This window comes from Actinophytocola sp., from assembly GCF_035634895.1.
Lineage (GTDB): Bacteria > Actinomycetota > Actinomycetes > Mycobacteriales > Pseudonocardiaceae > Actinophytocola.
Genome location: NZ_DASQCC010000266.1, coordinates 54021 through 111691 on the forward strand (window position 1 = coordinate 54021; position 57671 = coordinate 111691).

Here is a 57671-nt window from a genome sequence, read left to right on the forward strand (position 1 = left end):
TGGCCGACGAGGCCGCCGGGCTGCCGCTCATGGGATCGGAGTGGCCGACCACGTGGCTCACCGCGGCCGAGGCCGTCCGCGGTGCCGGGGACAACCACCTCACGCCCGCCCGGTTGTGGAGGATGATGGCCGACGCCGGGGTGCGGGACCGGAACCTGCAGCGGCACGTCGCGGTCGCGCTGCACGAGTTGGGCGACATCCTCTACTACAGCGACGATCCCGAGCTGTCGCAGACGGTGGTGCTCCAACCCGGCTGGGTCAACGACTACATCAGCATGGTGCTGGACAGCGAGCAGGTCGCCGACGCGCACGGGCTGCTCACCCGCAGCCATCTCAACGAGCTGTGGGCCGACCTGGACCCGGGGTTGCGGCACCATTTCCTCGGCATGATGGACAAGTACGACCTGTCCTACCGGATCCAGGGCGGTCGCGCCGACGACCTCAGCCTCGTCGTGGAACGGCTGCAGTGGGACCCGCCCGACTTCCGTACGGACTGGGACGCGATCGGGGAGCGGGAGAACACCCGGGAGATCAAGGTCTTCTACCGGCTCAACACCATGCCACCCGGCATTCCCACCTGGTTCATCGCGCGCTCACACCGGTTCAGCAGGAAGATGCACTGGCGGACCGGCGCGCTGCTCGGCCACGGCGACGGGCAGCACCTCGCCCTCGTCCGGGCGGACACCCACCGCAACATCGTCGAGCTGGCGGTGCGTGGACCGACACCCGCCGCGTTCTTCTCGGTCCTCGACGACGGGCTCAACCTCACGCTGGAACGGTTTCCCGGTCTGCAGATCACCCGCCAGGTGCCGTGCCGGTGCAAGCCGAGGTGCCAGGAGCTCTTCGACTACGAGGACCTCAGTGCCCGCCTGGCCCGCACGCCGCCGAAGGACCGGATCGAGTGCCGCAAGTCCGCCGACGACGTCTCCGTGCCGGAGCTGCTGCTCGGGCTCGCACCGTCCGAACGCGACACCGCGCGGATGAGCATCGAGCAGCTGTCCACCATGCTGACCCGGCTGGGCGAGCGCGTCGAGGAACAGACGGCGTTCACGCAGCGTATGTTCCTCCGGACGCAGCGGCAGCTCCAGGTGCAGCAGGAAGCACGGTGCCCCAGCGTCTTCTCGATCGTGCCGACCAGGAAGAAGCTGGCCGGCAGTGCCTATGAGCTACGTCTCCACTGCGAGGAGCCCGGTGCCTGGCACCGGCTCCCGGAACCGGCCGGATGTTATCCGATCACCCAGCCCGCCGAGTGGCTCCGGAAGCTGGGGCCGTACGTCCAGCACCTGATCACCGGTCTCAAGCACGTGGCGCCGCTCGTCGTGCCCGGTGTCGGCATCGCGGTCGACAAGCTCGACGAGCAGCTCTCCGCGGAGCTCGACCTCATGAAGGAGCTGGTGAGCCAGCTGCCCGACGACATCGTGCACAAGCCGGAACTGACCAAACTGGACGACGCGGACCCGACCCCGGTGGCCCGTGCCGTCAACGAGGCCGACTACCGCCAGCTGCTGGCGATGTTGACCAGGCTCGACCCGGACCCAGAAGTGGGGTGGTCTGTCCCGGACGACGACGCCGGAGGGCCTGACGCTGTACCTGTGTCCGGCCCACGTGGCGGCCTACCGCCAGCCCGGTGTCGGCTAGCGACCGCTGATCAGGTCGGGGGTCTTCGCCAGTAGCTGGGCGAAGCGGGCCGCGCCGGCTCTGGCCGCTCGTTCGAGGTGCGAGCGGCGAGCCGCGAACTCCGTGGAGGGGACCGAGAACGCCACCGCTCCGGTCACCCGGCCGGCGGTGTCCAGCACCGGCGCCGACAGGCAGGCCAGCTCCGGTTGGAACTCCTCGATCTCCAGCGCCATGCCGGCCCGCGACACGTGCTCCAGCTCCGTGTCCAGGTCCACCGCGCGGACCGTCGTCCGGGACGTCAGGCGGGGCATCCCGGCGTCCGCCAGGTACTCGCGGCGCTCACGGCGGGGCAGCGACGCCAGCAGCACCTTGCCGAACGCCGTCGCGTGCGCTGCCTCGTGGAAGCCGAAGTCCAGCGGGGTCGCGCGCGGGAACGCCGGCGAGTCGGCCACCGCCGCCACCACGATGTCGGTCTCCCGGAACACCGTGTAGTACGCGGCCGCCTCCGCCCGCAGGTGCAGGTGGTGCAGCTCGTCCTGCAGCTCCTGGTCCACGTCCAGCTCGGCGCACAGGCGCTGGTACAGGCTCCCCACCTTGTAGCCGAGGCCGAAGCCGCGGCCATGCCCCAGCCGGATCAGGTAACCCTCGTGTACGAGCGTGTTCAGCAGGTGATAGGTGGTCGACAGGTTGTAACCGGTGCGTCTCGCCACCGCCTTCGCCGTGATGCCGTCGCCGGCCGAGCCGACGATGTCCAGCACCCGCAGCGCACGCTGGGCTGAGCCGATCAACCCGCTCGACTCCGTCAACCGACGCACCTCCCCGGGGCGGCACACTCCACCCCGACGACAGTACGTCAGGATCACCCCCGAGCGTCAGATGGAACGACGAGACGCGGCCGGGGAACGCCGGCCGCTGGTCCTTTGTGGACGTGCAGGCGGTCTCGCCGTCGGGTGGGTCCCGGCGAACCGGCAGAATGGGCAGCCATGAGCAGCTGGCAGGAAGTACGCGCTTACCTGCGGTCACACCGCTACGACCTGGCCACCGGGTTCCCGGCGGGGCTCGCGGGAACACCGCTGCTCTCCCGCCCGGAATGGACGCCTGCCGCGCCGATTCCCCTGTCCTCGCTGGAGATCTCGTTCGCGCGGGCGCCCGGCTGTGACCTGCCGGTGGCGTCCGGTCACCCGGGTTACGCCAGCTACTCCGCCGCGATGGCCGCGCTCGACGCGCCCACCGTGTTCGAGAACCGGCCGACCTGGCGGCTGCTCGACGCCGACCTGGCCGGTCCCGCACCGCGGCTCGTGTTCGGCGACGGGTGGTACTTCGACTCCATCGACACGGGTGAGGCCGCCGCGCACGAGTACGCGGCGGCCCGGCTCGACGGCACGCCGACCCCGCTGCGCGATGCCGTCACGGACCCCACCGACCTGCGCCTGCGCCCCGCCAACATGGCCGTCAGCGCCCTGACCGTCCGCGGCGGCGACCAGTTCCTCCTGCACTGGCGCGACCCGGCCAAGGTCGGGCACGCCGGCGGGCTCTACCAGGTCGTGCCGGTCGGCGTGTTCCAGTCGTCCGGCCCGGACGACTTCGACCTCTGGCGCTTCATGCTCCGCGAGTACGCCGAGGAGCTGCTCGGCGAGCCGGAGGTCGATGCGCCGGACTACGAGACCTGGCCGTTCGCCACCGCCATGACCGCGGCCCTCGACACCGGCCACCTCACGGCCCACGTACTGGGACTCGGCGTCGACCCGCTGACCTACGCGACCGACCTCCTCGTACAGGTGAGCATCGACACCGACACCTTCGACGAGCTGTTCGGCGCATGGGTGGCCGTGAACGACGAGGGCGCGGTCACCATGCGCCCGTTCACCTCGACATCGACAGAGGGCCTACCGATGCAGGCCGCCGGCGCGGCCTTGGTCCGCCTGGCACTCCCCCGCGAGTCCCGCGTTCAGCCATAGCGAGTCCCGCGTTCAGACACCACGAGTTGCGGTTTCGTGCAGACACGCCCAACGCGACTCGGACTCGGTGTGCACGAAACCGCAACTCGGTATGCGCGAACGCGGGACTCGGTGTGTTTGAACGCGGGACTCGCGCGTTAGGGGGTGGGGGTGTAGAGGGCGCTCAGGAACTCGGCCAGTAGGCGTTCGCGTAGGGGTGGTGGGGCGGCTGCCAGCATGGTGTTGATCTCGGCCATGCGGGTGGGGGCCGCTACTTCCGTCAGGCCGGCTGTCGCCAGTAGTGCCGCGAAGTTCTCCGGGGTCAGCTCGGCCGGGTTCAGGGACGCGATGATCGACGCCATCTCGGGGGGTACCGTGACCGGGCCACGTCGCCGGGCGGCGGCGACAGCGGACGCCAGGTCCTCGATCAGCAACGACTCCGCGCCGTGGTTCGCGGCCGTTACCGTCAGGTGGAGGTTCGGGCGGGACAGCTCGAAACCGAACTGTGGCTGTAGGTACCAACCCCGCTCGGTCATCTCGTCGGCCACCGTGAACACGTCGAAGTCGTCCGACGTGGCCGCCACCGACAGCAGGGTCGACCGTGGATCGCCCTGTACCGCCAGGCCCTCCAGCGACTCGATGCCCGACCGGACCGCGCGGACCGCGGACAGCACGCGGGCCGCCAGCTCACGGTAACCCTCGTCGCCGAGGTGGTTCAGCACCGCCCACGCCCCGGCCAGGGGGCCGCCCGAGCGGGTCGACTGGAGCGTCGAGTTCAGCATCGTGTACCCGGGCCAGGACGCGCTCGCGAAGAACTGCGGGCGCCGCAGCTCCGCGTTCGCGTGCAGCAGCACGGACGTCCCTTTCGGACAGTAAGCGTACTTGTGCAGGTCCACCGACAGGCTCGTCACCCCGGGCACGGACAGGTCGAAGTCGGGCAGGGACACGCCGAGCGAACGGAAGTACGGCAGCACCCAGCCACCGATACAGGCGTCCACATGGCACCGGACACCCCGCGCGGCGGCGGCCGCCGCGACCTCGGTCACCGGGTCGATCACGCCGTGCGCGTACGACGGCGCGCTCACCACCACCAGCACCGTGCGGCCGTCGATCGCCGCCGCCATCGCCGAGGGGTCCGCGGTGAACGACGGCGTCACCGGCACCGTCGCCAGTTCGACCTCGAAGTAGTGCGCCGCCTTGTGGAACGCGGCGTGCGCGGTCGACGGCACCACGATCCGCGGCCGTTCGACGTCCGGGCGGGCGACGCGGGCCGCGTGCACCGCCAGCATGCAGCTCTCGGTCCCGCCGGACGTCACGCTGCCCACCGTGGCCGGTCCACCGCCGAGCAGCCCGGCCGCCGCGGCCACGATGTCGTTCTCCATCCGCAGCAGGCTGGGGAACGCCGTCGGATCGAGGCCGTTCGCCGAGCTGGCCAGCGCGTGCGCCTCGGCGGCCAGCGAGTCCAAACCGGACAGTCCGCTGTCGTAGACGTAGGCGAGGGTGCGGCCGCCGTGCGTCGGCAGGTCGCCGGCCCGCAGGGAACGCAGCGAGTCGAGGACCCGGTCCGCGGGCAGACCAACGGTAGGCAGGCTCACGTGGCGAACAACTCCTTGTGCCGTAACAACGGCAGCGCCGCGAGTGCGAACAGGGCGGGCACCAGCCCGGCGCCGATGACCACGGCGGTCACCGCGCTCCCGGGCTGCGTGACCTCCTCACCGGACGACGACACGTACCCGCCGACGGCCAGGATCAGCCCGTACAGACCGGGGCCCAGCGCGAGACCGAGTGTCTCGCCCGCGGTCCACACCCCGGCGAACACGCCGGCGCGGACCTGCCCGGTACGCCTCTCCTCCGCGCTGATCACGTCCGGCAGGATCGACAGCGGGAACACCTGCAGCCCCGCGTACCCGATCCCCGCCACCGCCACGAACAGCACGATCGCGACCGGCGGCAGGGCCCGCGCGAACAGCGCGCCGCACATGCCGAACGCGAAGACGAAGGTCGAGACCACGTAACCGAAAAGCTTGCCGTAGCGCCCGGCGACCCGCTGCAGCACCGGCATCACGAGCAGCGCCGGCCCCACGAACGCGACGAACAGCAGCGGCTGCCACGACGCGTCCCCGAGCGCGACGCGCGCCAGGTAGTCCACACCGGCCAGCAGCGTGCCGATGCCCACCGCCTGGACGACGAACGCGCCCAGCAGCACCCGGAACGGCCGGCAGTCCCGTACCGCCGCGATGGTCTCCCGCCAGCTCGCCACCGACGGCAGCGGCGGCGCGACCCGGGTCCGCGCGGTGCCGATGAACACCGCGATCGAGCCGAGGAGGATGAGCACGCCGACGGCGATGCCCATGATCCGGTAGCCGGCGAGGCCGCCGACGACGTCCCGCACGGCCGGCGCGCCCGCGCCGCTGATCAGGATCGCGACCGCCAGCAACGCGATGCGCCATGCGGTGAGCCGCGTCCGCTCGACCGGGCTCGTCGTCAGCTCGGCCGGCAAGGCGTTGAACGGCACCACGAAGAACGCGAACGCGGTGGCACACAGGACGAACACGACCGCCACGTACGTCGCGTCGAGCGCCGTCGAGCCGGTGTCCGGGCCGGCGAACAACGCGGCGAAGAGGATCGCGAGCGCGACGCCGCCGTAGATCAGGTACGGCCGGCGGGCACCGAGCCTGCCGGTGGTGCGGTCGCTCATCCGTCCGGCGATCGGGTTGAAGACGACGTCCCACGCCTTCGGCAGCAGCACGAGCAGACCGGCCACCGACGCGGCCACGCCCAGCTCGTCGGTCAGGTACGGCAGCAGCAGAAGCCCGGGCACCGTGCCGAACGCGCCGGTCGACAGCGACCCGAGGGCGTAGCCGAACCGCGTGCGGACACCGAGCCGGTCCTCCGGCAGAACGTGAGAGGTATTCGCCATTGTGCGTGCACCCTACAGGAGCAGAGGCGGAAGCGAACGCCATCGGGAGGTCCAGCCCTTACCACGACAGGATGAACCGGCACTCCGCCTTCTCGAGCACGATGTCACCGTCCGGGCCGGACACGCCGGCCGGGTACGCGTCGATGCGCAGCCCGTCGGTGCCCGGCCGGCCCGCCGAGATCCAGTCCTGGACGTGCGCGAGCAGTTCGCCGGCGACCGTGTCGTCGCCGTAGCCGAGCACGGCCAGCTCGCCGTCGGCTCTGCTCAGCAGCGCCACGCCGTCGTCGCCGAGGATCCCCGCGGTGACGGTGGACTCCGGCGCCCGCATCGGCGCGGCACGCAGCGTCGGCACGCCGGCGCCGGCGACTTCGGACAGTCCACACCAACGCGGCTCCCGCACCGCGAGCCACAGGCTGAGCCCGTCGAACAGTTCCGCGGCGCTCGGCGTGGTGCCCGTGCCGACCACGGTCGGGGCCTCGGCGAGCACCGCCGCGAGCGCGTCCGGGTCGACGGCGCGATCGTGCGGCAGGCTGAGGGTGACCGACTCGCCGACCCGGTAGCTCCGCTCCGGCCCGGCGAACGGGCCACGCATGCGCATGAAGCCGCACGGCTGCGCGGACCGGCTGGTCCAGTGGTCACCGGCCAGCTCGAACGCGACCGAGCGCTGCACGCCGTGCAGGTCCAGCGGCACCACGAGCCGGCCGCCCGGCGCGAGCTGCTCGCGCCAGGCCGGGGCCAGGTCCCACACGCCGACGGTCGCGATGATCCGGTCGTACGGGGCGCCGTCGGGGCACCCGAGTGCGCCGTCGCCGGTCACCAGGGCGACGTCCGCGCAACCGGCGGCGTCGAGGTTCTCGCGGGCGTGCTCGACGGTGTCCGCGTCGAGGTCGACGCTCGTGACGCGGCCCCGCCCGCCGACGATGCTGGCGAGCAGGGCCGCGTTGAACCCGGTGCCGGCGCCGATCTCCAGCACGCGCTGGCCGCCGCGTGCGGCCAGCTGGTCGAGCATGATCGCCATGATCGTCGGCTGGGACGACGAGCTGATCGGCCGGCCGTCCCCGTCGCGCTTGGTCACGATCGCCTCGTCCCGGTACGCCTGCTCAGGTGGCAGGTCGGGGAGGAAGAGGTGTCTCGGCACCGTCCGCAACGCGTTGACGACCGACGGATCGGTGGCCGCGCCCTGCTGTAGTACCTGACCGAGTAGGCGCAGCCGCAACGCGTTCAGCTCAACGGGCACCCGGCCAATGCTGCCAGGATCAGAGCGATCGTTGGTAGGACCGGAAGGCGCGGGTGGCGACGAACCCGGCGACGACGGCGACCGCGAGCAGCCCGCCGAGCCGGACGAACACCGCTGACCAGTCCGGATCCGCCGACAGCGCCTGCCTGGCCGCGACGACCGCCCAGTCGACCGGGTTGTAGGACGAGACGGTCTGGATCCAGTCCGGCGCCACCTCGCGGGCCATCATCGCCGAGGAGAGGAACGACAGCGGCAGGGTGAGCATCGTGGAGAACCCGATGAGGGACTCCCCGGTGCGCACGATCAACGCCATTCCGTTGGACAGGCAGGAGAACGAGGCGCCGAGCAGCACCGCCGCCAGCAACATGACGAGGACGCCGGCGATCCCGCCCGAGAACTCCGCGCCGAGCGCCAGCCCGACCAGCACCACGACGACACCCTGCACGACGATCGAGACCGCCTGGTTCAGCACCGACGCGAGCATCATCGCGCCCCTGCTGACCGGCGAGGACAGCATGCGGTCCATGACCCCGCGGTCCATGTCGTCGATGAACGCCATGCCGGCCCAGCCACTGCTGAACAGCACGGTCATGATCACCACGCCCGGGGTCAGGAAGTCGATGTAGGAGCCGGTCGCGAAGCCGGGCAGCTCGACGACCCGCTTGAACAGCTGGCCGAACAGCAACAGCCAGATCATCGGCTGTACCAGCATGATCACCACGAACGCCGGCTGGCGCAGGGTGAACATGACCAGGCGGTGGGTGAGGAAGCGGGCGTGTGGGACGAGGGTGGTCACCGGGCCACCTCCAGCTGGTCCTTGCTCGCGTCGGCGGAGGCGAACGTGCGGCCGGTGTAGCGCAGGTAGACGTCGTCCAGTGCGGGACGGGCGACCGTCACCGCGGCCACCGCGACCGACGAGCGCTCCAGTGCGGCGAGTGCCGCCGGCACCGCGCTCGCGCCGTGGTCGACGCGGGTGCGGATGGTCCGGCCGGACACCGTGATCTCCCGGGTGCCGGCCAACCCCTCGATGGCCGTGCGTGCGGCGTCGACCGACGCCTCCGGCGACAGGTCGATCACGACCGCGTCGCCACGCAGCTCACTCTTCAGCTCCTCCGGGCTGCCCTCGGCGACGAGCCGGCCGCGGTCCACGATGACGAGTTGGTCGGCGAGGTGGTCGGCCTCCTCCAGGTAGTGCGTGGTCAGCAGGATCGTCAGCCGCTCGCTGCGGGCCAGCCGGGCGATCTCCGACCACATCTCGCTGCGGGCCTGCGGGTCGAGCCCGGTGGTCGGCTCGTCGAGGAACAGCACCGTCGGCCGGTGCACCAGGCCCATGGCGACGTCGAGCTTGCGCTGCATGCCGCCGGAGTACTGCTTGACCAGCCGGTTCGCGGCCTCGGTCAGGTCGAACAACGCGAGCAGCTCGTCCACCCGCTGCTTCGCCGCGCGGCCACGCATGCCGTGGACATGCCCGACGAGCAGCAGGTTCTCCCGGCCGGTCAGTTGGGGGTCGGCGCCGGTCTTCTGGGTGACCACGCCGATCGCGCGGCGTACGTCGTTCGGCCTGGCCAGCACGTCGACGCCGGCCACGGTCGCGGAGCCGCTGGTCGGCCGGGACAGCGTGGTGAGGATCTTGATGGTGGTGGACTTGCCGGCGCCGTTCGGGCCGAGCAGCCCGAAGACCGTGCCGGCACGGACCGAGAAGCTCAGCCCGCTCAGGGCCGTGACGTCCCCGTACCTCTTGACTAGGTCGACGGCCTCGATGGCCGTCTCGTGCGCATGCGTCATCGACGCTTCCTCCTGGTTGGGTCAACCAGGCCCGTCCGCACGCACGGCTATTGTTGAAGGTGCGCCTGGTGCCGGTTACGAGCCGAGCCTGGGTTTCTGGTCACTGGCCGGGTGTTGCCGCACCCGGCCAGTGTTGTGTGACGAACTCTCCCCCTTCGTATATTCGAAGTCGAGTATGTCGCTGACATCATGGTGACGTCAAGAGTGATGTCACTGGTTCGGCCAGGTGACGCCTTCGTCCTTGACGGCCTGCTCCCACTCGGACACGCCCGGCACGCCATCGGCGATCTCGTGCGCCCGCCGCCACGTCCTGATCGCGGACAGCTCGCCCTTCTTGATCTTCTCGATCACGCCGTTCACGAACTCACGCTCGGCTCGCCGCATGGCCAGCACGTAGGTGGCCTCGATCGCCCACAGGTAGGACATGTCCTCGGTGGTCGCCCAGCCGGCCAGCATCCCGTCGCTGGCGGCGATCTCCGCGTCCAGCCGCATGCGGCGGACCTCGAGCAGGCGCAGCGCGTCGTCCGGGGACAGCACCGGAATGAGCGACAGCGCGGCCTCGAACTGGGTGTACTCCTTGACGGGCACGGCGAGCAGCTCGGAGAGCCAGTCGATCAGCTCGATCCGGCCGGGGTCGGTGATCGCGTAGACGGTGCGCTCCGGGCGGCGGCCCTCGCGCACGGTCTCGTACACCTCGATCAGCTGGTGCCGCACGAGCGCGTCGACGACCGAGTAGAGCGAGCCGTAGTTGAGCTTGATGCTCTGCTCCTTGGCCCGTTCCCGCAGCGTGCTCGACATCTCGTACGGATGCATCGGCTTCTCCCCCAGCAAGGCGAGCACCGCGAGCGCGAGCGGGTTGCCGACCTTCCGCTTGCCCATGAACGTCAGAATACTCGACATCGAGTATTCGATGAGCGGCAGTGTTCAATGGAGGCCGTGACCAACCCACCCGAGTACCGACAGCACCGATTCACCCTTCCGCCGGGCGCGACCGAGATCCTGCTGGTCAGGCACGGCGAGTCCGCCCCGGCGCGCGAGGACCGGCCGTTCCCGATGGTCGACGGGCAGGGCGACCCGCCGCTCGCGGAGTTCGGCGAGCGGCAGGCAGTGCGGGTCGCCGACCGGCTCGAGCACGAGGAGCTCGACGGCCTCTATGTCACGAACCTGCAACGCACCCACCAGACCGCGGCGCCGCTGGCGGCACGGTTGGGCGTCACGCCGGTGGTCGAGCCGGGGCTGCGGGAGGTCATGCTCGGCGAGTGGGAGGGCGGGCTGTTCCGCATCCGCGTGGCCGAGCGCGACCCGCTCGCGGTGGAGATGTACACGAAGGAGCGCTGGGACGTCATCCCCGGCGCGGAGTCGACCGAGGCGTTCGCCGAGCGGATCCAGGAGTCGATCGAGCGCCTGGCCGCCAAGCACGTCGACCGCCGGATCGCGGTGTTCACCCACGGCGGCGTGATCGGCCAGGTCGTGTCCATGGCCACCGGCGCCCGCCCGTTCGCCTTCACCGACGGCGACAACGCGTCGATCACCCAGCTCGTCGTGTGGGGCGACCGCTGGCTGATCCGGCGCTTCAACGACACGGCCCACCTGGACCTCCGCTTCACGCTGTCCGCGGAGCCGCTGGGTAGCTGAGAGCCGGCAGCACGACGCTCCGACAAGCGCTGGTCGCCTACCGGTGAATGCCCCGTACCCGTTCTGGGGCGGGGCATTCACGATTTTTTCCGAAAGTTACCTCCCTCGCCCGATCAGGTAATGATGCAATTCTCGGGCGAGTCGAAGTTGCGGGCGTGCCGCAATTACCGCAGTCTTGGCAACGCACTCGCCCGGTCCCCGACCCGCCCATATCGGACCGGGCACATCGGCGGGCGGCACGTCGTCGAGCGGCCTCCCCCTCGCGCTCCGGCGTGCCGCCCGCCCCCAGTAAACGCCTTGAGGAGCAAGGAATGACGGCCGAGCACGAACGGCTCCTCGACCTGGTCGAGCCGCTGCGCGCAATCGGCTGGGTTTTCCTCCCCACCACCCTGGCCGCCCCGACGAAACGCCGGATCGTAGACGCCCTTTTCGGTCTCCGCACCCACGACGACCTGGAGGACAACATCCAACTGTGGGAGCAGTGGGCGACCGCCGGCCGCCTCCAAAAAACAAACGGACACGAAATCCAGGTCTGGCAGACCTCAGGCCAGATCGAACACGTCATACACGAAATTCTGGCCCTAAACAAATAACCCGCGAGTCCCGCGTTCGCACATAGCGAGTCGCGTTTTCGCACATAGCGAGTCGCGTTTTCGCGCAGAGGGCGTGTGCACGAAACCGCAGTTCGATGTGCATGAACGCGGGACTCGGTGTGTTTGAATGCGGGACTCGCGGGTTAGTGGGTCCAGGAATATTGGTGTTGGATTTCTTTGGGGGTGAGGGCGCGGTTCAGGAACATCAGGTCGTCCATGCGACAGTTGCATGGGTTGCGTTCCTGCGTGTTCTGGGGGAAGCTTCCGCCGATCTTGATGCCGCGCGGGTCGGAGGCGGTGGTCAGGTGTGGTGACGGGGTGCTGGTGAGCTGCCAGGGGTCACCCGCGGTCGCGTAGAAACCGTCCAGTGGCTTTCCGTTGCGGTACAACGCCATTTGGCCGGTGTCGAAGTCGAACGTCGCGGCGAGGAACACCCACTGGTTCGGCGGCAGGATCCGCGGCCACGGCAGGTTCGCCGCGAACGTCTGTGACGCGCCGCCGTCGATGCGTCTGCCGAGGGCGACCACCCGGATCTGGCCCTGGACCTCGAACACCTCCATCAGCGCCCGGACCGCGTGCCCGTCGGAGTCCCCGGTGAGCACGCCGGCCAGCCCGAACGCGTTGTAGAAGTCGTCCGGGTTCGAGGTCTGGGTGTTCGGCGCCGGGTTGACGCCGGTCAGCTTGAACCAGCCCATGACCGTAGCCTCACGGGCGGCGTTGAACGCACGCAGCGACGGCACCCCGGACGCCGAGTAGGTCCCGGCCTTCCAGTCGTCGTTGCCCGGCGCCGTGCCGACCTGACCGAGCTGCACCGCGTGCCGGAAACCGTCCCGCACCACCGGCGCACCGTTGATCAGGCTGATGTTCGTGTGCGACCTGCCCTGGTCGCGTACCACCGACCCCGAAACGTGCTCGAAGTCGTAGTACGCCACCAGGTCCCGCCTCAGCGACGGGAGCACGCCGCCCGGCCGGTGGTGCCCCGCCCCCGTGGCGGAGACGGGCACCGTCCCGGACAGCGCCGCGAGGACCGCACAACCCAGCGCGATCACCAGCCGACGCATCCCGGTCACGACCGCACGGCTTTGCCGGTGACGCGGAAGTCCCTGGTCCGCCCGATGTTGTCGAACGAACCGAACCCGACGCGCCCGGAGGTGAAGGTGTGGTCGACCGCGGTCATGACCAGCCTGCCGTCGACCCGGACCGCGATCTCGCCGCTGGACGCGCATCGCGTGACGCTCACGTTGTGCCACTTCAGGTCCGTGATCGCCGGTGGCGCGCCGTGGGACTGCACCGGGTCCCACTGGTGCTCGATCCGCAGCCGGTCCGCGTTGTTCACCACGAAGATCCCGTTGTGCGGGTAGATCGTGTTGTCCGTGGAGAGATGCGCGTAGTAGAACTGCGTGTCGGACCGGTAGCCGAACACGATGATCACGTCGCGGTTGACGATGTCGACCGGCGTGTCGAGCCGCACCTTCGCGTCCACGCGGACGTCCGCGAACTCCGGCCCCTTCGAGACGACGGCGTACTCGAACGGCCGGCGCGGAGCGCCCCGGTCCGCCCCGGCCTCGGCCAGCACGGCCTCGCTGCCGTGGAACTCCCACTTCGCCGGGGTCACCGGCGCCCACGAGCTCGCGCCGTGCGGGGCCACCCTCGTGTGGCCGGTCGAGCAGCCGGCGAACCGCTGCGTGCCGGTCACCTTCCAGATCTTGCCGTTGGCCTTGGCGATCAGGTACAGCTCACCCTTGCCGTCCTGGCCGAACCGCAGGTCGACGCGCTTGTCGCCCACCAGCTCCTGGAACGTGGTACGGACACCGCCCGCGTACACCTGCGCCTGGTGGATCTGCGCGAGCGGGCCGCCGCGGCGCATCTCGTTGGCGTTGGTGAAGAAGATCCGGCCGTCGACCAGGTCGGTGAACAGGTACTTGCCGCGCAGCTCGGGAATGCTGCCGCGGTAGACGAAACCGCCGTCGATCGCGTGCCCGGAGTCCGAGCACAGGTTCGAGCCCGGCGGCGGGTTGTGGTCGAACGCGGCCACCGGGTAGGTGTAGCCGAACTGCGCGTCGTCGGCCGGCAGCGGGTAAACACCGCACTGCGGGTCGCCGCGCTTGTACACGAACGGTCCCTCGCGCTCGCTCCAGCCGAAGTTGTCGCCGGCCCTGACCTCGTCGACCGCCTCGATGCGGTGCTCGCCGATGTGGCCGAGGTACAGCCGGCCGGTGGCCGGGTCCCAGCTGAACCGGTGCGGGTCGCGGAAGCCGCGTGCGTAGATCTCCTGCACGACCCCGGCCTGGCCCGCGTACGGGTTGTCCGGCGGGATGCCGTACTGGTCACCGGTCCCGCCCGAGCCCAGCGGGTCGATCCGCAGGACCTTGCCGAACGGGTTGGTCAGCTCCTGCGGCACCGTCGAGATCGCGCCCTTGCCGCCGTCGCCGGAGGCGATGTAGAGCACGCCGTAGTCGCGGCCGCCCCTGCGGGCGTACGGGTTGAAGTCGATCTGCTGGATCGCGTGGATCTGCCCGTGCTCACCGAGCCGCATGATCTCGCGGTGGGTTCCGGAGAACGTGTCCGCCGCCGGGTCCGCCGCCGTCCACTCGGTGATGATCGAGTGCAGGAACGGCGGGTCGGTCTCGACCGGGAAGGTCGTGGGCTTGCTCAGCGCGGCGCCGTTCTCGCTGTGCACGGTGTAGAACCTGCCGTTGCGCCGGAAGTCCGGGTGGAAGGCGACGAACCCGGAGCCGGTGCCGAGGCCCCGGCCGGAGAAGAAGTCCGGGAACTGCGCCTTGACGTCGAGGAAGACGTGCTGGACGCCGTGGTCGAGCAGGTAGATGTCGCCGTTCAGGTCCGGCACGTACAGCCGGCCGGAGCCGTCCGGCACCTCGCCGAGGTGGTTGATCCGCGCCCACCGCATCAGGCGCGGGTCCGTCGGCGCCGGCGTCGGCTCGGACTTGGGGAACTGCGCGAACTCCTGGACCGTGAGCCCGAGGCTCGACGGCACCGGGTCCGGCAACGGGTCCTGGAGAGGTTCGTCGGCCTGTGCCGCGGCGGTTGCCGGCACAGCAAGGCCGGCAGCCATCACCGCACCGGCGATCGCTACCAGCCACCGTCTTGTCTTCGACATATCCGCCCACTTCCCTGTGGGTTAGACGTGGTCAGGAAAGCGCTTTCCGGAAAGCGCTTTCCTGACCCTACCGACGGGCTCCGCCCCGATGCAAGGCCCGGACGGACGCCCTGCGCCGGCGGACCCTTCGAGCCCCCCGATGCCCCGGCGGACCTTCCGGGCATTCGTCGCGTTCGGCCGGGAGGGGACGAACGGCGGTTATGGTCGTTCGCGTGTTCGCCGCTGAGCGTCGTCAACGAATCCTCGAGCTGGTCCGGTCGAGTGGTGCCATCTCCCTTCGAGAGCTTGCCAGGCAGGTGCAGACGTCGGAAGTCACCGTTCGCCGGGACCTGCGTGCCTTGGCGGCACAGGGTTTGCTCGACCGCCACCACGGCGGCGCCGCACTGCCCGGCGGCCTTTCGCACGAGCCGACGTACTCCGAGAAGACCCATGTCGCGTCCGACGCGAAGGCCGCGATCGCCGCGCTGGCCGCGTCCCTGGTCAGCGACGGCGACGCGATCGTGGTCGGCGCCGGGACAACCACGCAAGCGTTTGCCGCGAGGTTGACCAGGCACAACGAACTGACGGTGGTGACCAACTCGCTGCTCGTCGCGTCCGGACTGGCCGGTGCGCGCGGGGTCGACGTGGTGATGACCGGCGGGACGCTGCGTGGCTCCATTCACGCCACCGTCGGCGGCACCACGGAGCAAGCCCTTTCCTCTGTACAGGGCACCCGGTCGTTCATCTCCGGCAACGGGCTGACGTCGGCCCGCGGACTGTCCACCCCGAACCTGACGGTCGCGGGCGTGGATCGCGCGCTCGCGGGCGCGGCGCGCGAGGTGGTCGTGCTGGCGGACCACACGAAGATCGGCGCCGAGGCGTTGCTCCAGACGGTCGCACCGGAGGACATCCAGCACGTGGTCACCGACGACGCCTCCGACCCGGCCGAGCTGACCGCGTTGCGCGATCTTGGTATCACGGTTCATGTCGCCGCCGTGGAGGCGACGGCCTAGTGAGCTTTTGTTCAGCGATTGAACGAATCTGTTGAGTCTTGACAGAGAAGTTTCGTTTGTGACTGAATCTGATCGGTGAGGTCGCCAGCGAGGGCGCGACCTCCCTGATCGGCGGGAGTGCCAATGACGGCATCACGTTTGCTTCGCCCTGTTCAACTGGCTGGCATCGCCGTTGCGGCGGTCGCGCTCACGCTCGCCGGCTGCACGAAGTCCGAGGACTCCGGCGGCGGTTCCACCGCGAGCAGTGGCGGTCAGCAGGTCGCACAGGAGGACTCCAGCAGTCCCACCTGCGATCTCAAGCAGTACGGCGGCGAGAAGGTCGACCTGAAGAACGCGGTCGTCGGGTTCTCCCAGTCGGAGAAGGAGGCCAACCCGTTCCGGATCGCGGAAACCCAGTCGATCAAGGACGAGGCGGCGAAGGTCGGCGTCAAGCAGCTGCTGACGACGAACGCGAACTCCCAGCTCAACAAGCAGATCTCCGACATCCAGGACATGATCAACCAGGGTGCGCAGGCCCTGATCGTGGCACCGCTCAACTCCGACGGGCTGGAGCCGGCGCTGGCCGCCGCACGTGCCAAGAACATCCCGGTGCTGACCGTCGACCGCAAGGTGAACTCCGAGCCCTGCAAGGACTACGTGTCCTTCCTCGGTTCGAACTTCGTCGAGCAGGGCAAGCGTGCCGCGGACGAGATGGCGAAGGCCCTGAACAACAAGGGCAAGGTCGCCATCCTGCTGGGCTCGTCCGGCAACAACGTCACCACCGACCGGACCAAGGGCTTCGTCGACGAGATGAAGAAGACCGCGCCGGACGTGGAGATCGTCGCGCAGCAGACGGGTGAGTTCACCCGCGAGAAGGGCCAGCAGGTGATGGAGCAGATCATCCAGGCCCAGCCCGACATCACCGGCGTGTACGCGGAGAACGACGAGATGGCCCTCGGCGCGCTGGTCGCGTTGAAGAGCGCCGGCAAGGCCCCGGGCACCGACATCCAGGTCGTGTCGATCGACGGCACCCGCAACGCCGTGCAGAAGGTCGTGGACGGCGAGATGGCCGCGGTCGTCGAGTCCAACCCGCGCTTCGGCCCGCTCGCGTTCGAGACGCTGAAGAAGTTCCTGAACGGCGAGACGGTGTCGCAGAACGTCGTCATCTCCGACAAGCTGTACGGCAAGGACAACGCGTCCGCCGAGGTCTCGAACGCCTACTAATGGAGCCGATTCTGGTCGCGACGGCCGTCGGCAAGCGGTTCCCCGGGGTCGTCGCGCTGTCCGAGGCAGACCTGTCGCTCCACGCCGGCGAGGTGCACGCGCTGGTCGGTGAGAACGGCGCCGGGAAGTCGACCCTGATCAAGGTGCTGACCGGGGTCTACCAGCCGGACGACGGCACACTGCGGTACCGGGGCGAGCCGGCCACCTTCGGCTCGCCCATGGCCGCACAGCGGGCGGGCATCGCGACCGTGTACCAGGAGGTCAACCTGGTGCCGCTGCGGTCGGTGGCGAGCAACCTGTTCCTCGGCCGGGAGCCACGGCGGTTCGGGCTCGTCGACTTCCGCGCGATGAACACCCGGGCCCGCGAGCTGCTGTCCTCCTACGGCGTCCACGTCGACGTCACGCGTCCACTGAGGACACTCGGGATGGGTGTGCAGCAGATGGTCGCGGTGGCGCGGGCCGCCGCGACCGAGGCCCGGGTCGTCATCCTCGACGAGCCGACGTCCTCACTGGAGCCACGCGAGGTGGACACGCTGTTCGGCATCATCGAGCGGCTCAGGGCCGACGGCGTGGCCGTGCTGTACGTGAGCCACCGGCTCGACGAGCTGTACCGGATCTGCGACCGGGTCACGGTGCTGCGCGACGGCCGCGTCGTCCACAGTGGACCGATGGCCGACCTGCCCCGGCTGAGGCTGGTCGCGACCATGCTCGGCCGGGACCTGGAGGAGGTCCGCCGCGAGGGCGCCACCAAGTTCGAGGGCGAGCACACCGCGACCGATCACCCGGTGCTCACCGCGACCGGCCTGACCAGCAAGCACCGGCTCGACGACGTGGCGGTGACCGTCCGGCCCGGCGAGATCGTCGGACTGGGCGGCCTGCTCGGCGCGGGCCGCAGCGAGACGGCCATGGCGATCGCCGGCGCGCTCCCACTGGACGGCGGCGAGGTCTTCGTCGACGGCAAGCGGATGCGCACGGGGTCGGTCGCGGTCGCCATGCGGGCCGGGGTGGTGATGCTTCCGGAGGACCGCAAGGCCGACGGCATCCTGCCGGACCTCTCGGTGCGGGAGAACATCGTGCTGGCCGCGCTCCCCCGGCTGTCCCGCACCGGTCTCGTGTCCCGGAAGCGGCAGGACGCGATCGTCGACACGTTCATGAAGCGGTTGCGGATCAAGGCATCCAGCCCGGACCAGCGTGTCGGCGACCTCTCGGGCGGCAACCAGCAGAAAGTACTGCTGGCCCGTCTTCTCTGCACGCAGCCGAAGGTGCTGTTGCTGGACGAGCCGACCCGCGGCATCGACGTCGGCGCGAAGGCCGAGGTGCAGGCGCTGGTCGACGAGCTGGCCGACGAGGGGCTCGGCGTGGTGCTGATCTCGTCGGAGTTCGACGAGGTGGTCGAGGGTTCGGACGCGATCGTGGTGCTGCGGGAGGGGCGGGTGGTCACGACGTTGCGTGGCACGAACGTGAACGAGGCGGCGTTGCTGGACGCGCTCGCGGAGGAGGAGCGGAGCGAACGAGCCGCTGCCGGACTGACTGAGGAGCGGGCTCGGGAGCGAGGGACGAGCGTCGAGCCCGCGCCGACGGAAGGAGGCGGCCGCGAGTGAGCGGAGCGACCAGTCAGCACAGCATGACCGCGCTCGCGGCGCGGCCGCGGGTGTGGTTGCGCGACAACGGGGTCTACGCCGCGATCGTCGTGCTCGTGGTCTACAACCTGTTGTTCACCGTCAACTTCGCGACCGTCGCGAACCTGAACACCCAGCTGGTGCAGGTCGCGCCGATCCTGATCGTGGCGCTGGGCATGGCACTCGTGATCGGCACCGAGGGTGTCGACCTGTCCGTCGGCTCGGTCATGGCCATCGCGGCGGCGATCCTCCCGCTGTACCTGGGTTACGGGCTCCTGCCGGCGATCGGGCTGGCGCTGGTCGCCGGCGCGCTGTGCGGACTGGTGAACGGGACGCTGGTCGCGGTCGTCGGGATCCAGCCGATCGTGGCGACCCTCGCGTTGCTGGTCGGCGGGCGCGGGCTCGCGCTGGTGTTCGCGGACGGGCAGCTGAAGGACATCCGCAACGACTCGCTGCTGGAGCTGGGCGCCGGCAAAGCGCTGGGCGTGCCGTACGTCGTGCTGATCGCCATCCTGTTGACGGTGCTGGTGTTCCTGCTGGTCCGGTACACGACCTTCGGCCGGCAGTTGGTCGCGGTCGGCGGCAACCGGTCGGCGAGCGGGCTGGCGGGCCTGCCGGTGCGGCGGGTCCTGATGACCACCTACGTGATCTCCGGCGTGCTCGCCGCGATCGCCGGCGTCGTGGCGACCGCGCGGCTGACGGCGTCGGACCCGTCGTCGGTGGGGACGCTGTACGAGCTGGCGGCGATCACGGCGGTCGTGGTCGGCGGGACCCCGCTGTCGGGCGGGAAGGTCCGGGTGCTGGGCACGGTCGCGGGCGCGCTGCTGATGCAGCTGATCACGGCGACGCTCATCAAGCACAACCTGCCCGACTCGACGGCCCAGATCGTCCAGGCGGCGATCATCGTGGTCGCCGTGTACCTGCAGCGATCGAAGGCGGCGGCATGACCGCGGTGACCGAGACCGAGGCGACCTCCGTCGCCACGAACCGCACGACCGGGCGCGAGCGGTTGGCGGGCCTGGCACAGCGGCGGGGCTCCGTCGTCGTGCTGGCGTTGCTGGTGATCATCGCGTCGTTCTCGTTCGACCGGTTCGCGACCGTCGGGAACGTGCAGAACATCGCGATACAGAGCAGCTTCCTCGCGATCGTCGCGCTGGGCATGACGTTCGTGATCATCTCCGGCGGCATCGACCTGTCCGTCGGCTCGGTGTTCGCGCTGGGTGGCGTCCTCACCGCGTACGGAATCCAGTGGGGCAGCGTGGTCGGGCTGCTGCTGCCACTCGTGGGTTGCGGTCTGATCGGCCTGCTCAACGGCGCCCTCGTCGCCTACGGCCGGATGGCGCCGTTCATCGTCACCCTCGCCACGCTCCTCGGCGCGCGCGGGTTGGTGCTGGCGACCACCGACGAGGGCTCGACCACCCGCCTGATGTCCCGCGACGCGCTGCTCACGAAGCTCGGCCAGGGCACGTTCCTGGGCCTCGGGATCCCCGTCTGGATCACGCTGGTGCTGTTCGCGGTCGGCGTCGTCGTGTTGCAGCGCACGGGTTTCGGCCACTCGATCCTGGCGGTCGGCGGCAGCCGCGAGGCGGCGACGCTCATGGGCCTGCCCGTCGTCCGGAACACGATGCTGGTCTACCTCATCAGCGGCCTGACCGCGGGCCTCGCCGGCGCGCTGGCCGCCGCCTACTCGGCCTCGGGCGTCACGATCGTCGGTGAGGGTCTCGAACTGGACGCGATCGCGGCGGTCGTCATCGGCGGCACGCTGCTGACCGGCGGCGCCGGCACGGTCGGCGGCACGCTCGCCGGCGTCCTGCTCCTCCGGGTGATCCAGAACGTGATCAACCAGGTCGGCACCCTCAACGCCAACTACCAGACGGTGGTGAGTGGCGCGTTCCTCGCCGTCGTCGTCGCCGTGCAGGCATATCTCAGCCGAGCGTCTCGATAGGAGGTTGGTCGATGTTCCGAAGAACTCTGGCCGTCGCGGCCCTGGTGGTGGCCGGGCTGGCGCCCGCGCTGCCGGCCGCGGCAGAGCCGGTGTGGCACGCCAAGACACCACCGATCAGCACGCCGTGGACCCACCTGGTCGGGCCCAACAACGCGTTGCCCGAGTACCCGCGCCCGCAGCTGACCCGGCCGGAATGGAAGAACCTCAACGGAGTCTGGCAGTTCGCCGGCGCGACGGCCGGTGAGGCGCCACCCGTCGGCCAGTCGCTGCCGGAGCGGATCCTGGTGCCGTACCCCGTCGAGTCGGCGCTGTCCGGGATCATGCGCGTCGAGGAGCGCATGTGGTACCGGCGCACGTTCGAGGTGCCGTCGAAGTGGCGCAAGGACCGGCTGGTCCTCAACTTCGGCGCCGTCGACTACGACACCCGGGTGTGGGTCAACGGAAAGCTCGTCACCACGCACCGCGGCGGCTACGACTCGTTCTCGGCGGACATCACCTCGGCGCTGAAGCCGCGCGGGCAGCAGGAGATCATCGTCGGCGTCGAGGACCTGACCGACAAGACGTGGCAGCCCGTCGGCAAACAGCGGCAGGTCCCCGACCGCGGCATCTTCTACACGTCCAGCTCGGGCATCTGGCAGACGGTGTGGCTGGAACCGGTGCAGGCAAGGCATGTCACGAAGCTGGAGATGACGCCTCGGCTCTCCGACAGCACGTTGCGGCTGACCGCACGGTCGTCCATCGAAGGCACGGTCGAGGCCGTCGCGTACGACAAGGGCCGGGTGGTCGGCCGCGTTCGCGGGCCGGCGAACGAGGAGCTCGCGCTGAAGGTGCCGCACGCGAAGCTGTGGTCGCCGGACTCGCCGTTCCTGTACGACCTCAAGGTGACCCTGCTGGACCGCAAGAAGAAGGTCGACGAGGTCGGGTCGTACTTCGGCATGCGGGAGATCGGCACCGCCCCCGGCGCCGACGGCAAGCTCCGCATCACGTTGAACGGCAGGATCCTGTTCAACATGGCGACCCTGGACCAGGGCTTCTGGCCGGACGGCATCCACACGGCGCCGACCGACGCCGCGCTGCGGTTCGACCTGGAACAGCACAAGGTCCTCGGCTTCAACGCGGTCCGCAAGCACATCAAGGTGGAGCCCGACCGGTGGTACTACCACGCGGACAAGCTCGGTCTGCTGGTGTGGCAGGACATGCCGGCGATGAAGACGTCGAACGAGGTGCCGCCGCCGGACGCACGCGCGGAGTTCGAGCGTCAGCTGCACCGGATCGTGGACCAGCACAAGAGCTGGACGTCGATCGTGGTGTGGGTGCCGTTCAACGAGGGCTGGGGCGAGTGGTCCCGCGAGGACACCGGTCGCATCGCCGACGACGTCAAGGCGCAGGACCCGAGCCGGTTGGTCAACGCGCACAGCGGCGTGAACTGCTGTGCGTCGCACGGCGACTCGGGCCGCGGCGACATCATCGACCACCACGCGTACACGGGCCCCGCGACGGTGTCACCGGAGGGTTCCCGGGTGTCGACGGACGGCGAGCACGGTGGTTTCGGCCTCGAGGTGGCGGACCACATGTGGTTCGGCGACGGGCACGCGTACGAGATGGAGCCGGACTCGACCACACTGACCAGGCGGTACGTCGAGAACCAGCGTGACGTGCTGACATCGGCGCAGCGGTGCGGGATCTCCGGCGCGATCTACACGCAGATCACGGACGTGGAGCACGAGGTCAACGGCTTCTTCACCTACGACCGGCAGGTCCAGAAGATGGACTTCGGGCAGGTCCGTGACGTGAACCAGCAGATCATCCGCGGCGCGGACGGCTCAGGCGCCGGCGCTCCGCAACCGCCGCCCGGCACACCGGGCCCGGACGGGATCGCGTACTACCCGTTCAGCGAGGGCACCGGCACCGTCACGTCCGACGAGGCCGGCTCGCACGACGGCACGCTGGTGAACAACCCGGCGTGGACGACCGGCGTCAACGGAAACGCCCTGCAGTTCAACAATTCCTATGTGGACACCGGGGCGTCGCTCGTCGACACGGCGGTGCAGAACTACTCGGTGGCGGCCTGGGTCCGCATCGACGACCTGAACGGCTTCCAGACCGCGGTGAGCCAGGACGGTGACGCCAACAGCGGGTACTTCCTGCAGTACTCGGACCAGGACGACCGGTTCGCGTTCAGCTTCGTCGGCGCGCGGGCGCTGGCGCCGGCACCGCCGACGCCCGGCCAGTGGTACCACCTCGTGGGCGTCCGCGACGCGGCGGCCGGGACGCTGAAGCTGTACGTCGACGGTGCGCTGGTCGGTCAGACGTCGGCGTGCCTCGGCTCGTCGGCGACGGGCCACACGGTGATCGGCCGTGCGAAGTACGGCGGCAACCAGGTCGACTTCTGGCGCGGCGCCATCGACCAGGTGCACGTGTACGACCGGGCACTGTCGGACACGGAGGTGACCCAGCTGTACTCGTCGGGTAACTGATCACTCCGAGAAAGGGGGCCGGGCGTCGCGCCCGGCCCCCTTTCCCATGTCGAACCGCGCACCAGGCGTGACCTGGTGCGCTAGCCTCGTAACCATGGCAAACCCGTTCCAGGACCCGGAAAGCATGCTGCGCGAGCTGCGGCAGCAGGCGGCGGAGCTGGAGACCAGGGCAACGCGACTGCGGGACGACCTGGCGGCGGCGAGCGCGACGGTCACGTCCCCGGACGGCGCCGTGACGGTGACCCTGTCGCCGACCGGTGCGCTGCAGGACATCTCGTTCACCGCGAAGGCGGCGGCCCACAAGCCCGAGGCCCTGGGCCCGCTGGTGATGAAGACGGTGCGGGCGGCGCAGGGCGAGGTCTCGAACCGGGTGGCGGCCTCGTTGGCCGAGCAGTTCGGCGACCCGGAGACGATGGACTTCATCACCCAGTTCATGCCCGCGCCGGAGGAACCGAAGCGGTCCCGCGACGAGGAGTTGGACGGCGAGGAGTTCGACGGCAACGTGCTGCGCAAACGGCAGGGCCGCGTCCCGCAGGACCCCAGGACCCGCCGCCCGGACGAGGGTGGCTCACTGCTGCGCTGAGGGGGACACCATGACCTTCGACGGCACGAAGGTGGACGTCGACGAGCTGAAGAAGTTCGGCAGGCTCGCCCACGACCGCGCCGAGAACACCACGTCGGCGGCGGACGCGGTGGCGGGGGTGCACGTGAGCCCCGGCATGCTCGGCGTGTTCAGCCTTTTCTTCCTCGACAGCACGAACGAGAACCAGCGCAAGCTCGTGTCGAACCTCCGGACCACGGCCGCCACCCTGGCGGATGACGCCGCCACCGCGACGACCAACGCGGGTGAGGTCGAGCACACCGAGCGGACCCAGACGGAGCGGTTCACGGACGGGGAACCGCGATGACCGAGCCATCGGATTTCACCAACTTCGGCAGTGGGCAGAACTGGGACCAGAACCTCACGGGTGCCGGCATCCTGGACGGCATCGCACAGACCGTCAAGTCGATCCAGAGCGGCGACGTGGCGTCCGGTGTCGCCAACGGCGTGTCGGCCGGGATCGACCTGCTGGGGTTCGTCGAGAACCCGGTCAAGGCGCTCGGCGCCACCGCCATCGGCTGGATCATCGAACATCTCACGGTTCTCGACGCGTTCCTCGACCTGACGGTCGGCGATCCGGGGGCCGTGCAGAACGCCGCCGAGACGTTCTACCAGGCCGCACAGGGCCTCGACGGCATCGCGGCCGAGCAGATCAGGTCGTTCGGCATCGATGTGCACACCTACCGGTCGGGGCGGAGCCCGTCGGCGGTGGCGTTCGAGCAGCAGGTCGGGCCGCGCGGCGACCAGCTGAAGGCGTTGAGCCTCCAGTGTCTTGGCCTCGGACACGCCATGAACGAGGCCGGCATGCTCGTCGCCACCTGTCGCGGGATCATGCGTGACGCCCTGACCGAGTTCGCCTACTGGGTGTTCAAGAAGGGCGTGATAGCCCTGGCCGCCGCGCCCTACACCGGAGGCGGCTCGCTCGCGGCACTGCTGACCGACACCTGCGTCTATTCGGGGCAGGTGGCCAAGAAACTCGCGGACAAGCTCGGCGCCCTGGCCACAGACCTCAAGAAGATAGACGGCAGGCTGGCCGAGGTACTGGACGGCAGAGTGGTCCAACTACTCGACAACCTCGCGAAACTGGCGAAACCCCTCGGCGACACGGTCCGCCACGCGGCGGCCGTCAGTCTGGGCAGGAACTACGCGACGGCAGCGGCCAAGTCAGTTGACGACCTCGTGAGCCTGTCGGCGGCCGACGCCGCGGAACAGGAGGTCACGCGACACGAGGCCGCCGAGCGCGCGAAGCACTCCCATCTTCCGCTTTGGCCGCCACCGGAACCGAGGACTCCTGTCCCGCCGCCGCCGAAGAAGCAGGGACCGGGTCTCGGCGCTCGCTGGACCGCCAGCGGCACGCTGGACGAGTGACCGGTGATCATCGTCGAGGACCGGCGTGCTCTCGTGCTCGCGGAATGACAGCATGGGCGCATGGCACTTGTTGTGGTGATGGGGGTTACCGGGGCCGGGAAGTCCACTGTGGGCAGCCGGCTGGCCGACCGGCTCGGCGTGCCGTTCGCCGACGCGGACGACTTCCACAGTCCGGAGAACGTGGCCAAGATGCGGGCCGGCACACCGCTCACCGACGACGACCGGCTGCCCTGGTTGCGGTCCATCGGCGCCTGGCTGGCCGAGCACGGCGACCCCGGCGCGGTCGTCACCTGTTCGGCGCTCAAGCGGGCCTACCGGGACATCCTGCGCACCGCCGCGCCCGAGCTGACCTTTCTCCACCTCGACGGGGACATCGACACGGTCCGGCATCGGGTCGCCGACCGGCCGGGGCACTTCATGCCCGAGTCGCTCGTCCAGTCGCAGTTCGACGCGCTCGAGCCGCTCGAAGCTGACGAGCGTGGGATCGTCGTCGATCTCGGGCTGCCCGTAGACGCCATCGTCGAGCGGGTAGCGTCGGAGCTCTCATGAAGACGATGATCGACTTCGAGCTCGCCCACGTCTACGCGATCCCCATGACCACGCGGTTCCGGGGGATCGACGTCCGCGAAGGCATGCTCATCGAGGGGCCCGCCGGCTGGGGGGACTTCTGCGCCTTCCCCGAGTACGACGACCGCGAGGCCGCCTTCTGGCTGACCACCGCCATCGAGGCCTGCACCGTCGGCTGGCCCGACGCGGTGCGCGGACGGATCCCGGTCAACGCGACCGTGCCCGCCGTGGGGCCCGAGCAGGCGCACGAGATCGTCGCCAGGTCCGGCTGCGGCACCGTCAAGGTCAAGGTCGCGGACCATCCCGAGTCGCTCGGCGAGGACATCGCGCGGCTCGAGGCCGTGCGGGACGCCCTGCCGGACGGACAGGTTCGGGTCGATGCCAACGGGCTATGGGACGTCGACACCGCCGTCATCACCATCCCGCTGCTCGACCGCGCGGCCGGCGGCCTCGAGTACGTCGAGCAGCCCTGCGCCACCATCGACGAGCTCGCCGAGGTGCGGCGCAAGGTCAGCACCAGGATCGCGGCCGACGAGTCGATCCGCCGGGCCGAGGACCCCATGAAGGTCGCCGTCGCCGAGGCGGCGGACATCGCGGTGATCAAGTGCACGCCGCTCGGCGGGGTGCGACGGGCCGTGCGGGTCGCCGAGGCCTGTGGGCTGCCCGTCGTCGTGTCCTCCGCGCTCGAGACGTCCGTCGGGCTGAGCGCCGGGTTGGCCCTCGCCGGGGCGTTGCCCGAGCTGGACTTCGCCTGCGGGCTCGGCACCCTGTCGCTGCTCGACGGGGACGTCGTCGGGGCGGCGCGAGGCCTGACCCCGGTCGACGGGCACCTGCCCGTCGCGCCCGTCACGCCCACGCCCGACCCGGCGCTGCTCGATCGCTTCGCGCAGAAGGACCCCGCCCGCGTTCAGTGGTGGCGGGACCGGCTCGCCAGGCTCGTCAAGAGGTGACGTCCTCGCGGCGGGGCATGCCGGTCTGCGCGCCCCGCTGTGTCGTCGAGACGGCCGCCACCCGCACCGCCCACCTCGTCGCCGCCAGCAGCGACGAGCCGCGGGCCAGCGCGTCGGCCAGCGCGCCGCAGAACGCGTCGCCCGCGCCCGTCGCGTCGACGGCGTCCACCGGGACGGCAGGCACATGTTCGACCTCGTCGGCCACCACCAGCGCCCCGTCGGCACCCAGGGTCACCACGACGGCCGACGGGCCGGTCAGCGACTTCGCCATGGCCGCGGCCTCGTCGATCGTCGTCGGTTCCGGTGCGTCGGCCAGCACGCCCAGCTCCGAGCGGTTCGGGATCAGGACGTCCACGCGCGCGAGCAGCTCCGCCGGCAGCGAACGGGCCGGCGCCGGATTCAGGAGCACCGTCCCACCGGCCGCCTCGACGGCCGCGCTCACGGCGTCGAGCGGCACCTCCAGCTGAGCCAGCAACACGGCGGCCGACGACAGCAGCCCGGCGTCGAGCTGCGCCGGACCCAGGCGCGCGTTGGCGCCCGGGCTCACCGCGATCGTGTTCTCGCCGCCGTCGGCAACCGTGATCAACGCGATGCCGCTCGGCGTGTCCGGCACCTCGTGCAGCCAGGTGAGGTCCACCCCGGACTCGACGAGGGCGCCGCGGATCGTGGCGGCCAGCTCGTCGTCGCCGACGCAGCCGACGAACGTCACCGGCGACCCCAGCCGGGCGGCGGCGACCGCCTGGTTGGCACCCTTGCCACCCGGCGCCCGCAGGTGGTCACGGCCGAGCACCGTCTCCCCCGGCGCCGGCAGACCCGCCACCGGCACGATGAAGTCGACGTTGCAGCTACCGACGACGACGATGCTCACTTCGCAAGCTCCGTTCACTGCTCATCAAGGCAAGCCCCGTCGGTGACGACGCTCACTCCGCAGGCTCCGTTCAGCGGAGATCATTCGGCGCTCGAACGGGCCCACAGGTTGATGCCGCTCTCGACCGCGTGCTTGTCGATCTCGGCCAGCTCGGAGTCGGTGAACTCCAGCTTCTCCACCGCGCCGAGGTTGTCGTCGAGCTGCCGCACGCTCGACGCGCCGATCAGCGTCGACGTCATGCGGCTGTCGCGCAGGGTCCAGGACAGCGCCAGCTGCGCCAGCGTCTGCCCACGCGCCGCGGCGATGTCGTTCAGCGCCCGGATGCGGCCGAGGTTCTCGTCGGACAGCATCGACGTGGACAGCGAGCCCTCCCGGGCGGCACGCGAGTCGGCCGGGATGCCGTCGAGGTAGCGGGCGGTCAGCATGCCCTGCGCGAGCGGCGAGAACCCGATGCAGCCGACGCCCAGCTCACCGAGCGTGTCGATCAGGTCCGGCTCGATCCACCGGTTCAGCATCGAGTACGACGGCTGGTGGATCAGCAGCCGCACACCCATGCCGGCGAGCAGCGCGTGTGCCTCGCGGGTCTTGGTCGGCGAGTAGGAGGAGATGCCGACGTACAGCGCCTTGCCCTGCGTCACCGCGGCGGCGAGCGCGCTCATGGTCTCCTCGAGCGGCGTCTCCGCGTCGAAGCGGTGGGAGTAGAAGATGTCGACGTAGTCCAGCCCCATCCGGGACAGGCTCTGGTCGAGGCTGGCCAGTACGTACTTACGGGAGCCGCCGCCCTGGCCGTAGGGGCCCGGCCACATGTCGTAGCCGGCCTTGGTGGAGATGATCAGCTCGTCCCGGTAGGGGCGGAAGTCCTGCGCGAAGAGCGTGCCGAAGTTGGCCTCGGCCGAGCCGTAGGGCGGCCCGTAGTTGTTGGCGAGGTCGAAGTGGGTGACACCACGGTCGAACGCCCGCCGCAGGATGCCGCGGCACTGCTCCAGCGGGACCTCGGTGCCGAAGTTCTGCCACAGCCCGAGCGAGACCGCGGGCAGCCGAAGACCGCTGTCGCCGGTCCTGCGGTAGGGCATCGAGATGTCGTAGCGGTCCTGCGCTGCCTGGTATGCCGGCGGGACGCTCATGCTTTTCGGCCTCCTGGAGTTCGAACGCGGGTACCGTGATGTTATGTCCGCGCTGGTGAACAACATCGGCTGGATGGGCTGGAACCTGTTCCTGGCCCTGTTACCGCTCGCGCTCGCGAGGGTCCTGTTCGGCCGCCGCGAACGCCCCCGTTGGGTACTGGTTATGGGCGGCGCGGTGTTCGTCGTGTTCCTGCCCAACGCCCCGTACGTGCTGACTGACGTGCTGCACTTACCGCAGGAACTCTCCCTGACCCACGGCAACCACTGGCTGGCCGCGGCCCTCGTGGGCCAGTACCTGTGCCTGTTCGCGACGGGCTTCGCCGCCTACGTGCTGTCACTCGTCCGACTGGAACGCTGGCTGTCTGACCACGGAGCGTCACGACGCACCGTCCTGAGCGTGGACCTCTCGCTGCATGCACTTTCCGCGGTCGGCATCGTCCTCGGCCGGGTGTTCCGCTTCAACTCCTGGGACCTGGTGACCAACCCGGGCGGACTGCTCGACCTGGTCCGAGTCCCCCAACCGAGAACGTTCGCGGTGCTCTTCGTGCTGTTCGTGATCCTGGCCACCGGCGCGACCCTGGCCAGAGCACTCCCAACAATCCTGGACCGCGCGGCAAAGCTGGGCTAAGGCCGCCGGCCAACCCGATTACCAGGCCGGCCAAAACCCACACGGCCCAAACCGGCCCAAACAATCAGCCCGCCACCCAAGCACTGACGCCACCCCCGGTCCAACCGGCCTGCACAAAGCCCCGATTGCCAGGCCGGCCCAGACCCCACTCGGCCCAAACCGGCCCCACACAATCAACCCACTACCAAACCCAGCCTCCCCCACCCCCGCCCGGCCCGGCCCGCCCGCCAAGCCGCAGGCAAACGAACCTCAGCCCTCCTGCAAATCCGCCAACGCCTGCTTGACCTTGGACAACTCGGCCTCCAACTCGGCAAGCCGCTCCTGATGCTGCTGCCGGGCGACATCGAGTACCGACTCGATGGCCTTCGAGATGTCCTCGTGCAGCTCAGCGGCCGCACGAGACACGGCAGCGGCCGGAATCTGCAGTCCCTGGACGACCCGGCTGCCGGAGTGCGACAGCTCGGCCTGCCACTCCCCGTCCAACGTGCCCGTCACCGTCAGGGTCAGCTCGACCGTGCGGGTCTTCCGTGCCGTACTCCCCGGCTTGCGACCGCGCTTGGCGGGCGCCGGAGTCTCGGCCGGCGCGGCTTCGGCGGGCGCGGCCTCGGCGGGAACAGCCGACTCTTCCGGCTGCTCGGCCGGCTTGCCCTCGGTTACAGGGGACACCTTCACGCTCCTTCGTCGGGTGAACGCCGCGATATTAGAACATGCGTTCGCCGGACGCACCCACGGCGCGCCGGGAACCGCAACGGGCATCATCGCGTCTCCCCGTCAAGGGGAATGCGCGGGTCGCCCTCATCGTGACGGCGACGGCCCTGGTATTGGCGGGTTGCGTGGCACGCCGGCGGCGGCGTGCCGAGGCCGGCCGGAGCGGGTGGCCCGACGATCGCCCACAGAAGCGGCTAGTCCTTGCGGCCGGTCACCGCGATCGTGGCGCCCAGGCCGATCATCATCAGGCCGCCCGTGCCGCCGACCAGCTCCAGGCGGCGCGGCGAGCGGGCGAACCACGCGCGGGCCGTCGACGCCAGTATTGCCCACACGCTGTCCAGCATGAGTGCGATCACCAGGAACACCGCGCCCAACAGCAGCATCTGCAGCGGCACGTGGCCGGCGGCCGGGTTGGTGAACTGCGGCAGCGCCACCACGAAGAACACGATGTTCTTCGGGTTGGTCGCCCCGACGACGAAGCCGTCCCGCAGCACCCGGCGCGACGGGAGCACCGTCGGGATGCCGGACGCCAGCGCCTCGGTCACCTTGCGGCGGTGGCGAACCGCCTGCACGCCCAGGTAGACCAGGTACGCGGCGCCCGCGAACTTGATCACCGTGAACACCACGATGGACCGCTCGACGACCACGCCGACGCCCACCGCCACGGCGATGGCCTGCAGGTAGATGCCGATCGCGTTGCCGGCGACGGTCAGCAGCGCCTCGCGTCGGCCGACCGACAGGGCCCGGCCGATCGTGAACAGCACGCTGGGGCCCGGCACCGCGATGAGGGCCGTCGAGAGCAGCGCGAACGCGAGGAACTGGCTGAGCGACATCACGCCGCCGAGGCTAGTTCCCGCCCCATCGCCTCGTCGCGTGTTTTCCTGGCGAGCCCGAGCGACAGCGTCAGCATCGCCGCTACCGCACTCAGCGCCATCACCCGTTCCACCAGTCCCAACGGGATGAACTCCCACCACGGCCCATAGCCGGCGGCCATCCGTGCCACCCCGACGAGGATCGCGCCGAACCACGCGAGCGCCACCACGCTGAGGCCACGCGCCGCCAGCCGCCAGCCCGGCCCGTCCGGGAACACCCGGCGCGCCACCATGATCACCGCGAGGGGCAGGGACACGAAGCCGACCACGCTGGCGTACCGGTGGATCAGCCCGCCGACGCTCGGCCCGAGCGCCCAGTTCGTCTTGGTGAACGCGACGATCGCCAGCAGGCTCGCCACCCACAGTGCCCCGAGCACGACCGCGCCGTGCCACGGCGCGACGCCCCGGTGCCGCACCACCGCGGCGAAGCAGAGCACGGACCCCAGCGCGATCAGCAGCACCGCGACGTCGAACAGCCACTTGTTCGAGGTCAGCGCGTACTGGCTGAGCGTGCGCCGAACGGGGCTGATCTCGCTCGTCGGCGGGATCACGTGCAGCACGAGCATCAGCACGATGCCCGCCACCAGCGTGAGAACGCTGGCCTGCGCGGTTCTGGAGGGCATGTGACCGAGGCTAGTGTCCCTATGAACAAGGTGAGAAAGACAAAACGGTCATCACGGAGAAGGAGCGGCCCGTCAACGCTGCTGGATGAGTGCCGCCACGCCGTCGAAGATGCGGTCCAGCCCGAAGCGGTAGTCGTGGTCGAGCGCGTCGGCCGGGTCGTCCTCGTCCGCGAAGGCGCCCGCGTCGACGACCGCGTGCAGCTCGGGGAACTCCGCCGCCGAGGTCAGCTTCTTGATCAACGCGCCGTAGCCGGTGGCCGTCTGCGCGAGCGGGTTGCCCGCGTCGACCGCCGCCGCGATGTCGCCGGACAGTCCCGCGAAGCTCCGGGTGTAGCTCGTGACCAGCAGGAGCACGGACATCTTCTCGTCCGCCGCCAGCCTGGTCCCGCTGAGCGCGCTCAGGCCCCACTCCATGAACCGCAGCTGGGACGGCATGATCGGCGCGCCGCTGATCGGGACGCGCAGGATCCACGGGAACCGGCGCAGGGCGGTCAGCTCGATCCTCGCCCACCGCTCCATCCGCTCCCGCCACGTGCCCTCCGTCGGCTCGGTGGCCTCCACCTGGCCGAACGCGCGGTCGATCATCAGCCAGAGCAGCTCGTCCTTCGACGCGACGTACCGGTACAGCGACATCGCCGAGGTGCCCAGCTCGCCGGCGACGCGGCTCATCGAGACCCCGCCGATCCCGTCCGCGGTCGCGACCCGGACACCCGCATCGACGATCTGCTCGAGAGACAGCCCCCGCTTCGGCCCCTTGGTCGGCCGCTCACGGATCCCCCACACCATCTCGATGCTGGCCGGCAGGCCCGTGTCCTCCGTCATCACCCTGACCTTTCAATCAGGGATGTCCCTGATTTACTGCTTATGTCCTACGCAATACAGTTTATCCCGTACGCAGAAGCTCCTGGAGTCACGTAGGGGGACTCAGTGGAACCAGCAATCGAGGCTACCGGCCTCACGAAGTCCTACGGAGAGGTCCGGGTGCTGTCCGGAGTGGACCTCCGCGTGCCGAGGGGCAGCGTGTTCTCGCTGCTCGGCCCGAACGGCGCCGGCAAGACCACCACGGTACGCATCCTGACCACCCTGACCCCGCCCGACGGCGGCACCGCGCGGGTCGCCGGGCACGACATCGTCGCCGAGCGCGGGTTGGTGCGCCGCGGCATCAGCCTGACCGGCCAGGACACCGCGCTCGACGAGCTGCAGACCGGGCGCGAGAACCTGCGGATGATGGCCCGCCTGTGCCGGCTGTCCAAGCGCCGGGCCGCCGCGCGCGCCGACGAGCTGCTCGACCGGTTCGACCTGGTCGAGGCCGGCGACCGCCGGGTCGGCACGTACTCCGGCGGCATGCGCCGCAGGCTGGACCTGGCGGCGAGCCTGATCGTCCCGCCCGCGGTGATGTTCCTCGACGAGCCGACGACCGGCCTCGACCCGCGCAGCCGCACCGAGATGTGGACGGTGATCACGGAGCTGACCCGGTCCGGCGTGACGATCTTCCTCACCACGCAGTACCTGGAGGAGGCGGACCGGCTCGCCGACCGGATCGCGGTCGTCGACGACGGGCGGGTCGTCGCGGAGGGCACGCCCGAGCAGCTCAAGCAGAAGGTGTCCGAGCACCGCCTCGACCTGACGCTCGCCGATCACGCCGCGTTCGACCTCGCCGCACGGCGGCTCGGCGAGCGGGCGCTCCTGGCGGACCCGAGCCAGCTCACGCTGTCCGTCGCCACCGACGGCACCGCGGGACATGTCCGTGCCGTGCTGGACGAGCTCGACCCGGCGCGGCGGGCGATCGACCGGTTCGCCGTGCACTCCGCGACCCTCGACGACGTGTTCCTGGCACTGACCGGGCACACCACGGAGAAGAAGGAGACGGCCGGTGTCTGACCTCGCTCTTCGCCCCGCGTCTCCCGCCGGCGACCTGCTGATCATGGTGCGCCGGGCGGTCCGGTTGTCCATGCGCAACGTCGACGCCCTGATGACCTCGCTCGCGTTGCCGATCATGCTGATGCTGCTGTTCGTGTACCTGTTCGGCGGTGCCATCGACACCGGCACGGCGTACGTGACCTACGTGGTGCCCGGCGTGATCGTGCTGTGCGCGTCGTTCGGCGCCTCGCTCACGGCGGTGGCCGTCACGAACGACATGACCAACGGGATCATGGACCGCTTCCGGTCACTGGACGTGCGGGGCACGGCGGTGCTGGGTGGGCACGTCGCCGCCAGCGCCGGACGCAACCTGGTGTCGACGGCACTGGTGCTCGCGGTCGCGTTCCTGATCGGCTTCCGGCCGTCCGCCTCCGTCGTGGACTGGCTGTGCGCCCTCGGGGTGCTGCTGGTCGCGATCCTGGCGCTGTCGTGGGCGTCCGCGGCGGTGGGCCTGCTGGCGAAGTCGCCGGAGGCGGCGGGCGGGTTCACGTTCTTCGTGATGTTCCTGCCGTACCCGAGCAGCGCGTTCGTGCCGGTGGAGACGATGCCGTCGTGGATCCACGGCTTCGCCGAGCACCAGCCGTTCACGCCGATCATCGAGTCGCTGCGCGGCTTCCTGCTCGGCACGCCGGTCGGTGACAGCGCGTGGGTCGCGCTCGCGTGGTGCGGCGGGATCCTGGTGGCCGCGGTCGCGGCGACCGGCGTCCTGTTCCGCCGCCGTACGGCGTAGGGAAAGGGGGCGCGCGAGGCGCCCCCTTCCTGTCATGCGTAGGGGTTGAAGGCGATGCCGGCCGGCTTGGCCTTGTTGAGGTTGTCGGCGAAGGCGGAGTCCTTGATGGCCAGGCTCGCGCTGCCGTAGTTGGCGGCGACCAGCTTGTCACGGATACCGGCCGGGAAGTTGTCCCAGCTGACCAGGGTCGGGTACTGCCAGGTGCCGTAGTGGTTCTCCGGCGTCTCGGTCATGCCGGCGATGCGGAAGCAGTGCGTGGACAGGCCGTCCTTGTGGTAGATGACGTGCGCGTGGGTGCCGTCCCAGGCCAGCGACGTGCGCGGGTAGGTGTCGTAGTTGCCGTGCTTGGACACCGAGACGTACAGCGCCTGGTCGTTCTGCACCCACACCACGACGTGCTCGATGTCGTGGCGGTGGCCGCAGCAGTCCCAGCCGGGAATCGCCTGGTCCTTCTCGAAGTACAGGTCGTACAGGTAGGCGCACCAGCCGCTGTCGCACTTCGACCGGGAGTAGGAGTTCGTGTTGTCCAGGTCGGACTGGTCGTGGCAGTTCCCGTTCAGCGCACCGGAGTTGTTGAGCCCCGGCGCGATCGTGCCGTCGGGCCCGATGGCCGGGGTCGGGTAGCAACCGTCGCCGTCGTAGTCGAAGGCGGGTTGCCACTTGCCGTCGGCGGCGGCATAGCTCGCCGGCAGCGATCGCGGCGGATCCGCGAAGGCGACACCGGGTATCAGAACGGTCAGCAGGGCGGTGGTCACGACAACGACCACGGCTCGTTTTCCCACACGCATCTCGGGGCCCTCTCCGTCGACTGCGTTGGCCAGTGCAGGGAACCAACGCAGTCAACGTAAGCCGGGCCGATCAGGTGCGGTCAACCGCCGAACGTCGGATCAGTGACCATCTGTTTACGTTCTACCGAGGGTCACCGCCAGGCTGCCGCCACCCCGGACCTCCGCACGGACCTCCGCGCCGCGAGCGGTCGGGACGACCTGGTACCTGACCGTCTTGCCGTTGTACGTCACCGCGGCCGGCCGTCGGCCGGCCGGGAGCACCGCGCCGACCGTCAGGTCCGTGCTGACCCGGTCCAGCCGGACCGTCGTCGTCAGGCGGTCGCCCGCCAGCGACGCCGACACGTCGATGGCACCGCGGCCGAGCCGGATGTTCTTGCCCGCCACCGACTTCTGGTTCGGCGGCAGCTGCGGGACCACCGACAACCGGCCGGTGCCGAGCGACGGTGAGACGCCCAGCCACTGGTGCACCACCGGCCACAGCGTTCCGTACGTGCCCCACGCCTGCAACGCCATCGAGCGGTCGTAGAACGGCCGGTCGATGTTCGCCACGAAGTCCGGCGACGGGGCCACCTCCGGCATGGCCCCCGGGGTCTCCCACACGGACGGGTCGAGCTGGATGCGCGCGTTCCCCGTGGTGTAGGCCGACTGCGGGCCGAGGCGGCCGTAGTTGCCCTCCGCCACCGCCATCACCCCGGTGTTCAGCGAGTACGTCGACCGCTCGCTCGACACCGCCGAGACCACGGTGTCGCACGACGGACCGGGGTTGCCGGCCGGCGCGGACGTCGGCCCGGAACCCGTGTGGTACAGGCCGAACTCACCCGTGTAGCAGTTCCTCTCCCGCTGTGCCAACGCGACCGGGCCGTGGTCGGCCGACGCGAGCGGGCCGGTCGGCAGCTCGATCTCCATCGGCGTCACGCCCGTCCAGTGCCGCTGGAACACGGCCCGGTTGTCGTTCGCCGGATCCGCCGGGTCGTCGATCGACTCCGCATACCCCCGCGCGTCGCCGCCGGCCCACCACGTCGCCTCGAACCGGGCCCGCAGGTCGGCGGCCCGGTTCGACGCCCACGTGGCCGTCGCCGTGTCACCCTTCGACGTGGCCATGTCCGCGAGGTCGAGCAAGCCGCGGATGTAGTACGCCGTGCTGTCCAGCTTCTCGACGCCCATGCCCTGGCGCTCGACGTTGCCGAGACCCTCCAGCCAGCCGTCGCCGTCGGCGTCCAAAGTGGACTCGACGTACCGCAGGTTGCGCACCGCGAAGTCGTACATCTCGTCACGGAAGCCGTTGTCGCCCGTCCATCGCCACACCAGGGCGACCGCGCTCGGGAACTTCACGGTCTCGTCGGTGTTGCCCGCGTCGCCGTTGACCCCGAAGTAGACGTCGCCGGTCGACACCACCTCGTGGACGACCTTGCCACTGCGGGCGTTCACTACCTCGCTGATGTCCCGGAGCGCCCGGAGGTGCGACTCGACCGGGCCGAACTGCCCCGCCGCGACCGCCGCGAACGCGGTGTACTCACCGTCCGTGCCGAAGAGCCACGGGTAGTCCGGGAACCCGGCGCCATACCACCGAGCCTCGTCGAGAGTGCCAACCGGATCAGGGTAAGCGCGCCCCTCATCCGTGTCCCTGAGTTGGAGATCATGTGCCTCCTGTACCGAGTCGGCCAGGTTCTGCTTGCTCCAGTCGACACTCCGCTGCAGCAGGCGGTCGCCGGGCAGGTCCACGACCGTGTTGCGGGCCACGGCGGCCCGACTGTCCAACTTGGACCGCAGAGCCCCGACCGGGTCCGCGGACGCCTTCCTGTACTCGGCACGCGCCGCGCCGAGGCCCTGGTCCGAGCCGGCCACCGTGAACCACACGGTCGTCGCACGGCCCGGCCGCAGGGACACCGAGTAGTTCAGCCGCCCGCCGGTGCCCCTGCCGAACGCGGAGTCGTCGCATCGCGGCGGCGCGGTGCCGTCGGCGGGACACACCACCGCCGGATCCTGGGGGCCGCGATGGTTCGGCCCCAGCTCGTGGCTCACCGGCCTCGCCGACGAGCCGACGAACGCCGCGAGGTCGGCGTCCCGGAACGCGAGCAGACCATCCCCGTACGAGGCGGTGTCCTGTCCGTTCGCCTGGCCCGCGCCGGGCGTCGTCCAGCCCCACGGATAGGACGTCATCAGCTCGGAGTGCGCGTCCATCGCGAGGGAGACCGTGCGGGCCGACGAGCTCCGCAACGTCAGGCCGACCACGGTCGCGCCGACGCCGTCCGGCGCGAAGTCGACGCGGTCGACGGACATCCCCGCCGGCTGGTAGGCGAACCGTTGGTAGCCCCAGCCGGTCGTGTACCGCGCCGCCGGGGTGTCCGTCCCCAGCCAGGAACCGTCGACGGCGAACCAGATGCCGTCGAGCAGCTTGACGGGCGGCGCCCACACGCCGCCCATCTCGCCTCGAATGTGCCAGCCGCTCGCCGGGTACAGGCCGCTCGCATCGCCCATGGCGATCGTGCGGTCACCCGTGACCAGCGCGCGGCGGTCGGCCAGCCTCGTCGTCTCGGACAGTTCCGTTAGCCCTCTGCCGGCGAACGCACCCCCGGCGAGGTCCCGGTCCGGTCTGTGCTCCGCGCTGGCCGGGACCGCCAGCGCGGTTGCGACGAGTGCCAACGCGGAGCCGAGTAAGGCTGGCTTCTTCACTACTTGACGCCTCCCGCTGTCAGGCCGGCGATGATGCGGCGCTGGAAGATCAGCACCACGACCACGAGTGGCACCGTGACGATCACGCCGGCGGCCATCTTCGTCCCAAATGGACTGTCATACCCGGAAGCGCCGGTGAACTGGGCGATGGTCACCGTCGCGACCTGGATGTCCTTCTCGTTCACCATCGTCAGCGCGATGATGAACTCGTTCCACGCCGCGATGAACGTGATGATCGCGGTGGTGAACATGCCCGGCGCGGCCAGCGGCAGGATCACCTTGCGGAAGGCCTGGCCCCGGGTCAGCCCGTCCACCATGGCCGCCTCCTCCAGCTCCTTCGGCATCTGCCGGAAGAACGTGGCGAGCGTCCACACCGCGAGCGGCAGCGCGAACGAGAGGTCGGGCAGGATCAGCGCCTGGTAGCTGTTGATCCACTGAATGTCGGTGAACAGCTTCAGCAGCGGCACGATCAGCGCCACCCCGGGGAACATCGACGTCGCGATGATGATCCCGGCGACGATGTTCTTGAACTTGAAGTCCAGCCGCGCGATCGTGTAGGCCGCGAACGTGCCGACGATCAGCGTCAGCAGCGTGGTGGCGCCCGCGACGACCAGGCTGTTGACCAGTGACCGCCAGAAGCCGACGCTCGGCTGGAACACGGCGTCGAAGTTGCCCAGCGACCACGGGCTCGGCACCGGCGAGTTGTCCCCGACGTCGTTCGGCCGGCGGAACGCGGACACGATCATCCAGTAGAACGGCACCAGGCAGTAGATGACGATGATCGCGATGCCGAGGTTCAGCAACCACTTGCGCCCGCCCGGCGCCTTGGTCTGCACGGTGGTCATGCTGTCGCCATCCTTGCCTTGCGCGCCTTCGTCTCCTTGGCCCGCGCGCGTGCGTCACCGAGGATGTCGGCGCCCAGCAGCTTCACGAACGCGTAGGCGACCAGCGCGACGTAGACGAACAGGAAGAGTGCGTACGCCGCCGCCGGCCCGATGTTCAGGTTCGACGCCTGGTCCTGGGCGAGCATCGAGAGCGTCTCGACGGACTCCTTGCGTCTGCCGATCATCACGTACGGCAGGTCGAACATCCGCAGCGCGTCGAGACCGCGGAACAGGATCGCCACCAGCAGCGCGGGTTTGACGAGCGGCAGGGTGATCCGCCAGAACTGCTTCCAGCCGGTGGCACCGTCCACCCGCGCCGCCTCGTAGACGTCGTTGGGGATGATCTGCAGCCCGGCGAGCACCAGCAGGCCCACGAACGGCGCGGTCTTCCAGACGTCCGCGATGACGACCGCGAGCTTCGCCTGGAAGCCCTCGGTGGTCCACAGGACCTGCGAGTTCAGGATCTCGTTGGCCACACCGTCCGCACGGAAGATGAACTGCCACATGATGGCGGACACCGCGGTCGGGATGGCCCACGGCACGAGGATGCTGGCGCGGACGAGACCCTTGCCACGCAACGCGTGGTGCATCACCAGCGCCATCGAGACACCGATGACGATCTCGAGGGCGAGGGTGGTGACGGTGAAGAACGTGGTGTTCCAGAAGGCGTTCCAGAACCTGGTCCCGGTCTCGCCGGTGAACATGTCGGTGTAGTTCTGGATACCGACGAACTTGTCACCCTTGATGACGAAGCCGTTCTCGTCGAGCCCTTCCTGCTTCTTGTAGAGGGACTCGCGGATCGCCGAGATCAGCGGGTAGGCGATCACGAGCGCCAGCACGACGAAGGTCGGGGTGAGCAGCAGCGCGGCGAGGCGGCCGTGCTTCTGCGGGTCGGATTTCGCGGCGGGGGGTTTGGGGGTGCCGGCCGTGGTGGGCGGCGGCGCGATGGTCGTTGTCACGACAGGACTCCCGGGGGACGAATAGCCGGATGCCGGCCGGGCGGTCGCGAACGGACCCGCCCGGCCGGCATGCGCGGAGCTACTGCGTGGTCAGCGACTCCAGCTTGGACTGCAGGTCCTTCAGCGCGTCGTCGACACTGCTCTTGCCGTTCATCGCGCTGTACGCGGCCTCCTGGATGGCCGCCGTCACCTCGTTGTACTTGACGGCCTGCGGCCGCGGCACCGCGTTGAGGATCGACTCCTTCAACGTGGTCAGGTACGGGAACTGCTTGATCAGGTCGGCGTCGTCGTACAGGTTGGCCCGCGTCGGCGCCTGCGAGGTGGCCAGCAGGTTGGACCGCTCGGCGTCCTCACTGGTGAAGAACTTGATGAAGTCCAGCGCGGTGGCCTTGTTCTCGGCGTACGAGGAGATCGCGAAGTTGTGACCACCCAGAGTGGACACACCGGGGCCGGACTTGCCCGGCAGCGGCGCGACGTCGAACTTGCCGTTCACCTTGGACGAGCCGTCGGTCGCACTGGCCTTCGCGTACACGTACGGCCAGTTGCGGTGGAAGATCAGCGTGCCGTCCTGGAACGCACGGCGGCCGTCCTCCTCCTGGTAGGTCACCGAGGCCTTCGGGATCTCACCGTTCTTGAGACCGTCCGCGAGGAAGCTCAGGCCGTCCTTGGCCTCTTGCGTGTCCACGGTCGGCTTGCCGCTCTTGTCGAGGACCGAGCCGCCTGCGGACTGGACCGCCTCGGAGAAGTTGCACGTCAGGCCCTCGTACTTGTCGAACTGGGCCGCGTAGCAGCCGAGGCCCTCGTTGCCCGGCAGTCCCTTGACCTTGGTGCAGTCCTCCTGCATCTCGGCCCACGTCTTCGGCGCGTCGGTGATGCCGGCCGCGGTGAGGAGGTCCTTGCGGTAGTACAGCAGGCCGCCGTCGGAGTACACGGGCACCGCGTAGAGCTTGTCCCGGTACTTCGCCGTGTTCGCGGCCGGCTCGAGGAAGTTCTCGAGGTCGAACTGGTCCTCCGGCAGCTGGACGACCCACTGGTTGGCCGCGAACTCGGCGGTCCAGACGACGTCCAGGTTCAGGATCGTGTATTCCTTCGACTGCGCCTGCGCGTTGCGCACCAGGGCGTCGCGCTGGTCGTCCGCCGACTCCGGCAACTCGGTGATGGTCACCTTCTGGTCGGCGTGTTTGGTGTTCCACTCGTCGACGAGCTTCTGCATGTTGCCGGAGGTGTCCTTGCCCGTGGCGAACTTGATCGGGCCGCGGCCCTCGAGCGCCCCGGACTGACCACCCGAGCTGTCGGACCCACTATCGCCGCAGCCGGCCAACACCATGGCCGCGACGGCAAGCAAGGCGGCACCGCGCACGCTTGCTTTACCAATCATCACGTTCACTCCTGTCGATCAAAAAGGAACCAAACCCGCACCCACTGGGCCGTGTGGAACAGAGCGGGTATACACCGCACGTGGCGGTCGAGAACACGCGGGGGAATCGAGGAGGAGTGACAGCCGGGCATGCCAGGGCCGCGATCGCGGCCATGCCCCGAGTCATCCTCGACTCCTCTTCGCCAGTCCATTCCGGACCAAATCTAGCTGTGCCCAGGCAGCCGCGGGCACAGATTTCGCCAACTTGATCGGTTAACGGCGGCCAAGCGTGGACCAGCGCCCGCGCGAGTGTCAACCCCGGAATTGTTATAGAGAGAAAGGAAGTTCGCGAGTCCCGGACACGCTTGGCAGACACCCGGATGCAGGAACGGGCACGGCCGAACGGCCCCTTTGTTGCCGAATAGCAACCAACCGTCACCCACTCGGATCCACGGACCGTGAGCCCGCTGGCACACACCGCTATAGCGAGGCACGCTTTCCAATTGAGACGGCGAACGTCACAAGTCGATCATGTCCGGTTCAGGTCAGCGCCGGTCCCGTAGCGCTCTCCCGTGGTGATACCGCGCGCGTAGCCCCCTCGCCCGCGACCCCGTGAACCGGGCTCAGGTACACCGTGACCGTGCCGTGACGAGCAACCCCGCGTCGAGCGAGTGGTCCGCGACGGGCACGGGCTTCGGCGCCTTCGCGAACACGAAACCGACGACGGCGATCGCCACGACGAGGCCGGCGACCAGCCAGTAGCCGATGTTCCTCTTCTTGGGCGGCACGTAGGCAGGCTGCTGCTCGGGCATCTCTCTCCCCAGGTCAATGTGGGGCCCGTCCCCGAACAGAGCTGGGCAGAGATTACCCGTTCACGGCAAGGCGAAATACGCCACGGCCCGCTCCTCCAGACTGCCCAGGTAGACCACGCCGTCGTCCTCGCGCACACCCGTCACGAGGTGGAAGTCCGGCCGCACGCCACGGAAGTCGTGGACCACCCGGCCGTCCGCGCCGTCGATCGCGCGGACCCACACGACCGGCTTGTCCTTCATCTGCATCGGCTCCGGCAGTGCCCACGCGGCCTTGCGGAGCACGGGCGGCAGCCGCAGCGCGAGGTCGAGCGCCGGCAGCCGGGCCGAGGCGAGCGCGATCCACACCAGCCCGTCCGAGCCGGTCGCGATGTTGTCCGGGATGCCCGGCAGGTTGTCCGCCAGCACGACGTGCTCGCCGGACGGCAGCTCGATCTTGTCGAGCCGGTACGAGCCGGTGCTCGCCACGAGCACATAGGACTCGTCCGGCGCCAGCGCCACCCCGTTGGCGAAGAACAGCCCGGACAGCAGCACCTCGACCGACCCGTCCGGCGACCGGCGAAGCAGCCGCCCGGTGCCGCTGTGCTCCAGCAGGTCGGCCTTCCAGTGCTCCAGCTCGAACCGCGACGTCGAGTCCGTGAAGTACACGGTCCCGTCCTTCGCGACCGCCGCGTTGTTGCACACCCGCAGGTCCGGCCCGCGCGGCACCAGCACCTCGACGTCCCCGGTCTGCCGCGAGACCAGCAGCAGCCCGCGCTTCGCGTCGCACACCAGCAGCCGGCCGTCCGGGTACCACTCCAGCCCGAGCGGCCGCCCACCCGTCTCGCCGACCACGTCGAGCCGCCGGCCGTCCGGCGTGAGCCGCAGGATCCGGCCGTCGTCCACGCCGGTGAACACGTGCCCCTTGTCTGCGAGCACATCCTCCGGGCCGTGTCCGTTGACCGGCAGGACGGTCAGCGGCGGCAGCGGGGCCGGTGACGCCTTCGGCGCGGTCGGCGCACGCCATACCTTCGGGTCGATACTGGGGCGAGCCATGACACTCCTAGCGGTAGGTCAGGAGTCCGCGGTGCGGGCCCTCGAAATGGCCGTGCTCGTTGACCGACACCAGGCTCACGCCGGACCGGCCGCTGACCAGCTTCGTGATACCGGCGTTGGCCATGGTCCGGTTGAGCGACAGGAAACCGGCCGGCGGCGCGGACAGCAGCGCCGCGCAGATCGCGCTGATCACGCCGGCGCTCGTGAACACCAGCGCGGCCTTGCCACGGGGCAGCCCCGCGAGCACCTCGCGCAGCGCCTGCTCGACGCCGCCGGAGAACTCCAGCCACGTCCCGCTGGTGCCGGCCGCGTGACCGCCGGCGATCCACGCCTCGATGGCCGCGTCGAGCTGGCGCTGGAAGTCCCGCGACTCCGCCGGCGCCGGCTGGCCGGCCGGCACGAGCCCGACGTGGTCGTACTCGTTCCACCGCGCGTCCTCGGTGACGGGCAGGCCGATCCCGGCCTCCGCGAGGCAGCCGGTGGCCGTCGAGAGCTGGCGGCGCAGCGTGCCGCTCCACACGGCGTGCACGTCCACGTCCCGCCTGCGCAGCTCGGCGCCCAGCACCACGGCCTGCTGCTTGCCGACCGGCGACAGCACGTCGTAGTCGGGCCCGCCGAACGACGCCTGGCCATGCCGCAGGAGGTAGACGGCGGTCATGACGGCACCCGATGACTCGCTCCGCTCATGCGAGCTTCTTCGCGCAGCGGGCGAACAGGTAGGTCACGAACGTCTCCAGGTTCGCGAAGGCCGGGTTGTGCGTCTGTCCACTGTGGAACCGGTAGTAGATCTGCTGCATGATCACCGCGAGCCGGAAGGCGCCGAACACGTCGTAGAACAGCCAGTTGTCGGCGGAGATGCCCATCCGGTCGCAGTAGTAGGCGACCAGCTCGCGCCGCTTCGGCATGCCGGGCAGGTGCGACGGCTGCCGCCGCGACATGAGCGCGACATCGTCGTCGTCGGCCTGGATCCAGTACGCGAGGCTGCCGGCGAGGTCCATCAGCGGGTCGCCGAGCGTGGCCATCTCCCAGTCCAGCACGCCGACAACGGCCAGCTCGTCGTCGAGGATCACGTTGTCGAACCGGAAGTCGTTGTGGATCACGCAGGTGCGCACGTCGCCGGGCTGGTTGTCGTGCAGCCAGGCCATGATCTCCTCACCGTCCGGCGAGTCCGGCGTCCGTGACCTGCGGTAGCGGTCGGACCAGCCGCGGACCTGCCGCTCGACGTAGCCGGCGCCCTTGCCGAGCCCGGCGAGTCCGGCGGCCTCCGGGTCGACCTCGTGCAGCTCGACCAGCCGGTCGAAGACGCGGTAGGCGAGGCTCGACGCCTCCTCCGGCGACAGCGTGATGTCCTCGGGCAGGTCACCACGCAGGATGACGCCCTCGATCCGTTCCATCACATAGAAGTCCGAGCCGATGACGTCCGGGTCGGTGCACAGCGCGAGCACGTTCGGCACGTACGGGTAGACCGGCTTGAGCTGCTTCTGCACGGTGTACTCGCGGCGCATGTCGTGCGCGGACGCGGCCTTGTGGCCCGCTGGCGGGCGGCGCAGAATCAGCTCGCGGTCCGGATAGGACAGCAGGTAGGTCAGGTTCGAGGCGCCGCCGGGATACTGCCGCACGTCCGGCGGCCCGTCCAGTCCGTCCACAGTGGACGACAGCCATTCGTGCACGGCCTTCGTGTCGAACGCGTCCTCGTCCCGCAGCGCCCCCGGCTGGTCCCTCACTTGTCCTCCACCGCTTCTCGCAACCGTGCCCAGTACCGGCGCACCTGCCTGTCGGTCAGCCCGAACCGCTTCAGCAGCGCGGAACGGCGCCCGTCCCTGTGGGTCAGCACGAGGAACCGCTTCCGTGCCACGGCGTCGAACACCTGCGCGGCCACGTCGTCCGCGGTGACCTTCGACGAGAGCATGAGCCGGTGCATGAGCTTCGCGATCGCCGGGTCCGGACTGCGCAGCCGTGCCTCCAGGTTCGTCCGCACGAACCCGGGGCACACGACCGTGGTGTGCACGCCGTAGGGCGCCAGCTCCAGCCGCAGCGTGTCCGACAGCGAGAGCACCGCGGCCTTCGTGACGTTGTAGGAGCTCATGGCCGGCAGGTTCATGATCGCGGCGAGCGAGGCGACGTTGACCAGGTGACCGCTGCCGCGCGCCTTGAAGTCCGGGGTGAAAGTCCGGCAGCCACGCACGACGCCCGCGACGTTGATCTCCCAGATCCAGTTCCAGTCGGCCATGCCGATCTTCTCGAACCGGCCGCCCGCGCCGACGCCCGCGTTGTTGACGAGCACGTCGAGGCCGCCCCACTCACGCTCACACCAGTCGCGGGCGGTCGCCCAGTCGTCGTCGGACGTGACGTCGAGCCGGACCGCGTGCGTGCCGAGTTCTTTGGCGGCGACCTCCGCGGCCTCGATGTCCACATCGGACACCAGGACCCTGGCGCCCGCCCGCTGGAACCGGGCCGCGATGGCCCGGCCCAGCCCGGAAGCCGAGCCGGTGACCAGTACCCGGTCAGCCATGCGGGTACGGCGCCAGCTCGTACCGCGCGACGAGGTTGAGGTGCACCTCGTCCGGCCCGTCGGCGAGGCGCAGCGACCGGGCGCCGGTGTACGCGGCGGCGAGCGGGAAGTCCTCGGACAGGCCCGCCGCGCCGTGCAGCTGGATGGCCATGTCGATCACGTCGAGGGCGGTCCTGGGCACCGCGACCTTGATCTGCGACACCTCGCTGCGCGCACCGGCGAGGCCCTTGGTGTCGAGCAGCCAGGCGGTATGCAGGACGAGGAGGCGAGCCTGGTTGATGGCGATCCTGGCGTTCGCGATCCGCTCCCGGTTGCCACCGAGGTTGACGAGCGGCTTGCCGAACGCCTCCCGGGTGGTGGCGCGTTCGAGGGCCAGCTCCAGCGACCGCTCGGCGAGCCCGATGAGGCGCATGCAGTGGTGGATGCGGCCGGGACCGAGCCGCCCCTGGGCGATCTCGAAGCCACGCCCCGGCCCGGCGATCACCGACGACAGCGGCAGCCGGACGTCGGTGAAGCTCACCTCGCCGTGCCCGTACGGCTCGTCCCGATGCCCGAAGACGGACAGCAGGCGCTCGACCTTCACCCCTTCGGCGTCGAGCGGCACAAGCACCATCGAGTGACGCCGATGACGGTCCGCGTCCGGGTCGGTGAGCCCCATGAAGATGACGAACCTGCAGTTCGGATGCCCGACGCCGGTGCTCCACCACTTGCGCCCGTTGAGGACGATCTCGTCCCCCTTGACGACGGCCGTGGCGGCCATGTTGGTGGCGTCGGAGGAGGCGACGCCCGGCTCCGTCATGCAGAACGCGGACCGGATCTCGCCCCTGAGCAGGGGTTCGAGCCACTGGTCCTGCTGTTCCCGGCTGCCGTACTGGACGAGCACCTCGGCGTTCCCGGTGTCGGGCGCGTTGCAGTTGAACACCTCGGGCGCGATCGCGGAGCGCCCCATCTGCTCGGCGAGCGGGGCGTACTCGACGTTGTTCAGCCCGGCCCCGCGCTCCGCGTCCGGGAGGAAGAGGTTCCACAGCCCCTGTTCCCGCGTCTTCGCCTTGAGCTCCTCGACAACGGGGAGCACGGTCCAGGGGTTCTCACTGGTGTGTAAGGCCCGGTGGTACTCGGCCTCCACCGGCTCGATCTCGGTCCGCACGAAGTCGGACACCCGACGCAGGTAGTCGGCCGCCGTGGCCGAATGCGAGAAGTCCACGAGGAAGCACCCTACCCCGCGGTAACCAGATTGATGAGGCCCTCGTCGACGGTCATCTACCCACCGTCCACTCCCGCGGCCATCCACTCGACGTGGTGGACGAACCTCGTGCCCGGCGCCAGGCGAACCCGCTCGCCCCGCGTCCGACGAACCCTCGTGCCCCGCGCCCACGGACTCCGCCCAGAACGGCACCGCCCGGCCGGCGGCCCTCTCGTCCTCCCCCGGCCAGGTCCCGCAGCCACGTCCCGCAGCCACGTCCCGCAGCCACGGGCCAGACACGTCGCCGACGTCCTCACCGCGAACAACGCCCAACCGCCACGACCCGCGCAAGACAGCATCCCAAGAAACGCCTGGTCACCCTCGGAGCGCGTCAGCAAAATGTCCGAAATACCCAAGTCGCAATGTAATGCCAACCCCCACCCGATCCCGGGGGCGTCCCGCCTTGCCAGTCTACCGGGTGGGGGTGACAGAACCATCGATGTCGATCTTGGTTGTGGATAACTCAGTGAGTTGTGGACAACTCAGGCACCCGTGTACAGAAGCTTGTTCGGGGTGCCCGCGGTGGCGTTGGTGATCTTGTCCGGGGTCGCGGCCGCGGTCAGGCCCGCCGCCACGTCAGCCGGGGTCGCGTCCGGGTGCGCCGACAGGTACAGCGCCGCGGCGCCGGTGACGTGCGGTGTCGCCATCGAGGTGCCGCTGATGGTGTTCGTGCCGCCGTCGTTCCAGGACGACGTGATGCCGACGCCCGGCGCGTACAGGTCGACGCCCGCGCCGAAGTTGGAGAACGACGCCTGGCCGTCCGCGTCGTCGGACGCGGCGACCGTGATCGCCTCGGCCACGCGGGCCGGCGAGAAGTTCGCCGCGTCGGCGGCCGAGTTGCCCGCCGCGACCGCGAAGGTCACACCGGACTCGACGGCGCCACGCACGGCGTCGTCGAGGGCGTCGTCCACGCCGCCGCCGAGGCTCATGTTGGCCACGGACGGTCCACTGTGGTTCTGCGCGACCCAGTCGATGCCCGCGACGACCTGCTCGGTCGTGCCGGAGCCCTGGTCGTCCAGCACCCGGACGGCGACGATGCCGACGCCCTTCGCCACGCCGTACTCGGCGCCGCCGATCGTGCCGGCGACGTGCGTGCCGTGGCCGTGACCGTCGGACGCGTCGTTGTCACCGTCGACCGCGTCGAAGCCGCTGGTGGCGCGGCCTTCGAAGGTCGGATGGTCGATCATGACGCCGGTGTCGACCACGTACGCGGTGACGCCGTCACCCTTGTCGGTGTAGTTGTAGGCGTTGTCCAGCGGGAGGTCGCGCTGGTCGATACGGTCCAGACCCCACGACGGCGGGTTGTCCTGGGTGTCGCTGATGGTGAACTTCTGGCTCTGCTCCACATAGGCCACCGTGTCGTCGGCCGCGAGTTTCTTGGCCTCCGCCTCGGTCGCGTGCATCGCGAAGCCATGCAGTGCGGCCGTGTAGGTGCGGCTGACGTCGGCGCCGTACTCGCTGGCGAGGCTGGTCGCCTCGGCCGAGACGGATGCCGTGCGTTCCGCACTGTCCCTGAGTACCACGATGTAGCTGCCGGCCACCGAGTTCTCGGTGCCGGCCAACCGGATCTGCCCTTCGGCCGCTTGCGCGGGCATGGCCACGACCGCGGTGGCGACGACCACCGCACCCGCGAGCCCCGCGCCGGCGATGAGCCTGCCCCGACCCGTGATTTTCATTCTTCAGCCCTTCCAGTCCCCGACTGACATGCGCGCCGCATGTCACCCATTAGTGTGATCACCTAGGAGTGGAAGGCACATCCGACTTTCGTCGGGAAATGTGTTAACCCGGATTAACCAAGTTTGTGCTTGAGCAACTTGCCGGTGGCATTGCGCGGCAGCTCGTCGACGAAGACGATGTCACGGGGCACCTTGAAGCGGGCGAGGTTGGCCCTGACGTGGGACCTGAGCTTCTCACCGTCCACAGTGGCGTCTGCATGAGTGACCACATAGGCCGCCAGTCGCTGACCGTATTCGTCATCGGGCACACCCACCACGGCGGCCTCGACCACGGCGGGGTGCTCGACGAGCAGGTTCTCGACCTCGCCGGGGAAGACGTTCTCCCCACCGGAGACGATCATGTCGTCGTCCCGCCCGTCGATGAAGAGCAGGCCGTCGTCGTCGAAATGCCCGAGGTCACCGCTGCAGAGGAGCCCGTCGATGACCTCCTTGTGGCGCCCGTCGGTGTACCCCTCGAAGGAGAGCATGCTGCCGACGAACACCCGCCCGACGACGTGCGGCGCGGTGATCCTGCGCCCGTCGTCGTCATACAAGGCAACCCGGCAGCCGACGGGCGCGCGTCCCACGGTGCCGGGAGCCCGCCGCCAGTCGTCGGGCGTGGCAACGGTGGCGACGGCGACCTCGGTGGACCCGTAGAGGTTGTGCACGACGTCGCCGAAGGCCTCGGTGGCACGGTTCCCCAGCTCAGGCTGCAGCGCCGATCCCGCGCAGAAAATGATCCGCAGCGACGAAGTGTCGTATTTGCCAAGTATTTCCGGCCCGAGATCGAGAATGCGCCGCAGCATCGTCGGCACGAGGACGAGCGCCGTGGCGGAATTGTCCTCAATGGACCGAACGGTGGCCTCCGGATCGAACTTCCGGCGCAGGACAACGGTGGACCCGAGGGCGAACGAGAGCAAGAACTGCGAGAGCCCGGTGCCATGGAAGAGGGGTGCGGCCATGACGGTGCACTCGCCCGTCCGCAGTGGGATGCGATCAAGGAACTGCGCCGCGGCGAGGGGCGACCGAACAGTCCGAGGCGCCCCCTTGGGCGTGCCGGTGGTGCCGCTGGTGAGCAGCACGAGCCCACCAGGCGATGGCGGATCGGGCAGTGCCCGGTCGTCAGCCCCGGCGATCAGCTCGTCAAGCGTCGGGACCCCGCCGGCATCGCGGTCGTCGCCGCTGCTGCTGCCGCTGCTGCCGCCGCTGCTGCCGTCGCCGTCGACCCAGGCAAGAAACCGAGGCAGGTCGTCGTCGAGCGCCCCGACCAGCCCGGTGAACTCCTGGTCGTAGACGACGGCGTCGATCTTCTCCCGCCGAGCGACGTCAACGAGCTGAGGTGTGGCAAACCCCGTGTTCATAAGCAGGATCCGAGCCCCGAGCTTCCCGGCGGCGACCATGGTGTCCACGGCCCCACGGTGGTCCCGGGCAAGCAGGGCGACAACGGACCCGACCCCGAGCCCACTGGCCGCAAACGCCCTGGCCAGGGCGTTGGAGCGAGCATCAAGCTGGTGGTAGGTGAGCGGCCCGATCTCGTCGACGAGCCCGACGGCCTGCCGATCCCGCCTGGCCGCGACCCGAGCCGCTCCGGCAATGGGCCCAAGCTTCCGCAGGACGAGCAGCGAGCGCAGGGACTGGTCAGGTCGCGTGATGGGCGCCAACCCGGCACGTCTGAGCACGTCAAGCCCACGAATAGCCGCGGGAACCTGCCCAAGCGCCCTCAACACGTCGCCGACCTCCTCGTCAAACCCTCCCCTGAACCTACTGGAGAGTTAACTACGGGTCCAGCGCACTCCAACCCACCTCACAGCTCCCCACTCCGTCGTCCAACTCCGGCTATTCCGCCCGCCTGCATTCAGTCGGCTCATCCCTGCCTACCGACACCCCCACACGACTTCATCCCATTGCCCTCCTCTCGACCCAAGCCCTTTCGCTTCAGCACTTCGCATCGACCCGGCGACCTCCCGTGACAAGTCTTCCCCACCAGGCCTCATGAATGCCAATTCGATCACCCGTTCGAGTGAAGTATCTTCGCAAAACCTTCCACTCGCACCGGACTGTCGGTGGGCCGGCGCAGAATCGTGGCATGCGTTTCACGGTCGTACCGGAAGTCGGTGGAGCCGGGCGGGTGCTCGGTCCCTCCGGCGTGCCCGAACGCGTCCCCGACCTGGCCGCCTGGATGGCCGGGCGGGACGCGCGATGGGTGGTGCCATCGGTCGAAGCGCTCTACCCCGACCTTCTGCGCGCCGGTGTGCGCCTCGACCGGTGCCACGACCTGGCGCTGACCGAGAACATCCTGCTGGCGTTCGAGGAGCGGCCAGGCCGACCACGCAACCTGGCCGCTGCGTGGGCCCGCATGCACGACCTGCCCGAGCCCGACGACCCTCGCCCAGTCACCAGAACCGAGCAACCGACGCTGTTCGAGACCGAACGGGACCCGGCCCCGGCCGGCACGGACATGCTGTCGGCCGCGGTCGCGGTGTACGACGACCAGCAGCGGCGCATCGCGGCGACCGCCAAACCGGACCGATTACGCCTGCTCGTGGCTGCCGAGTCCGCCGGGGCGCTCGCCGCCGCGGAGATGACGCACCACGGGCTGCCGTGGCGGGCGGACGTGCACACCGCCCTCCTCACGGAGTTACTTGGGCCGAAGCCACCTGCGGGCGCCCGCCCGAAGGTGCTCGCCGAGCTTGCCGAGGAGATCACCGCCGCGTTCGGGCTGGTCGGCGCACCCGAGTCGCGGCAGGTCAACCCGGACAACCCGGCGAGCGTCGTGCGGGCGTTCGCGCGGGCGGGCATCGAGGTGCCGTCGAGCCGGGCACACGTGCTGAAGGAGGTCCACCACCCGGCGGTGGCACCCCTCCTCCGGTACAAGGAGCTGGCGCGGCTGTGGGTGGCACATGGCTGGTCCTGGCTGGACTCCTGGGTGGCACACGGCCGGTTCCGCCCGGAGTACGTGGTCGGCGGCGTGGTGTCCGGCCGCTGGGCGACGCGTGGCGGCGCGGCGCTCCAACTGCCGAAACAGTTACGCACGGCCGTGCGTGCGGACGAGGGTTGGGCGCTCGTGGTGGCCGACGCCGCCCAGCTCGAGCCGCGCGTGCTGGCCGCGCTCGCCGGTGACCGCAAGCTGGCCGACGTGTCCAGGGGCGTCGACCTGTACGCGGGCCTGGCGTCCGAGGCGTTCGACGGCGACCGAGGACACGCGAAGATCGGCATGCTGTCGGCCATGTACGGCGGTACCAGCGGTGGCGCCGGCCCGCTGCTGGCAAAGCTGCGAAAGCGGTTCCCGCAGGCCGTCGAGTACGTGGAGGCGACGGCCCGCGCGGGTGAGGAAGGTCAGGTGGTCCGATCCCGCCTGGGCCGCACCTCACCGCCGCCGTCGGAGAAGTGGCGCGCCCTGATGGGTAGCCCAGACGCGGACGAACGCCGCTCCCGCCAGGCGGCGCGCGACTGGGGTCGCTTCACCCGGAACTTCGTGGTGCAGGCGAGCGCCGCCGACTGGGCACTGACGCTGCTGGCCACGCTGCGTCAGCGCCTGGCCGGCACGGAAGCACAACTGGTCTTCTTCCAACATGACGAGGTGATGGTCCACTGCCCAAACGACACAACCGAATACGCCGCCGACGCGATGCGCGCCGCCGCGACCGAGGCATCCCGTCTGGTCTTCGGCGACACTCCGGTCCACTTCCCTTTGGAAGCAGTGATAGTCGACTGCTACGCCGACGCGAAGTGACGTACGGTCGACACGGTTTCCTTACCCTGCCAAAGGTTACGCCGACGCGGTGGTGCGTGGGCCAGTCACGACGTGACCCGGCGCAGGGTTTCCGGAGACAGGTCGGCCGGGGTGCGGTTGCCTGACAGACCGAGTGTGAGGTCGAGGTCGGCGAGGATGCCGCGGACGACGTGGCGGACACCGTCCTCTCCGGACAGCCCGAGACCGTAGACGTATGGGCGACCCAGCAGAACCGCCTTGGCGCCGAGGGCCAGTGCCTTGACGACGTCGGCACCGGTGCGGACGCCGGAGTCGAACAGTACGTCCAGGCGGTCGCCGACAGCCGCGGTGATCTCCGGGAGCATGTCGAGCGCGGCGACGGCGCCGTCGACCTGACGGCCGCCGTGGTTGGAGACGATGATGCCGTCCATGCCGACATCGGTGGCGCGCCGGGCGTCGTCGATGTGCTGGATGCCCTTGAGCACGATCGGGCCGTCCCAGTGTTCGCGGAGGAACGGCAGCTGGTCCCAACGCCGGTCGGTGCCGGTGAACATCGGGATCCACTGGAGGATGGCCGCGGTCGGGTCCTCTTCCGGCGACTTCGCCAGCAGCGCGCGGAACGCCGGGTCGGAGAACGGGATCGCGTTGCCGATGCCGCGGATGAACGGCAGGTACGCCTGGTCAAGATCGTTGGGCCGCCAGGCGAGTGTCCACGTGTCCAGCGTGACGACGAGCGTCGAGAAGCCGGAGGCCTTCGCGCGCTGGAGGATGCTGATCGTGACGTCGTTGTCGTTGGGCCAGTACAGCTGGTACCAACGCGACCCGCCCCCGCTCGCCTCGGCGACCTCCTCGATGGTGTGCGACGACGCCGTCGAGAGCACCATGGTCACCCCGAGCGCGGCGGCGGCCCGGGCGGTGGCCAGCTCACCGTCCGGATGCACGATCGACTGCACACCGACCGGCCCGAGCAGGACCGGCGCCGGCATCTCCTGCCCGACGACGGTGACCCCGAGATCCCGGCTGGTGGCGTCGGTCAACATCCGCGGCATGATCCGCCACCGGCCGAACGCCTCCCGGTTGGCGGCGACCGTCGCCCCGGACCCGGCGCCACCGGCCACGTAGCCGAACGGCCCGGACTCGAACTTCTCCCGTGCGAGCGCCTCGAGCCGCGTCGGATCCGTGGTGAACGGCGGCAACTGGTCGCCGAGCCCTTGAAGGTAGATCTCGTTCTGGTACCCGCCGAACTGCACAGCCACGCCGCTGCTCCTAGGTCGTGATCGCTAACCCCGGCCCATTCAACAACACGCGGGCCGCTGACTACCGCCCCTGGGGCCCGAACTCGGGCGGCAGGCCCTGCGGCTCGTGGGGGTTGGGCAACCCGGCCTGCGGCCGGGGTCCTTGCCCCGGCACCGCATCGCGCGACGCGAACCAACCGCCGGACTGCGCGCCGGGCCCACCGGACGGACCGGCGCCGCCGGAGTAGCTGCCCGGCGCCCCGAACGCATTCGGTGGTGGGAAGCCGCCGGCGGGTGGGGCGCCGGGCGGTTGAGTGCCGGCGCCGGGCGGCTGGTTGCCTCGGAACTGCGTCGCTGGCGGAGTGTTGGGGGTGATGGCTGGTGACGCGAAGCCGTCCGGAGGGCTCGACGGTTCGCTGAACCAGCCCCCGGGCTGCTGACCTCCCGGGAGGCCGGCCTGTGGGCCGAACCCACCGGCGGCCGGACCGCCGTAACCGCCGGGCTGAGGACGGCCTGGCATGTCGGAAGATGGCCCGAACCCGCGCATGGGCTGGCCACCGAAACCATCGGCCTGGGAACCATCCCGCGTCTCGACCGGCGGTCCGAAGCCGCCGGACCGACCATCGAAACCACCGGGCTGGAAGGAGTCCGACGCCCCAGCCGGTGGGCCGTAACCGCTGGCGGCCGGGCCGTTGGCCCGAGGGCGGCCCAACGCTTCGGTGGGTGAGCCGAAACCGCCGCTCGGGGCGGGAACGCCGTCAGGCTGGCCGACTGGCGCACCGCCGTAGCCGGCGGGCTGCGGTGGGCCGAATCCACCGGCCGCCGAGGCACCGAACCCGCCGGCGTGTCCCCCTTCCGACACGTCGGCAGGGGGACCGAAACCACCGGCGGCGGGGGGACCGGAACCACCGGCCGCCGGGGTGCCGAAACCGTTGGCACGAGGGCGGCCCAGTGCTTCCGTGGGTGAGCCGAAACCGCCGGTCGGGGCCGGAAACCCGCCGGGCGGGCTGGATGGTGCGCCGTAGCCGCCGGGTTGGCGACCGAAACCATCACCGGGCAGGCCGAAACCGCCGGCGGGGCCGATCGGCATGGGGGCGCCGTTGTAGGTCGGGCCGCCGCGAACAGGGCCGCCGAAGGTTGGGGGGCCGTAGTCGTCCGGGGCGTTGAAGGTGGCCGGCCGTGGGGCCTCCGGCGGTGGCAGTGTGCTCGGGTCGACGGCGCTCTTGTCCTTGTTGACCAGCGTCCCGATCAGGAGCAGTACGACCCCCGCCCCGCCGATGATCAGGCCCAGGGCCGGCTGCATCGGCTCGGACCACATCAGTAGGCGGAACTGGAAGTCGGTGAAGTGCAACAACGCCGAGCCGAAGCCGAACATGCACAGAAGGGCACCCAAGCCAGCCACGATCGGTCCCTTCGTCGGGGAGCAGGCCTGTCTTCACGGACGCGGCGGCATCCCACGAGGTTCCGTCGGGCTCAGCGCTTCCACATCCTTCGCAGGCCCAACCACGTGACCGCCAGCGACACCAGAGCGCACCCTAGCCCCACCGCCAACAACACCCGCACCGGCGCGTCCAGTGCCGCCGTCGCCGTCCACGACAGCAACGCCACCGCCGACGCCGACGCCGCGACGCCGGCGGCCACCGCCATCGGCAGCTTGGCGTACAGGACCGAAAGCGACATCCGGGAGCCGTCCGGCAGACCGACCCAGGCCCGCCATGCCAGGACGGCCACCAGCAGGACCAGTGCCATCCCCAACAGCGCCAGGCGGGGCGGCGGTGACGTCACCAGCAGCACCAGCGTGCCACCGGCCAGCCAGCGGGTCGGGCGCCTGACCGCCAAGTACCAGGCCACGCGATGTTGTCGCTCGAACTTCGGCGTCACCCCGCGGGTGCGGACCGGCCGCCTCCGCCGGCGTGGGTCGTCGCCCGGTCGGTTGACCACCCGCTCCAGCTTCGCCGCCACGTCCTGGTTCGTCGGGTCCAGGCGGGCCGCGTCGCGGTAGCCGTTCTCGGCCAGCATCCAGTCGTGCGCCAGCATCGCCGCGTCGCCCAGGACCTCGTGGGCGCGGGCTTCCTCCGGCGCTCTGTCAACTGCCGCGCGGGCCGCCATGATCGCCTGCTCCGGCTGGTCGCGGGCCAGTGCCTCGGACAGGGCCACCAGCGAGCGCCAGTCGTCGGGGGCCCGCCGCACGGCCTCGGCCGCCGTGACGACCGCCTCGTCGTACCGCCCCAGCTCCACCAGGGCGAGGCTCGCGAGGCGGTGCGCCCACGCCGGGCCACCCAACGCCATGGCGCGTTTCGCCGCGTCCAGCGACTCGCTGGCCTCGCCGACGTCCAGGTAGGCGGCCGACAGCCGGCACCACACGACCGGATGATCCGGGTCAACCCGCAGCGCCGACTCGAGCACGGCGATCGCGGCGTGCGGCCTGCCCTCGTTGGACAGCCGCGCCGCCTTCACCAGCACAGTGTCGATCGAACCGTCAGTTGCCTCGGTCATCCGGCGTTTGCCTCCGGGCCTACCCCATCAGGCTCGCCAGATCCGCGTCAACCAGCTTCGCCGGCTCGACGCGGGCCTGCTTGTCCACCAGGGCGCCCAAGGTGTCGCCGTCGTCCCACATGTTGACGTTCATCGCGGCCTGCAGGGCGCCGTCGCGGACCCAGAAGGCGATGAACTCCCTGGTGCCCAGGTCGCCGCGGACCACCAGCTCGTCGCTGAACGGGTCGGTCAGGCCGCGGAACTCCATCCCCAGGTCGTACTGGTCGGAGAAGAAGTACGGGCTCGCCGTGAACGGCTCGCTCGCGCCCAGCAGGTTCTGCGCCACGTGCGCGCCCTGGTCCTTCGCGTTCGCCCAGTGCTCGACGCGGATGCGCCGCCCGAACCTCGGGTGCGCGTGCGCGGCGATGTCCCCGATCGCGAACACGTCCGGCGCGGACGTCGCCAGTGTCGCGTCGACCTGGACGCCGCCGTCGTCGGACAGTGCCAGCCCGGCCTCCTGCGCCAGCTCGGTGCGCGGGTACGCCCCGACCGCCACCAACACCAGGTCCGCGGGCAGCACGCTGTCGTCCTCCAGCCGCACACCCGTGGCCCGGCCGTTCTCGCCGACGTACTCCGCGATGCCGGTGTCCAGCCGGAACGTGACGCCCTGGTCCTCGTGCATGGACCGGAACACCCCGGCGACCGTGTCGCCGACCACGCGGTGCAGCGGCTGCGGCAGCACGTCGACCACGGTCACGTTCGCGCCGTGCTTGCGGGCGGCGGCCGCGACCTCGCAGCCGATCCAGCCCGCGCCGATGATCACGACGTCGCGGCCCTCGGTCAGCTCCCGGCGCAGCGCGCGGGCCTCGTCGAGGCGGCGCAGGCGCAGCACGTTGTCGAGGTCGTGGCCCGGCAGCCGCAGCCGCCGCGGCGTCGAGCCGGTGGCCAGCACCAGCCGGTCCCACGACTCCCTCTTGCCGTCGACGTCGACCGTGTGGTCGCCGATGCTCACCCCGCTCACCCGGGTGCCAAGCCGCAGGTCGATGTTCTTCTCGGCGTAGAACGACTCCTCGTGCACCCAGTCCGGGTCGTCGGTGTCGCCGAGCAGGATGCCCTTGGACAGCGCGGGCAGCTCATAGGGGCGGTGTCGCTGCTCTCCGACAAGCAGCAGGTCGCCGTCGTAGCCCTGCTCGCGCAGCGCACCGGCGGCCGAGGCACCCGCGAGTCCGGTGCCCACGATCACGATGCGGCGCGGATCAACCATGGTGGGTCATGCCTTCCTTCAGATGGACAACACGCGTCACGACTACGTCGTCGCGACGTCTGACTGTTAAACGACAATCACGCGTGGGCGGATCAACTGCCGGAGGATGAGCAATGTGACCAGCCACAAAGAATGGTCGATCACGTGTCGTGACGTGGCAGGCCGCCGCCGTGACCTCACGGTCTTCGTCCGGCAGGGGCGGGTCGTGCTGGTCGCCCCGCCCGGCGAGACGGCCGTGCTCAACCCGCTCGACGTGGGCCGCCTCCGCGCCGTGCTGCGCGACGCTGTGGTGGACGCGTCCCAGGCCGAGGCGCGGGAGAACTGACACCTACGCTCCCGACCAGGTATGCACCGGTTCGTTCGTGTGCATGTGCGAGGCATAGCGGCGGGTCATCTCGCGCAGGGCCTGCTCTCGTGACACGGAACGCGACTCCTCCAGTGAGCGGACGGTGTCCACCTGCCAGGTTGCCCCATTCCGACCGGAGATGCAGCGCTTCTCGATGACGCCCAGCAGCCGCTCACGCTGATCCTGGGCCACCCCCCACGCCTCGAGGCCCGCGTGCGCGAGCGGCAGCAGCCGGCGCAGCACCAGCTCGGTGACCGGCACGTCGCCGATGCCCGGCCAGTACACCCGAGCGCCGATGCCGCCCTTCGCCGCGTTGTGAAAGTTCTCCTCGGCGGCCGAGAAGCTCATCTGTGTCCACAACGGACGCTCCTGGTCGGCGAGCGCGCGGACCAGCCCGAAGTACAGCGCCGCGTTGGCCATCACGTCGACGCAGGTCGGCCCGGCGGGCAGCACCCGGTTCTCCACCCGCAGGTGCGGCCGGTCCTCGACCACGTCGTAGATCGGCCGGTTCCAGCGGTAGATCGTGCCGTTGTGCAGGCGTAGCTCGGACAGCTGGGGCGTGCCGCCCGCCTCGAGCACCGCCGCCGGGTCCTCGTCGTCGCACAGCGGCAGCAGCGCCGAGTAGTA

53 protein-coding genes (2 of these 53 cut by a window edge) are annotated in these 57671 nt (G+C 69.9%); 20 read left to right on the top strand and 33 right to left on the bottom strand.

Annotated elements, in window-relative coordinates; genetic code table 11:
* Window positions 1-1673: the 3' portion of a leucine-rich repeat domain-containing protein gene (locus VET29_RS41105; protein ID WP_324931937.1), read on the top strand. 4003 nt of this gene lie to the left of the window's left edge; only the last 1673 of its 5676 coding nucleotides appear in the window; its start codon lies off the left edge, out of view; its stop codon occupies window positions 1671-1673.
* Here the strand turns inward: VET29_RS41105 and VET29_RS41110 are convergent.
* Window positions 1635-2423 carry an IclR family transcriptional regulator gene (locus VET29_RS41110; protein WP_324931940.1) on the bottom strand — a complete coding sequence of 263 codons (789 nt, stop codon included), beginning with the start codon at window positions 2421-2423 and terminating at the stop codon, window positions 1635-1637. The genes VET29_RS41105 and VET29_RS41110 overlap by 39 nt on opposite strands.
* A 177-nt stretch (window positions 2424-2600) precedes the next feature.
* On the opposite strand from VET29_RS41110, the gene VET29_RS41115 reads away from it, so the two are divergent.
* On the top strand, window positions 2601-3575 hold the full coding sequence (locus VET29_RS41115) for a hypothetical protein (RefSeq protein ID WP_324931943.1): 975 nt from the start codon (window positions 2601-2603) through the stop codon (window positions 3573-3575).
* 137 nt (window positions 3576-3712) lie between these two features.
* On the opposite strand, the gene VET29_RS41120 is transcribed toward VET29_RS41115, so the two are convergent.
* From VET29_RS41120 to VET29_RS41145, 6 genes are all read right to left on the bottom strand, one after another.
* Window positions 3713-5128, bottom strand: coding sequence for a pyridoxal phosphate-dependent decarboxylase family protein (locus VET29_RS41120; protein ID WP_324932103.1), 1416 nt, complete (start codon window positions 5126-5128; stop codon window positions 3713-3715).
* A 17-nt stretch (window positions 5129-5145) separates the two neighbouring features.
* Window positions 5146-6474: an MFS transporter gene (locus VET29_RS41125; protein ID WP_324931945.1), complete on the bottom strand. Its 1329-nt coding sequence runs from the start codon at window positions 6472-6474 to the stop codon at window positions 5146-5148.
* Between the two features lie 58 nt (window positions 6475-6532).
* Complete coding sequence (gene fxlM / locus VET29_RS41130) at window positions 6533-7711, bottom strand: methyltransferase, FxLD system (protein ID WP_324931948.1); 1179 nt, start codon at window positions 7709-7711, stop codon at window positions 6533-6535.
* 19 nt (window positions 7712-7730) lie between these two features.
* The gene (locus VET29_RS41135; RefSeq protein ID WP_324931951.1) at window positions 7731-8507 is read right to left on the bottom strand and encodes an ABC transporter permease; all 777 of its coding nucleotides are present in this window, start codon (window positions 8505-8507) and stop codon (window positions 7731-7733) included.
* Window positions 8504-9496 (bottom strand): ABC transporter ATP-binding protein, encoded by a 993-nt coding sequence (locus tag VET29_RS41140; RefSeq protein WP_324931954.1) that lies wholly within the window; start codon window positions 9494-9496, stop codon window positions 8504-8506. The genes VET29_RS41135 and VET29_RS41140 overlap by 4 nt, the downstream gene beginning before the upstream one ends.
* Before the next feature lie 210 nt (window positions 9497-9706).
* Window positions 9707-10375, bottom strand: a complete 669-nt coding sequence (locus VET29_RS41145) for a PadR family transcriptional regulator (RefSeq protein ID WP_324931957.1) — start codon at window positions 10373-10375, stop codon at window positions 9707-9709.
* A gap of 48 nt (window positions 10376-10423) precedes the next feature.
* Between VET29_RS41145 and VET29_RS41150 the strand changes: the two genes are divergently transcribed.
* Both VET29_RS41150 and VET29_RS41155 read left to right on the top strand, forming a co-directional pair.
* On the top strand, window positions 10424-11131 hold the full coding sequence (locus tag VET29_RS41150) for a histidine phosphatase family protein (RefSeq protein ID WP_414636739.1): 708 nt from the start codon (window positions 10424-10426) through the stop codon (window positions 11129-11131).
* Between the two features lie 311 nt (window positions 11132-11442).
* Entirely contained in the window at window positions 11443-11724 is a 282-nt protein-coding gene (locus tag VET29_RS41155) for a hypothetical protein (protein WP_324931962.1), read from the top strand.
* A 143-nt stretch (window positions 11725-11867) separates the two neighbouring features.
* On the opposite strand, the gene VET29_RS41160 is transcribed toward VET29_RS41155, so the two are convergent.
* Both VET29_RS41160 and VET29_RS41165 read right to left on the bottom strand, forming a co-directional pair.
* Window positions 11868-12785, bottom strand: a complete 918-nt coding sequence (locus VET29_RS41160; RefSeq protein WP_324932106.1) for a LamG-like jellyroll fold domain-containing protein — start codon at window positions 12783-12785, stop codon at window positions 11868-11870.
* A gap of 5 nt (window positions 12786-12790) precedes the next feature.
* The gene (locus VET29_RS41165) at window positions 12791-14842 is read right to left on the bottom strand and encodes a PQQ-dependent sugar dehydrogenase (protein ID WP_324931964.1); all 2052 of its coding nucleotides are present in this window, start codon (window positions 14840-14842) and stop codon (window positions 12791-12793) included.
* Window positions 14843-15054: 212 nt separating this feature from the next.
* On the opposite strand from VET29_RS41165, the gene VET29_RS41170 reads away from it, so the two are divergent.
* The 11 genes from VET29_RS41170 (at window position 15055) to VET29_RS41220 (ending at window position 26564) form a co-directional block, all read left to right on the top strand.
* Window positions 15055-15834: a DeoR/GlpR family DNA-binding transcription regulator gene (locus tag VET29_RS41170; protein ID WP_324931967.1), complete on the top strand. Its 780-nt coding sequence runs from the start codon at window positions 15055-15057 to the stop codon at window positions 15832-15834.
* Between the two features lie 123 nt (window positions 15835-15957).
* Window positions 15958-17037, top strand: coding sequence for an ABC transporter substrate-binding protein (locus VET29_RS41175; protein ID WP_324931970.1), 1080 nt, complete (start codon window positions 15958-15960; stop codon window positions 17035-17037).
* Window positions 17037-18638 carry a sugar ABC transporter ATP-binding protein gene (locus tag VET29_RS41180; RefSeq protein ID WP_324931973.1) on the top strand — a complete coding sequence of 534 codons (1602 nt, stop codon included), beginning with the start codon at window positions 17037-17039 and terminating at the stop codon, window positions 18636-18638. The genes VET29_RS41175 and VET29_RS41180 overlap by 1 nt, the downstream gene beginning before the upstream one ends.
* A gap of 23 nt (window positions 18639-18661) precedes the next feature.
* Window positions 18662-19603, top strand: coding sequence for an ABC transporter permease (locus tag VET29_RS41185; protein ID WP_324932109.1), 942 nt, complete (start codon window positions 18662-18664; stop codon window positions 19601-19603).
* Complete coding sequence (locus tag VET29_RS41190; RefSeq protein WP_324931976.1) at window positions 19600-20601, top strand: ABC transporter permease; 1002 nt, start codon at window positions 19600-19602, stop codon at window positions 20599-20601. Before VET29_RS41185 ends, VET29_RS41190 begins: the two co-directional genes overlap by 4 nt.
* 11 nt (window positions 20602-20612) lie before the next feature.
* Complete coding sequence (locus VET29_RS41195) at window positions 20613-23078, top strand: LamG-like jellyroll fold domain-containing protein (RefSeq protein WP_324931979.1); 2466 nt, start codon at window positions 20613-20615, stop codon at window positions 23076-23078.
* Between the two features lie 94 nt (window positions 23079-23172).
* Window positions 23173-23661 (top strand): YbaB/EbfC family nucleoid-associated protein, encoded by a 489-nt coding sequence (locus tag VET29_RS41200; RefSeq protein ID WP_324931982.1) that lies wholly within the window; start codon window positions 23173-23175, stop codon window positions 23659-23661.
* Window positions 23662-23671: 10 nt separating this feature from the next.
* Window positions 23672-23986 carry a hypothetical protein gene (locus VET29_RS41205; protein WP_324931985.1) on the top strand — a complete coding sequence of 105 codons (315 nt, stop codon included), beginning with the start codon at window positions 23672-23674 and terminating at the stop codon, window positions 23984-23986.
* Window positions 23983-25047 carry a hypothetical protein gene (locus tag VET29_RS41210; RefSeq protein ID WP_324931988.1) on the top strand — a complete coding sequence of 355 codons (1065 nt, stop codon included), beginning with the start codon at window positions 23983-23985 and terminating at the stop codon, window positions 25045-25047. The genes VET29_RS41205 and VET29_RS41210 overlap by 4 nt, the downstream gene beginning before the upstream one ends.
* Before the next feature lie 60 nt (window positions 25048-25107).
* Window positions 25108-25596 carry a gluconokinase gene (locus tag VET29_RS41215; RefSeq protein ID WP_324931991.1) on the top strand — a complete coding sequence of 163 codons (489 nt, stop codon included), beginning with the start codon at window positions 25108-25110 and terminating at the stop codon, window positions 25594-25596.
* Entirely contained in the window at window positions 25593-26564 is a 972-nt protein-coding gene (locus tag VET29_RS41220) for an o-succinylbenzoate synthase (RefSeq protein WP_324931994.1), read from the top strand. The genes VET29_RS41215 and VET29_RS41220 overlap by 4 nt, the downstream gene beginning before the upstream one ends.
* Here VET29_RS41220 and VET29_RS41225 read toward each other — a convergent pair.
* Complete coding sequence (locus VET29_RS41225; protein ID WP_324931997.1) at window positions 26554-27432, bottom strand: ribokinase; 879 nt, start codon at window positions 27430-27432, stop codon at window positions 26554-26556. The genes VET29_RS41220 and VET29_RS41225 overlap by 11 nt on opposite strands.
* 80 nt (window positions 27433-27512) lie before the next feature.
* A complete protein-coding gene (gene mgrA / locus VET29_RS41230) occupies window positions 27513-28556 on the bottom strand; it encodes an L-glyceraldehyde 3-phosphate reductase (protein ID WP_324932000.1) in 1044 nt (347 codons plus the stop codon).
* A 43-nt stretch (window positions 28557-28599) separates the two neighbouring features.
* Here mgrA and VET29_RS41235 point away from each other — a divergent pair, with 43 nt between their 5' ends.
* The gene (locus tag VET29_RS41235) at window positions 28600-29184 is read left to right on the top strand and encodes a DUF1361 domain-containing protein (RefSeq protein ID WP_324932003.1); all 585 of its coding nucleotides are present in this window, start codon (window positions 28600-28602) and stop codon (window positions 29182-29184) included.
* Between the two features lie 249 nt (window positions 29185-29433).
* Here the strand turns inward: VET29_RS41235 and VET29_RS41240 are convergent, their stop codons facing one another.
* From VET29_RS41240 to VET29_RS41255, 4 genes are all read right to left on the bottom strand, one after another.
* The gene (locus VET29_RS41240; RefSeq protein WP_324932005.1) at window positions 29434-29850 is read right to left on the bottom strand and encodes a DUF6319 family protein; all 417 of its coding nucleotides are present in this window, start codon (window positions 29848-29850) and stop codon (window positions 29434-29436) included.
* A gap of 236 nt (window positions 29851-30086) precedes the next feature.
* Window positions 30087-30728: a LysE family translocator gene (locus VET29_RS41245; RefSeq protein ID WP_324932007.1), complete on the bottom strand. Its 642-nt coding sequence runs from the start codon at window positions 30726-30728 to the stop codon at window positions 30087-30089.
* Window positions 30725-31387, bottom strand: a complete 663-nt coding sequence (locus VET29_RS41250) for a DUF998 domain-containing protein (protein WP_324932010.1) — start codon at window positions 31385-31387, stop codon at window positions 30725-30727. The genes VET29_RS41245 and VET29_RS41250 overlap by 4 nt, the downstream gene beginning before the upstream one ends.
* Before the next feature lie 72 nt (window positions 31388-31459).
* Complete coding sequence (locus tag VET29_RS41255) at window positions 31460-32209, bottom strand: TetR/AcrR family transcriptional regulator (RefSeq protein WP_324932013.1); 750 nt, start codon at window positions 32207-32209, stop codon at window positions 31460-31462.
* A gap of 105 nt (window positions 32210-32314) precedes the next feature.
* Here VET29_RS41255 and VET29_RS41260 point away from each other — a divergent pair, with 105 nt between their 5' ends.
* Window positions 32315-33268: an ATP-binding cassette domain-containing protein gene (locus VET29_RS41260; protein ID WP_324932016.1), complete on the top strand. Its 954-nt coding sequence runs from the start codon at window positions 32315-32317 to the stop codon at window positions 33266-33268.
* Window positions 33261-34037, top strand: a complete 777-nt coding sequence (locus tag VET29_RS41265; protein WP_324932019.1) for an ABC transporter permease — start codon at window positions 33261-33263, stop codon at window positions 34035-34037. Before VET29_RS41260 ends, VET29_RS41265 begins: the two co-directional genes overlap by 8 nt.
* A 32-nt stretch (window positions 34038-34069) precedes the next feature.
* Here the strand turns inward: VET29_RS41265 and VET29_RS41270 are convergent, their stop codons facing one another.
* The 13 genes from VET29_RS41270 to VET29_RS41330 form a co-directional block, all read right to left on the bottom strand.
* A complete protein-coding gene (locus VET29_RS41270; RefSeq protein ID WP_324932022.1) occupies window positions 34070-34825 on the bottom strand; it encodes an NPP1 family protein in 756 nt (251 codons plus the stop codon).
* A 114-nt stretch (window positions 34826-34939) separates the two neighbouring features.
* Window positions 34940-37498, bottom strand: a complete 2559-nt coding sequence (locus VET29_RS41275; protein ID WP_324932025.1) for a hypothetical protein — start codon at window positions 37496-37498, stop codon at window positions 34940-34942.
* The gene (locus tag VET29_RS41280; RefSeq protein ID WP_324932028.1) at window positions 37498-38343 is read right to left on the bottom strand and encodes a carbohydrate ABC transporter permease; all 846 of its coding nucleotides are present in this window, start codon (window positions 38341-38343) and stop codon (window positions 37498-37500) included. Before VET29_RS41280 ends, VET29_RS41275 begins: the two co-directional genes overlap by 1 nt.
* Window positions 38340-39341 (bottom strand): sugar ABC transporter permease, encoded by a 1002-nt coding sequence (locus VET29_RS41285; protein WP_324932031.1) that lies wholly within the window; start codon window positions 39339-39341, stop codon window positions 38340-38342. Before VET29_RS41285 ends, VET29_RS41280 begins: the two co-directional genes overlap by 4 nt.
* Before the next feature lie 79 nt (window positions 39342-39420).
* Window positions 39421-40719 carry an ABC transporter substrate-binding protein gene (locus tag VET29_RS41290; protein ID WP_324932034.1) on the bottom strand — a complete coding sequence of 433 codons (1299 nt, stop codon included), beginning with the start codon at window positions 40717-40719 and terminating at the stop codon, window positions 39421-39423.
* Between the two features lie 602 nt (window positions 40720-41321).
* On the bottom strand, window positions 41322-41510 hold the full coding sequence (locus VET29_RS41295) for a hypothetical protein (protein ID WP_324932037.1): 189 nt from the start codon (window positions 41508-41510) through the stop codon (window positions 41322-41324).
* 60 nt (window positions 41511-41570) lie between these two features.
* On the bottom strand, window positions 41571-42542 hold the full coding sequence (locus VET29_RS41300; protein WP_324932040.1) for an SMP-30/gluconolactonase/LRE family protein: 972 nt from the start codon (window positions 42540-42542) through the stop codon (window positions 41571-41573).
* Between the two features lie 7 nt (window positions 42543-42549).
* Entirely contained in the window at window positions 42550-43200 is a 651-nt protein-coding gene (locus VET29_RS41305) for a histidine phosphatase family protein (protein WP_324932043.1), read from the bottom strand.
* 25 nt (window positions 43201-43225) lie between these two features.
* Window positions 43226-44266, bottom strand: coding sequence for a phosphotransferase family protein (locus VET29_RS41310; RefSeq protein WP_324932044.1), 1041 nt, complete (start codon window positions 44264-44266; stop codon window positions 43226-43228).
* On the bottom strand, window positions 44263-45054 hold the full coding sequence (locus tag VET29_RS41315) for an SDR family NAD(P)-dependent oxidoreductase (RefSeq protein WP_324932046.1): 792 nt from the start codon (window positions 45052-45054) through the stop codon (window positions 44263-44265). The genes VET29_RS41310 and VET29_RS41315 overlap by 4 nt, the downstream gene beginning before the upstream one ends.
* Complete coding sequence (locus VET29_RS41320) at window positions 45047-46258, bottom strand: acyl-CoA dehydrogenase family protein (protein ID WP_324932047.1); 1212 nt, start codon at window positions 46256-46258, stop codon at window positions 45047-45049. The genes VET29_RS41315 and VET29_RS41320 overlap by 8 nt, the downstream gene beginning before the upstream one ends.
* A gap of 521 nt (window positions 46259-46779) precedes the next feature.
* On the bottom strand, window positions 46780-47973 hold the full coding sequence (locus VET29_RS41325) for a S8 family peptidase (protein WP_414636740.1): 1194 nt from the start codon (window positions 47971-47973) through the stop codon (window positions 46780-46782).
* Window positions 47974-48086: 113 nt separating this feature from the next.
* Window positions 48087-49739: an acyl-CoA synthetase gene (locus VET29_RS41330; protein WP_324932053.1), complete on the bottom strand. Its 1653-nt coding sequence runs from the start codon at window positions 49737-49739 to the stop codon at window positions 48087-48089.
* Between the two features lie 359 nt (window positions 49740-50098).
* Here VET29_RS41330 and VET29_RS41335 point away from each other — a divergent pair, with 359 nt between their 5' ends.
* Window positions 50099-51745, top strand: a complete 1647-nt coding sequence (locus tag VET29_RS41335; RefSeq protein ID WP_324932055.1) for a bifunctional 3'-5' exonuclease/DNA polymerase — start codon at window positions 50099-50101, stop codon at window positions 51743-51745.
* Between the two features lie 65 nt (window positions 51746-51810).
* Here VET29_RS41335 and VET29_RS41340 read toward each other — a convergent pair whose 3' ends face one another.
* The 4 genes from VET29_RS41340 to VET29_RS41355 form a co-directional block, all read right to left on the bottom strand.
* Window positions 51811-52980 carry a lactate 2-monooxygenase gene (locus VET29_RS41340; RefSeq protein WP_324932058.1) on the bottom strand — a complete coding sequence of 390 codons (1170 nt, stop codon included), beginning with the start codon at window positions 52978-52980 and terminating at the stop codon, window positions 51811-51813.
* Window positions 52981-53041: 61 nt separating this feature from the next.
* Window positions 53042-54361 carry a hypothetical protein gene (locus VET29_RS41345; RefSeq protein WP_324932060.1) on the bottom strand — a complete coding sequence of 440 codons (1320 nt, stop codon included), beginning with the start codon at window positions 54359-54361 and terminating at the stop codon, window positions 53042-53044.
* Window positions 54362-54432: 71 nt separating this feature from the next.
* The gene (locus tag VET29_RS41350) at window positions 54433-55455 is read right to left on the bottom strand and encodes a tetratricopeptide repeat protein (protein WP_324932063.1); all 1023 of its coding nucleotides are present in this window, start codon (window positions 55453-55455) and stop codon (window positions 54433-54435) included.
* 19 nt (window positions 55456-55474) lie between these two features.
* Complete coding sequence (locus VET29_RS41355; protein ID WP_324932066.1) at window positions 55475-56698, bottom strand: NAD(P)/FAD-dependent oxidoreductase; 1224 nt, start codon at window positions 56696-56698, stop codon at window positions 55475-55477.
* Between the two features lie 106 nt (window positions 56699-56804).
* Between VET29_RS41355 and VET29_RS41360 the strand changes: the two genes are divergently transcribed.
* A complete protein-coding gene (locus VET29_RS41360; protein ID WP_324932069.1) occupies window positions 56805-57023 on the top strand; it encodes a hypothetical protein in 219 nt (72 codons plus the stop codon).
* Window positions 57024-57026: 3 nt separating this feature from the next.
* Here the strand turns inward: VET29_RS41360 and VET29_RS41365 are convergent, their stop codons facing one another.
* Window positions 57027-57671: the 3' portion of a glutamate--cysteine ligase gene (locus VET29_RS41365; RefSeq protein ID WP_324932072.1), read on the bottom strand. The gene runs 834 nt beyond the window's last position; 645 of the gene's 1479 nt are visible here — the last part of the coding sequence; its start codon lies beyond the right edge, outside the window — the gene reads right to left on this strand; the stop codon is at window positions 57027-57029.

Bases quoted from the DNA above. Each gene is read 5' to 3' on its own strand.
- VET29_RS41115 (WP_324931943.1), top strand. From the start codon at position 2,601: ATGAGCAGCTGGCAGGAAGTACGCGCTTACCTGCGGTCACACCGCTAC.
- VET29_RS41125 (WP_324931945.1), bottom strand. From the start codon at position 6,474: ATGGCGAATACCTCTCACGTTCTGCCGGAGGACCGGCTCGGTGTCCGC.
- VET29_RS41140 (WP_324931954.1), bottom strand. From the start codon at position 9,496: ATGACGCATGCGCACGAGACGGCCATCGAGGCCGTCGACCTAGTCAAG.
- VET29_RS41145 (WP_324931957.1), bottom strand. From the start codon at position 10,375: ATGGGCAAGCGGAAGGTCGGCAACCCGCTCGCGCTCGCGGTGCTCGCC.
- VET29_RS41150 (WP_414636739.1), top strand. From the start codon at position 10,424: ATGGAGGCCGTGACCAACCCACCCGAGTACCGACAGCACCGATTCACC.
- VET29_RS41155 (WP_324931962.1), top strand. From the start codon at position 11,443: ATGACGGCCGAGCACGAACGGCTCCTCGACCTGGTCGAGCCGCTGCGC.
- VET29_RS41160 (WP_324932106.1), bottom strand. From the start codon at position 12,785: ATGCGTCGGCTGGTGATCGCGCTGGGTTGTGCGGTCCTCGCGGCGCTG.
- VET29_RS41165 (WP_324931964.1), bottom strand. From the start codon at position 14,842: ATGTCGAAGACAAGACGGTGGCTGGTAGCGATCGCCGGTGCGGTGATG.
- VET29_RS41175 (WP_324931970.1), top strand. From the start codon at position 15,958: ATGACGGCATCACGTTTGCTTCGCCCTGTTCAACTGGCTGGCATCGCC.
- VET29_RS41180 (WP_324931973.1), top strand. From the start codon at position 17,037: ATGGAGCCGATTCTGGTCGCGACGGCCGTCGGCAAGCGGTTCCCCGGG.
- VET29_RS41185 (WP_324932109.1), top strand. From the start codon at position 18,662: ATGACCGCGCTCGCGGCGCGGCCGCGGGTGTGGTTGCGCGACAACGGG.
- VET29_RS41190 (WP_324931976.1), top strand. From the start codon at position 19,600: ATGACCGCGGTGACCGAGACCGAGGCGACCTCCGTCGCCACGAACCGC.
- VET29_RS41195 (WP_324931979.1), top strand. From the start codon at position 20,613: ATGTTCCGAAGAACTCTGGCCGTCGCGGCCCTGGTGGTGGCCGGGCTG.
- VET29_RS41200 (WP_324931982.1), top strand. From the start codon at position 23,173: ATGGCAAACCCGTTCCAGGACCCGGAAAGCATGCTGCGCGAGCTGCGG.
- VET29_RS41205 (WP_324931985.1), top strand. From the start codon at position 23,672: ATGACCTTCGACGGCACGAAGGTGGACGTCGACGAGCTGAAGAAGTTC.
- VET29_RS41210 (WP_324931988.1), top strand. From the start codon at position 23,983: ATGACCGAGCCATCGGATTTCACCAACTTCGGCAGTGGGCAGAACTGG.
- VET29_RS41215 (WP_324931991.1), top strand. From the start codon at position 25,108: ATGGCACTTGTTGTGGTGATGGGGGTTACCGGGGCCGGGAAGTCCACT.
- VET29_RS41220 (WP_324931994.1), top strand. From the start codon at position 25,593: ATGAAGACGATGATCGACTTCGAGCTCGCCCACGTCTACGCGATCCCC.
- mgrA (WP_324932000.1), bottom strand. From the start codon at position 28,556: ATGAGCGTCCCGCCGGCATACCAGGCAGCGCAGGACCGCTACGACATC.
- VET29_RS41235 (WP_324932003.1), top strand. From the start codon at position 28,600: ATGTCCGCGCTGGTGAACAACATCGGCTGGATGGGCTGGAACCTGTTC.
- VET29_RS41250 (WP_324932010.1), bottom strand. From the start codon at position 31,387: ATGCCCTCCAGAACCGCGCAGGCCAGCGTTCTCACGCTGGTGGCGGGC.
- VET29_RS41255 (WP_324932013.1), bottom strand. From the start codon at position 32,209: ATGACGGAGGACACGGGCCTGCCGGCCAGCATCGAGATGGTGTGGGGG.
- VET29_RS41270 (WP_324932022.1), bottom strand. From the start codon at position 34,825: ATGCGTGTGGGAAAACGAGCCGTGGTCGTTGTCGTGACCACCGCCCTG.
- VET29_RS41280 (WP_324932028.1), bottom strand. From the start codon at position 38,343: ATGACCACCGTGCAGACCAAGGCGCCGGGCGGGCGCAAGTGGTTGCTG.
- VET29_RS41290 (WP_324932034.1), bottom strand. From the start codon at position 40,719: ATGATTGGTAAAGCAAGCGTGCGCGGTGCCGCCTTGCTTGCCGTCGCG.
- VET29_RS41295 (WP_324932037.1), bottom strand. From the start codon at position 41,510: ATGCCCGAGCAGCAGCCTGCCTACGTGCCGCCCAAGAAGAGGAACATC.
- VET29_RS41300 (WP_324932040.1), bottom strand. From the start codon at position 42,542: ATGGCTCGCCCCAGTATCGACCCGAAGGTATGGCGTGCGCCGACCGCG.
- VET29_RS41305 (WP_324932043.1), bottom strand. From the start codon at position 43,200: ATGACCGCCGTCTACCTCCTGCGGCATGGCCAGGCGTCGTTCGGCGGG.
- VET29_RS41315 (WP_324932046.1), bottom strand. From the start codon at position 45,054: ATGGCTGACCGGGTACTGGTCACCGGCTCGGCTTCCGGGCTGGGCCGG.
- VET29_RS41325 (WP_414636740.1), bottom strand. From the start codon at position 47,973: ATGAAAATCACGGGTCGGGGCAGGCTCATCGCCGGCGCGGGGCTCGCG.
- VET29_RS41335 (WP_324932055.1), top strand. From the start codon at position 50,099: ATGCGTTTCACGGTCGTACCGGAAGTCGGTGGAGCCGGGCGGGTGCTC.
- VET29_RS41350 (WP_324932063.1), bottom strand. From the start codon at position 55,455: ATGACCGAGGCAACTGACGGTTCGATCGACACTGTGCTGGTGAAGGCG.
- VET29_RS41355 (WP_324932066.1), bottom strand. From the start codon at position 56,698: ATGGTTGATCCGCGCCGCATCGTGATCGTGGGCACCGGACTCGCGGGT.
- VET29_RS41360 (WP_324932069.1), top strand. From the start codon at position 56,805: ATGAGCAATGTGACCAGCCACAAAGAATGGTCGATCACGTGTCGTGAC.